We start from the raw sequence: 57,671 nt of genomic DNA on the forward strand, positions 1-57,671 counted from the left end.
TCACTGCATGAGCAGTTTGTTGATACAATTCCTCAAATTCGTTGCTGGTAAGCGTTTTAAACTATACAAATAACTTATGGGCAGTTCTCCCAGCACGGCTGTCACTCCTTATAAGACAAGTGTAGTCTCGCGTGGGGATTCTATTAAAATAATTCGTAATTAATTTACAGGTTATTTTTAGCCGATTTTGGATCAACATCCTACCCAGTAAAGACGCCCTGAGCAGTAAAAGGATCGCGGTTTTCTTTATAAGATGCTACGCTTTGGCGGAAGCTGCTCACAGAGAAGACGGTTCCCGTTTTTAGCGTAGCGGTAGAAAGTCTAGTGTCTTGGAAGCACTAGTATAAATCTTTATATAGCTTGCTTGGCAAGGATTTTAGAAGTGTTCCCTATCTTTCGCCTTCCTCAACGCCCGATTTGAACGTCTTCGAGGATGCCGAGTGCGTCGGGGATGAGGACAGCTGCACAGTAGTAGGCGGTGACGAGGTAGGAGATAATGGCCTTTTCGCTGATGCCCATGAATCGGACGGACAAACCGGGTTGGTATTCATCGGGGATACCAGTTTGATGTAAGCCAATTACACCTTGGTCTTCCTCACCAGTGCGGAGTATAAGGATGGAACTAGTTTGATTCTTGCTAATCGGAATTTTGTTACAGGGAAGAATCGGTACATTGCGCCACGTGATTATCTTGCTCCCATCCATATCGATGGTGTCTGGATAGATGCCTCGAAGGTTGCACTGGCGACCGAAGGCTGCAATAGTGCGGGGATGAGCTAGGAAGAACCTCGACTTCCGCCGCCGGGTGACTAATTCATCAAGGTCATCGGGAGTTGGGGGGCCACTGCGGCTGTAAATGCGCTGTTTGAGGTCGGCGTTGTGCAACAATCCAAATTCGCGGTTATTGATCAACTCGTATTCTTGACGTTCCCGCAATGCCTCAATCGTCAGCCGCAATTGTTCTTCCGTCTGGTTGTATGGTTGATTGTACAGATCCGCAACGCGAGTATTTATTCGTAACACAGTTTGAGCAATGCTCAACTGATATTCGCGGGGTGAAAGTTCGTAGTCAACAAATGTTCCCGGTAACGTTGTCTCTTGACTATGACTGGTTGACAACGCGATCGCAGCTTCTCCATACTTGTTTTGTGGAAGTTCGGCACGAGTCCTAAACTGCTCAAGTTGAGCCTGCAACGCCTGCGACTGGTTGAGCAGTTCCCGAAATGCCTGTTGCGGTAGCGCCAATACCGTGCATCGGGTCACAGCCTTGACCGTGAACTTCCAATTGCTTTCTGACTCCACCAAAACGCGATCGCCAAAATAATCACCGTCAGCTAGCGTATCCAACAAAGGCTGCTCGTCATACTTGCCAATACCAATCTTGTTTACCTTGCCATGTGCGATTAAGAAAAGCTGATTGGCTGGCTGACCTGACTGGACTATGATATCACCAGGTGCGAATTCCTGCTGAACAAACCGACTTGCCAACGTCCTTAGCACCTCGGTGTCGTCAAATCCTCGCAGCAAAGGCAACTCAGCAAGTTCCTGGGGAATCACCTGCACCTCGGCTCCGGTGTTAGAGAAACTTAATCGTCCATCACCCACCGTATAGGTCAACCGACGGTTCACCCGATAAGTCCCACCCTTCGTCTGCACCCACGGCAACATCTTCAACAACCAGCGCGAGGTAATTTCCTGTGTCTGCGGTGCAGATTTGGTGGTCGTGGACAAATTACGCGCAGCATCTTTACTCAAACTTAGTTGAGGTTGTCCACTCTCAACATTTAAATTTGATTCAATAAAATCCGTCATCAACCGATCCTCTAGTTACTAATAAAAGTGCCATTCAGTGCTGAGTTCCAACAGCACTCAACACTCCTGACAGAATGGCACGCTTGTTAAGATACAGCCCTTATCTTGACTGGTTAAGAGCCTGGAGGCTTGGGAACTCATTCTCGGAGGCTTCGCCTCCATAGCTTGACAAGAGGTAGAACCTCTTTTGAATACATTCCCAGCCTCCAGGCTGGGAACGAGGCTACACAAGTTTTTGGGCTTTACAAGCGTGCCATTCACTCCTGATATTTAGCGCCCGATCTCAACATCTTCGAGGATGCCAAGTGCGTCAGGAGTGAGGACGGCTGCGGAGTAGTAGGCGGTGACGAGGTAGGAGATGATTGCCTTTTCGCTAATGCCCATGAATCGAACAGACAAACTGGGTTGGTATTCATCGGGTATACCAGTTTGATGTAAGCCGATTACCCCTTGTTTTTCTACACCAGTGCGGAGCAAAAGGATAGAACTGGTGCGGTTATTGGTGATGGGGATCTTGTTGGAAGGAAAGATGGGTACGCCGCGCCAAGATGTTACCTGAACGCCGTTCACATCTACGCTTTGTGGATAGAGACCTAGACGGTTAGCCTCACGACCAAAGGCAGCGATCGTGCGGGGGTGAGCTAGGAAGAATCCTGGCTCCTTCCACACCGTCGCTAACAGCTCGTCCAAGTCGTCGGGGGTGGGTGCGCCGCTATTGCTATAGATACGCTGTTTGAGGTCGGCGTTGTGCAGCAACCCGAATTCGCGGTTGTTGAGCAACTCGTGTTCTTGACGTTCCCGCAATGCCTCAATAGTTAGCCGCAGTTGTTCTTCCGTCTGGTTGTACGGTTCGTTGTACAGATCGGCTACCCGCGTACTGACTCGCAACACCGTTTGAGCAATGCTCAACTCATATTCTCTGGGTGTGAGTTCATAATCGGCGAAGGTTCCCGGCAACTCAGCTTCTTGGGGATGATCGGCTGCCAGTTCGATGGCAGCTTCACCTTGGGGAGTCTGTGGCTGGTTCAGACGGGTGCGGAACTGTTCAACATGAGTTCGCAACGGCTCGGACTGAGCGATCGCCCTTTCAAAGGCCGCTTGGGGTAGCGACAAAACGATGGTTCTGGTAATCGCTTTGAGAGTATACTGCCAAGTATCTTCGGACTGCACCACAGTTTCATCGCCGAAATGGTCGCCGTCAGCTAGCACATCGAACACGATCTGTTCGCCATACTTGCTAACACCAATCTTGTTTACCTTGCCACGAGCAATCAGAATCACGCGATCGGCAGGCTGACCAAGTTCGACGATTACATCATCTGGAGCATACTCTTGCTGAACAAACTGGTTTGCTAACCCGATCAAAACGTCAAGATTGTTAAATCCTCGCAGTAAGGGCAACTCAGTAAGTTCCAGAGGAATCACCTGCACCGTTGCTCCGGTATTGGTGAAAGTCACCCGCCCATCACCCACGGCATAACTCAACCGACGGTTGACTCGATAAGCGCCACCTTTTGTCTGCACCCACGGCAATAACTTCAACAACCACCGCGATGTAATTTCCTGGGTTTGCGGTGCAGATTTGGCTGTTGTCGCCAAATTACGCGCCGCAGCTGTACTTAAAGTTAACTGGGGCTGCTGATCTTCTACCAAATTGGGGTCGTTAGAATACGTCACAACTTAATCCTCCACTTTTTAGTTACTAAAAAAATTGATCTCAGGCGATCGCATACTGACCTTGAATTAACTCACCGACAAGAAAACCTAACTTCATTGACCGAGTAATGACTTGAGACTCCCCTGACCGCTCGACGAGCCAATACGCCTAGCTGAAGTACCCAGACCTCTGGGCCCGCTAAGTAGCCGCCCTGCTAACGAATTACGCAATTCAAATTCCTTATAGCGGTCTACCGCTATATGCCACTTGAGTACGCCGCACATCCACTGCTCTAGTTTCTTGACGTATCCGAGCAGTTTCTCGCGGGTACTTGCATCCAAGTCGAAATCATCGAAAAGAACTGGCAGTTCGGTGGCGACAATCAGTTGAAACTGGAGCGCCCGAGCGGTCATCAGATTATTGACAACCTCAACAGCCTGTGCTTTACCGCAATTGAGGAAATTCTGAACCACCAGCACACAGTTATGGATTTCGCCCTCGAATTCGATTTCTTTCTGATAGGAAAAAATATCGTTGGTAAAACAGGCAAAGTCGGCGGCGGAATTATCGAGCGATCGCATTGTTCGGGTGCGATAAATCTCCTGGGGAATCTCGTTGCCCTGAGCTAGTCGGGACAGACTCATGGTCAGATCCGAGCCAAAGGTCTTACGGCGCATCTCAATATAATCTATCGGGTCGGGAATCCGATTTTGGATCTGGTTGGCGAGTTCCCACACCCAGCTGTCAGTCATATCCTGAATCGCCCGACGGAACTGAGTCCGCGCGTTTACGGACATAGGCCCAGCTGTGCGAGACCAAATATCTGCCAAGCCCGCTTCCACCGGATTGGTCGGAATCTCGGTTGGAGTAGAGTCATCCAAAGGCATAAACGCTGACAGTCGGGCGTTGAACACTTTCGCACCAGCCATATTACGGTTATTCCCGTAGAGTGCCGGGAAGTAATCGTCGGCATAGGTTCCCCAAACAAGCCAGCACGCGGTCAGATTCAGCTCGTGACCAGATCCATTCGGATGGATCAACGCACCGCATAAGGCTACATCGGCAACATCAAACTTGTGGTCATCCCAGATGACGGCATCAGGAATCCCAGGTAGTGATTCCAGCATCCCCATCTCACGCGCCCATTCCTTAGAATGCTTTCGCGCAGCATTCAGATGGGGATTCAAGCTTGTAGTGAAGGGCATGTAAAACTTCGGCAGTGTTACTGGCCCGACAGCCTGGTATGGAACGTGAGTAAAGCTCTTGAACCTTCCCAAACCCAAGGCGGCGTATAGCGATTCAAGCCGCGCAGCCGATGTGCCTAGCCCTGTGGGCCCCCCCAGAACCGTAGATGTTGGCGAATTGTCTCCTCCCTTGTTCATGTAGCGGCTCGATCGCATGTGCCACTCATGACCACCTGACTGCCAGTCCTGGAGTCCTTTGATGTAAAGGAGAACGTTCACACGAGCCACTGGATCTAATCCGTACTCCTCAAACAGAGGAGGTAACTCGGTGACAGCAGTGTTATCAAACTGGTATAACCGCGAGGTCAACAATTCGTTGGTAAGGTTAGCCGCCTCTTGAGTACTCACATTTAAGAAGCGCTCCAAGACCAACACGCAGTTGGCATTCTCGCCTTCATCCTCCACTTCTCTCTGATAAGAAAATAGATCATTGCGAAGATGCACTCCATCGGCAAATGTGTCTTTGAGTATACGCATTGGCCGAGTCGAGGCGATTTGGGGCGGAATCTCTATAAACACGGCGTGTTCGACGAGATCGGCTGACCACGGAGCGCCGCCAACCTTACGGCGCATTTCGATGTATTCGATGGGGTTGGCGACTCGATCCTGGTTGATATTGGCGAGTTCCCACAGAGACTCTTCTAGGAGGTTTTTAGTACTCTCGAAGAATCGAAGTCGCCACTCTACAGATTTAGTAAAGGCAGTGCGAGACCACAGGTCGGCCAAGCCGCGCTCTACTGGGTTGGTGGGAACGGGAGGGGTGTCGGTGGGGTATACCGGCATAAACGCTGGCAGTCGGTCAAGGTACTCCTTGGCCCCAGCCATGTCTTGGGTACGCTTATAGATTTCAAGGAAGTGATCGTCGAAGAAGAACACCCAAACATACCAGTCGGTTACTAAGTCAAGCTCTGCTCCCGGCGCATCTGGATGGGTATAAGAGCAAAGCAAGGCGTAGTCGTGAGAATCAAATGTGTGTTCATCCCAGATAACCGACTTTTGTGCTTCCTCTTCTGAACCAAGTATCCCCATCTCGTAGGCCCACGCCTTGGAATGCACTCTTGCCGCTTCCAGGTTTGGGTTTAGCCGTGCGGGCCAAGGCGTGTAAAATTCTGGCAGTTCAAAGGGTTGCATGATCTGCGCGAAACCTCCTCTGGGGTTTTCTTGCTATCTTTATTTCGTGGTTAATCTCAGCACCGTTGCAGTTCACGAGCATTCTGGCCACTTCAGCTAATTACCTACGTCCGGTTTGCTTGCGGTGGCTCGTGTCAAGGCAATAACACAAGATGCTCGTAATCAAAATAACGAGCTATGTAAGTTTTATTTGAAGTTGCCTATACCGAAAGATAGGGCATTTGAAAAAGCTGTTTAAGTCATTACTTCTTTTGATGCTGGTAGATAAATATTTAGCGGTTTATGATAGTGTTCTCATAACTTTTCATAGTTTAAAAAAAAAAGCAATCCGTAGACTAAAGCAGTTAAATCAAAAATTTAAGACTTAAAAGACAGTTAAGACAGTTAAGGAAATAGTTAAATCAAAAATTGTAGAATTAAAAGACACTTAAGACAGTTAAGGAAATATTTGAAAGATTTAAGACAGTTATTAAACAATAATTACTAATTATTAATTTTCTGTAACAAATCTCGATTAACGGAAATTTGTTATCAAAACAGAATATATACGTCAGTCGCCAGAATGGGCTAAACCTTAGCTAGTCGGGAATCTTTTAGATTTCATCCTAATTTGATTAGAATTGGGAAACTGTTAGGTGAGACTTATGCAACTGCTATCTTTGAGAAATGGCTTTTTGGTGTTAACCTTGACTGCGATCGCTTCAGGCGGTGGGTTAATCACAGCCTGTAGCAATACTGCTTCCCAGAACCAAAGCCAAGCCCCAAACGTAACCGCTACCGATACTAGCGATAAGCATATAAATCACAGTATGTCAATGAATTTAGGGCCAGCCGATGCTAATTTTGATTTAAGGTTTATCGATGCGATGATACCGCACCATCAAGGAGCTGTGGAAATGGCGAATGTTGCACAGGAGAAATCAAAACGTCCTGAAATCAAAAAGCTAGCAGACAATATCATCAAATCGCAAAACTCAGAAATCACTCAGATGAAGCAGTGGAGACAAGCTTGGTATCCCAATGCGGGAGCTAAACCAATGGCTTACGACAGTCAAATGGGGCATACGATGGAGATGTCATCTGACCAAATGAAAGGTATGATGATGAGTCAGGACTTAGGTGCAGCTGATGCGGAATTTGATCTGCGCTTTATCAATGCGATGATTCCTCACCATGAAGGGGCGGTAACAATGGCAAAAGATGCCTTGAGTAAGTCTAAACGTCCTGAAATCAAGCAATTAGCCCAAGCGATTATTAAAGCCCAAAATACAGAGATTAAGCAAATGCAGCAGTGGCGAAAAACCTGGTATAACAAGTAAGCCTCAGTATTCACCGAAGAAGCAGGGAGTGGGGGGAGAGAAAAATGCTTAACCCAAGGTATTGCCTCAGTATTTGTGTAGATTCGCCAGCAACCCCCTAATCCCTAATTTCCTTTTGCTGATGAAGTGCAACCCATTGTCGATTGGCAATTAACAAAATGTGGGTAATGGATAGGTAGGCGGGGAGGCAATACTTCTCGGTTATGCTAATTATTGCTGCATCGAAGGTGTGGGAAAAATCCTGCTGAATATAGGAATCCTTGGCTTAGGCTTATTTGCTGTTACATTGGCATTAACAGCAGCAGAGTTACTAGATGCTTCAGAGACGATAGATGGCTTGCTATTAGTAGAATTGGCAAAATCACCCAATTGGATAACCGAAGGTGAATTTGAAGATGCGGAAGTAATATTATCAGTATTTGGATTGTTAGGCTTTACCGGAGTTTCTGCTTGAGATGGAGTAACGATTAAAGTCGAACTAATTCCTAATACCACTATGAGCAAATGAGAAATATATTGTTGCATGGGAATTGCTAAAATGTGTTGATAAATATTCAAAGCTAGAAGTTGTGTTTGTTCTCAGTTAAAAATAAACCTGCAATTTTTCAATAGAAATTATGACGCTGTTAGGCTATAAAACCTGAATACAGCGATTTCAAAATGAATAGACTACTAATGCTTAGTACATTAATTCGCTAATAACAACCGAATCTCTCTTAATCTAGAAGAAAATAAACTTCTCTTTCGTAACAAAAGAACGTTGATTTTTAAATTCCCGAATTTATGTGATAGAGAGCAGGAAAATAGATACACCTGGAAGAATTGACGTTTTGATCAACTAAGGCAGCACAACTATTAATATTTTAATTAGATTTAACTTGTGAATAAAAGAGGAATGTTACTGAAGTTTTTCAAAAGGTTGATTTATCTAATAAGTTGCATATTTAAGTAAATAAAGCAAAAAAATATGAAGTTTTAACAAAACCTAAGCTTGATAAAGTAGCTTCATGAATAAAGACGTGTATACTTCAGCAATATATACCAATCCGATTTGATTTCTGTATCCCTCACGGGAGCGTAGCCATACTTCTTTGCGTAGGTAGGCAGCAGGGAATGACGAAACAGGCAAAAATTAATTAAATGAGAATTTTTTGATTTATGTCGATATTGTAAGGTTTAGCAGCCCATTATGAACTTTCAGAGCAGTTGTTGATTCTTGCAAGTTAAACTAGACTTCTCTGGTTACTAATGGCGACACCTGCACTCTGTATTGTTTTGGAAATATATGAAATTTAGAACCTTAAAATATCCTTTTTTAATCATGCTAGTCAGCTTCAGTTTTTTGCAGACAGCAGATGCTCAAACTCCTGTAGCTGAAATCTCCAAGCTATCTCAAGAAGCTTCTGTACTTCGGAAACAGGGCCCAAGAGGGTTACAAATATTTCTTAAATCCCATGCTGATATTCTAAATACCGATTCTTCAGGTACAGTTCTACCTTCTTCTGCACTCCGAGTAGCTTTAGACGAACTTTGCCAACAACGGGACTGTTACGCCTCTCGTCTGTACTGGTACACTGATCTAGAACAGGCCAAAGCTGCTGCTAGAATTAGTGGTAAATCGATTCTATCTCTGCGGTTATTGGGCAGATTAGATCAGGATTTGAGTTGTGCTAATAGTAGGTTCTTTAGGGTGGCGCTGTATCCGAATGTGGAAATTTCTAAACTGCTTCAAAACCGCTTTATTTTGCACTGGCAATCAGTACGCCCTGTACCTAAAGTAACTATTGATTTTGGCGACGGACGCAAGTTGGAACGAACGATTACAGGCAATAGCATTCATTATATATTAGATGCATCAGGTCGTCCAATTGATGCAATTCCAGGGTTATATAGTCCCAAAGAATTTTTGCGTCAGCTACAGCAAGCTGAAGTAGCAGTAAAAAATTACAGTCAACTTAAACCAAGCGATCGCGAGTCTTATTTGAGAAAATACCACAGCGATCGCCTAAACTCTATCCAAACACAATGGATTGCAGATTTATCCCGCCTGGGTATCCAGTCTCCCCCGAAGTTGGTGGAATCTCCGAGCAATCTCAAGCCACCGACAGCAGAAATAGCAAGCTCTCTAGCCGTTTCTAAAATGAGAGTTGAAACGCCAATGCTAACTGCTCTCCAGTCTGATGCCCAAAGGAATCAAAACGCCTTATCTGAAATAACCGACCAGAAAGTTTGGAACAAAATCGCTCAACTTTATGCCGATGATGTCAAGCTAGATCAGAACAGTATCTCTTTAATCAAAGCTAAAAAATCTCAGTCTGCCAACACTCAAGAAGATAATTTGCCGATAATAGTGAAAAAATTTGAAGCCACAATGGCTTTAGATACAGTTAGAAATGAATATATGCTCCACAGCCAAATTCATCAATGGTTTATGCAGGGTAAACAAACAAGGAGTGTGGAAGCTCTCAATGAACAAGTATACGCCCAACTATTTTTAACTCCTAGTTCTGACCCTTGGTTAGGTCTTTTCCCCAGCGACAGCTACAGTGCCATTGATAATGATGGTATCCGTTAAGTTCATAGTGGACGCAAGACTTAATTCTTGAAAGCTCCATCCTCAACCGTTAAGCAGGATGGAGTGATTGACAGCATCTTCTATAATTAATAAAACCTGCACACCTAATTCTAGGCATGAGACTGTGACCGAATCAGGAAGTTACAAAGATACTGTAAACCTACCCAAGACTAACTTTGATATGCGGGCAAACGCCATCAAGCGTGAGCCTGAAATCCAAAAATTTTGGGAAGAAAATAAAATTTACGATCGCCTTTTTGAAAATAACTCCGGCGAATTATTTATACTGCACGATGGGCCTCCCTACGCTAATGGCTCACTCCATATTGGTCATGCCTTAAATAAAATTCTCAAAGATATTATTAACCGCTACCAAATGTTACAAGGGCGTAAAGTTCGCTACGTCCCTGGTTGGGATTGTCACGGATTGCCAATTGAGTTAAAAGTTTTGCAGAACATGAAGTCAGCAGAACGGCAAAATTTAACGTCTTTACAACTGCGGCAGAAAGCGAAAGAATTTGGACTAGCTACGGTAAACGACCAGCGCCAAAATTTTAAACGCTACGGTATTTGGGGTGATTGGGAACATCCTTATCTAACTCTAAAGCCGGAATATGAAGCGGCTCAAATTGGCGTGTTTGGTCAGATGTTCTTAAAAGGCTACATCTATCGCGGTTTGAAGCCGGTTCACTGGAGTCCCAGTTCTCATACCGCTTTGGCTGAAGCTGAGTTGGAATATCCAGAAGGTCACGTTTCCCGCAGTATCTATGCAGCTTTTGCAATAACAAGTTTGGCGGAAACTGTAAAACCAGTGTTGGCGGAATATCAGTCAGATTTGGGTGTGGCTATCTGGACAACTACACCTTGGACAATTCCAGGGAATTTGGCTGTGGCGGTAAATGCAGATTTAAATTATGCAGTGGTGGAAGTGGAACCCCACCCCCCAACCCCCTCCCTACTTGCAGGGAGGGGGAGTGAGGAAGTTTCTCCGTTAACGGAGAGGGGAACTGAGGGGTTAAGGTTCCGCTATCTTATTGTTGCTGCTGATTTAGTCGAACGTTTATCTTCAACGTTGGGAGTTAAGTTAACTGTAAAAGCTACGTTTAAGGGGAATGATTTAGAACATACTACTTATCGTCATCCTCTATATGACCGCGAAAGTCCGATTGTTGTAGGCGGTGATTACATCACAACTGAATCGGGTACGGGGTTAGTACATACTGCCCCCGGTCATGGTCAAGAAGATTACATCGTAGGTCAACGCTACGGTTTACCTATCCTTGCACCAGTAGATGACAATGGCAATTTTACCGAAGAAGCGGGACAATTTGCGGGGTTGAATGTGCTGGGTGATGGGAATCAAGCGGTGATTGATGCATTAAATACGGCTGGTTCTTTGTTGAAAGAAGAACCATATCCCCACAAATATCCTTATGATTGGCGGACGAAGAAGCCGACGATTTTCCGCGCCACTGAACAGTGGTTTGCTTCTGTGGAAGGATTTAGAGAAGAAGCATTAAAGGCGATCGCCACGGTAAAATGGATTCCAGCCCAAGGTGAAAATCGCATCACGCCAATGGTGGCGGAACGTTCCGATTGGTGTATTTCGCGTCAGCGTGTTTGGGGTGTACCCATTCCCGTTTTCTACGATGAAGCCACTGGGGAAGTACTGCTGAATGAGGAAACTATCAACCACGTTCAAGGAATTATTGCCGAAAAGGGTTCCGATGCTTGGTGGGAACTTTCGGTTGAGGAATTATTGCCAGAATCTTATCGTAATAATGGCAAGTCTTACCGCAGGGGTACAGACACGATGGATGTATGGTTTGATTCTGGCTCATCTTGGGCAGCTGTCGTCCAACAGCGTCCAGAGTTACACTACCCTGCTGATATATATTTGGAAGGTTCCGACCAACATCGCGGTTGGTTTCAATCAAGTTTGCTCACTAGTGTAGCGGTAAATGACATTGCGCCTTACAAAACTGTGCTAACTCACGGCTTCGCTTTGGATGAACAAGGGCGGAAAATGAGTAAGTCAGAAGGAAATGTGGTTGACCCCAATACAATTATTGAAGGCGGGAAAAATCAAAAAGTAGAACCGCCTTATGGTGCAGATGTATTGCGATTGTGGGTATCGTCGGTTGACTACTCCGGCGATGTTCGCATTGGGAAAAACATCATTAAGCAGATGAATGATGTTAGAGGCAAAATTCGTAATACGGCGCGGTTTTTGTTGGGTAGCTTGGATGATTTTGACCCGGAAAAAGATGCAGTTTCCTTTGAAGAATTGCCAGAACTCGACCGTTATATGCTGCACCGCATCACCGAAGTATTTGAAGAAGTTACCGAAGCCTTTGAGAGTTTCCAATTCTTCCGCTTTTTCCAAACAGTGCAGAATTTCTGCGTGGTGGATTTATCCAACTTTTATTTAGATGTAGCCAAAGATAGGCTGTACATCAGTGCAAAAGATGCTTTCCGCCGTCGCAGTTGTCAAACAGTGCTGAAGATAGCTTTAGATAATTTAGCACGAGCGATCGCTCCAGTTCTATCTCACACTGCCGAAGATATCTGGCAATATCTCCCTTACAAAACACCTTACAAATCGGTATTTGAAGCCGGTTGGGTGCAGGTTGAAGAAAAATGGCGTAATCCTGAGTTAGCAGAATTTTGGGAAGTGCTGCGACAACTCCGCACCGATGTTAATAAAGTGTTGGAACAAGCCAGGATAGAAAAACTCATTGGTTCTTCCCTGGAGGCGAAAGCTTTGATTCATATACCTCACAAACAATTAGGCGATGCTATCAAAGCCTTTAACCCGGTTAAGGGTAACGGTATCGACGAACTGCGGTATTTATTGCTGACTTCCCAAGTGGAATTATTAGATTCTGCTGAAGGATTGCAAGGATTAGAATATACAGCGCAGACGGAAGACTGGGGAATTGGAGTGGTAAAAGCAGATGGGCAAAAGTGCGATCGCTGTTGGAACTACTCTACTCATGTGGGAGAATCAGCAGAACATCCCTTAATTTGCGAACGGTGTGTTGCAGCCTTAGCCGGAAAGTTCTAGTAAATATATGTGAGTTCAACGAACCTCTCCCTACCTTTAACTAAAGTTCAAATCTTTCCCTCTCCGAATCGGAGAGGGAAGTTTTTACGTAGTAAAACCTTCTTAGAGGTCTTTTGAATCATCGCCTGAAATAGAAATTTTGCGTAATACACATTATTGGTCATTTTTTACTGTACGTAAGTCTAAGGGTAATATACTTATGGGTAAAAAAATATGGTATTATTACTGAAAAATGTTCCGTATTATTACTGGAATTTATTCGAAATAACAGGGAAAAAGCAGGACTATTAAAAAACTATAAAGGTATGGATTAATACGTATATTTTAGTTTAAAACATCCATTAACTCAAAATTTAAGAGATAGAGAGATATGTCAAATACAATTGCTAAGGAATTGGCTGATTTTCTGCTGCAAATAGAACAGCGATCGCAGTTTCACGCAGGTTATCCATATAATTTAAGTTGTGATTACAGTGCGATCGCCAAATTTTTCAATTTTTTGTTGAATAATGCTGGAGATCCATATATTGAGCCAGATTTTGGTCTTCATTCTCGTAAGTTTGAGCAAGAAGTATTAGCTTTTTTTGCTCACCTCTATAAGATTCCAGAAAATCAGTTTTGGGGTTATGTTACTGCTGGCGGAACTGAAGGTAATTTATATGGAATATTCTTAGCAAGAGAAATCTACTCTAATGGGATTCTTTACTCATCACAAGACTCTCATTACTCAATACCCAAAGCAGCCAAATTATTCCGCATTCAACATAACGTCGTTAATTCGCAAATTAATGGAGAGATGAATTACGAGCATTTTGAACAACTAATTAGCGAAAATCGTAATTATCCAGCGATCGTAAATTTAAACATTGGGACTACTGTTAAAGGTGCAATTGATAATTTAGACAAAGTTCTAGAAATTTTAGAGCGCCATCAGATTAAAGATTACTACATTCATTGTGATGCCGCACTTTCAGGATTAATATTACCGTTTATAGATGGCGCTTTGCAAGTTAACTTTCAAAAACCCATAGATAGTATAGCTATTTCTGCTAAATTCATTGGTTCTCCCTTGCCTTGCGGTGTTGTTTTAACTAAGAAAAAATGGGTAGAAAAAGTTGAAACAGCAATTGAATATATTGGTTCAACAGATACAACAATTCTGGGATCGAGAAACGGTCATACCCCTCTAATTCTCTGGTATGCAATCCAAACAAGAGGTTATGACGGATTAGCTAGAGAAGCAAATACCTGTATTGATAATGCTCAATATCTTTTCCAACAACTTAAAATCAGAGAATATCCATGTATGCTCAATAAATTTTCCAATACCGTGGTGTTTCAAAAACCTTCGCAGAAGTTAATTAAAAAGTGGCAGTTAGCTATTTTTGAGAACTGGGTACATATTGTAGTCATGCAAAATATTGATCGGCAGAAAATCGATACTTTTGTTAATGAACTTTTATTAGAAGAAGGGTTAGTTAATAATGCACAGGATTTCCAGCTACAGACAGTATTTCACTGAATATAGATGTTCAAGTGAAATTAATCGTCTGATTTTACAAGGTGTTTCTCAAAATAGAATTTTATCCCCAGATTTTATCTCATTAAAAAGTTTTTCCCGCACAAATTAGCAGCAAGTAGTATTTCTACTTCTGTCCGTTCCATAGGTGGTAAGAAAAAATACCCTTGTCCATAATCACATTGTAAAGCTTTCAATTGTGCTAATTGCTCTACAGTTTCTATGCCTTCTGCTGTTACAGACATATTTAAATTATGGGCTAATGTCACGATCGCTCGAATAATTTCTAAATTTTCTCCTCGACTACCTATACTGGTGACAAAAGAGCGGTCAATCTTAAGGGTTTTAATTGGTAGGCGGTGCAGATAACTCAAGGATGAATAACCAGTACCAAAATCATCCATGTGCATCTCGACATTCAGCGCTGTTAACTGAGAAAGCACAGTGGTAGCCAATTCAAAATTATCCATCAACAAGGTTTCAGTAATTTCCAATTTCAAACAGCATGGATCGAGTCCAGTTTGCTGCAAAATATGTTTAACCTCTTTAAACACATCAGGTTGCGTGATTTGTTTACCAGAAAAATTCACACTAATTGTCAGAGGGGTTGAGGTAGGAAATTGTTTATGCCATGTGTGCATTTGGTGACAGGCTTCATAAAGCACCCATTGTCCAATACTAACAATCATCCCAGTTTCCTCAGCCAGAGGAATAAAATCTTGAGGAGAAATAAGTCCTCGTTCTGGATGATACCAACGTATCAGTGCCTCAAATCCAATAATTTTGCCAGTTGTGAGTGAAACAATTGGCTGGTAATCAAGGCGAAATTCTTCTTGCTTGAGTAGCGCATGACGTAAAGCAGTTTCTAACTCCAAGAGCAAAGCTGCACCCTCATGCATCTTCGGATCAAAAACCTCATAACGTGCCTTACCAAGTGATTTGGCACAATACATTGCCACATCAGCATCGCGTAAAATCTGCGCTGCTTGCTCATAATCTGCTCTACTTAAAGCAATGCCAATACTAACATTAGTAAACACCCGATGCTCATCTAATTGAAATGGCAGAGCTAGCACCTTTTTAATTCGCTCGGCTACCTGTATTGCGGTGTCGATATCCTCAATTTCCTCAATTAGAATTGTGAACTCGTCTCCGCCAAAACGGGCAACTATGTCTCCACCTCGCAGAACTGACTTTAGCCGATGAGAAATTGCAATCAAAAGTTGATTTCCCAATAGATGTCCAAGGCTATCATTAACAACTTTAAAGCGGTCTAGGTCTAAGAAAAGTACAGCAAATAAATAATTATTTTGCTGTTTACTATGTTCTATTGCCTGCTGCACCCGCTCCAGAAATAATCGTTGATTCGGTAATCCAGTTAGCCCATCATGAAGACTATTATGCAGTAATTGGTCTTGTGCTTCTTGACGTTTAACAATGTCTTGTTGAAGTTGTTGATTAACCCTAATAAGTTCAATAGTGCGTTCTAGCACCAACTTCTCAAGCTGATAACGGTGCTGGACTAATTCTTCCTCTGCTAGCTTCCGCTTAGTGATGTCACGGACAATAACAATATACTCCCGTAGCTGGGAATTAAATGGCTGTGAAATCGTCGATTCCACAATTCGTAGACCTTGGTTAATTTTTAAGGTTTGCTCACTTCTAATAGACCATTGCTCCGGTTTACCGCGATAGCATATTAGAAGTTGGCTCAAGTTTTGCCCAAGCAACTGCTGAAGACTTGTTTGAAATAATTCTTCGGCTGCGGCATTTGTCTGAGAAATTGTACCGTCTTCATCTAAGACTAAAACAGTGTCTGGAACGGTATCGAGAGTAGTGATAAATAGGTTTCTTGCTTGTTTGCGTGCTTCATCAATAGCAATAATTTGTGGTAAAGTTGTCCAGCAAGCGATCGCTACTCCTGTAAAAGAAAGCGTCACTAACAGAATAGCGAGTAAAGAGTTTTGAGGATTATTAGAAAGTCTATCTAAAAAATCGCGGATAACCCAACTGATTGTAGCGGTAGTACAAATTAATGATACTAAAACACTCACTTGTAATACTACAAAGTCGGGGTTATTTCTAGTAGACTTACTATCATAACGCTGTGTCCACCATCTTGGGTGTAATGGCGCAAAGCTTAAATGACGTAGCGCCACATCTGCGCTCATTAGAATTATCGGTAATAATAATCCCACTAAGAAATCTCTCCAATTCCAAGCTAAACCTCCCATTATAAGAACTACAGCTTCTACTAAGAAAAAACCAAGTGACCACCAAGGCCATAACACGTGTGGTTTACCTCGACACAGCCATAATCCTAAATGTAATCCCATAATGGACATGAGATAACAAGTGCCTGCTACTGTGACAAGTTGAGATACATTTCCTAAATTTAGACAAAGCAAACTGAGTATAAAGGTTACTAAAATAGCAGGGCCAAGAACACCTTGATGGGAAACTAATGCAAAGATGGGAGAAAGCTGTTTATCTAAGGCAAGTTGGTATAATATCCGAGGAGAGTTGGAAACTGCCGTAGCAGAACTGAGAAGGCAAGATATAGTAATCAAAAGTGTTACTAAAAAGGGGGCAGATTCACCCCAAAAAGGCTTAGAAGCCGCTACCAAATTTAAGAAAGTATCGTCACCTATTGCAGGATTTGGAGCCGAACACATTAATACCCAAGAACCACCTAAAAAGACTGGAGGAATTACCCAAGCAGCTATGGTTAAAAATTTTAAAGTTTTATATGGGTGGCGACTATCAGCAACAAAAGAAGAAGTGGTTTCACAAGCATAAATTGAATAGCTAGCTAGAAAAAACCACTTTGCCCATTCTTGAAAGCTCAGGCTATGTGTGCTAGTTGCGAGAAATGTAAAACTAGCAGATGAGAAGGCTAACCATAATACACCTTGAACGCAAAACAATAACAGTAATAAAATCGCTGGGAATACAAAGAATAAATGCAGGAGCGCTAAAGCACGAGTGCCACTGAACGCTAAAATAAAAGGAATCGCTGTAAATAAAACTTTTAAGAAAGTTTCTGGACAAGAAATACCTAATGTTTCAAAATTGACTTTAATTAGGTTAGTAAGAATAATTGCATACAGTGCTGGTGCTGCTGCCCAGCTAAAAAAGTATCCTAAAGCTACGTAACGGCCTAAGCCAGGAAAGTTCTTTAATAGCCTTGTGATATAGTTTGGTGTTCCTCCAGCGACATCTGACCAATGTCTACCTAGACTTTGTACCTGCAAGTTAAGTAAAAAGGAAATAATCGTCCCAAAAAACCAAACTAAGATAGCTTTCGACCCTAACGCTGCATGAATGATGGGGGCAGTACCAATCCATCCAACATGACCTGTTAACCCAAACCCCCAGGTTTCGAGATAACTCAGAGTCCGTGGTAGGCGCATTAGCAAGTGCTGATTATTCTCTGCTCGTGCAGAATTGTTACTAACCATTGTTTCTTAGTGAGATTTACTGGCCTTTTCACTCAATAGCTGAATCTCGCTGTTTATAGCCTCAGTATTACTGCTGAACTTTAGAAAAGAATAACTTAGTTGTTACTTAATTTGAAATTTTAGATCGACTCTATGCCTGAAGATTTTTTCTTGAATAAAGAATTTTAAATTTATGATTTGAGATTTTTTCCATGTAGCTTGCTTGTAATAAAGCTAGTATAATTTATTTTTATTCAGACCTTTATAAAAATCGAAATCTTCAGATTTCCGACTTATAAAATAGGTCGGAAATCGTGTTATTCATGAATGATTAAGTAGAGCTATAGCTTTTGCAACAACTCTTGAGTTAGCTGAAAGAATGCTTTTGAGCCTGCTGATTGGGGAGCATTTAAAACAGCCGGCATAAAACTATCAACAGCCTTGGCAACATTGACATCAACTGGTATTTGTACTTTACAAATTTTTTCCACACCAAAATCTTCAACAACGCGGTGCATTACTTGTTTATAGTATCTGCCAGTCAGCAGGTTAGCACTGGACATACTAAATACAATTCCCAGCATTTTTATATCTATCTTAGTTTCATGCCCGTGACTGTCTTTTAATTGGGCAATTCGTCTTTCTAACAGTTGAATACCCACTACAGATAATGGTTCTGGTTTAGCAGGAAGTATGTAGAAATCGCTTGCAGCTAAAGCGCTCCGAGTCAAAAGATTATAACCTGGAGCACAATCGAGAAGGATAAAATCATATTCTTGATGTACTGGTTTTAAGATGTTATTGATCAAGACTCTTTCAAAGCGATTCCAAATTGTTTCAAAATCTTGTTCTCCCAAAGCAGTTGCTTGTTTATGCAGCATTTCTGAAACAACAAATTCATCATACAAATCGATATCTCCCGGTAATAAATCTAGTCCTGGAAGATTACAAACCTGGGATTGAACAATATCTTGAATTGTCAGTTTTGCTTGTGGATCTGGATTGATAACTTCATCTATCAGATACCTAAATGTCTTGCTTTGTTTACGACGCTTGGCAAAATCTAAAGGGGACATCAAACTGAGTGTGGCGCTAATTTGGCTGTCTAAATCAAGGACAAGCACCCGCTTGCCATGATTTTTTGCTAAACAGGTAGCTAAGTTGACCGTAAGGGTGGTTTTACCAACGCCACCTTTCATATTGGCAGTAGCAATTACATATCCCATTGATTGAGTCCTCTATTGACGCATTCCCACTGGTCTGTCAAGAAATATGTTTGTAGTTAGCGCTAAAGCACAAACTACGAACCTATCAAATTAAACTTGACAGACTACTAGGTAGCGTACACCCCTGTTGATATCTTAAATCTTTCATTAAATTTAATATTTTCGGAAATTACAAAAGATTGATTTTAGTAATGTCTACTCGATTGAGGCAGCAATATGTAGTTGGAGCTTTACCTGGAATCGAACTACCAGCCTCCTTTACTTCATAATGACAATCTTGGCCTTAATGCCGTAATAGCGATCGCTCTCATCAAAGCAATTATAGAGGTATTGACAAATACAGTAGCCCTAAATTAATTGTGAGAAAATAATAGTGTTGTGAATATCACTAAGTATTGGGTGCAAAATGTGGATGCATTTGCTAACTGAATTGAACGAAGCCAATCGATAATTTCGTGAAATCAAAGGCGCATTTACACACAAACTTATAAGGTAATTAAAATGACTTACGATTCAGAAGATGTGCAACAAATCCTGCAAAAAGCACTCACTCGTAAAGACAAAGGTGAATTTTCACGAGAACAGCTTTTAGAAATGGCATCTGAGTTAGGTATTTCTTCTAATATTTTGGAAGCAACTGAAAAAAAGTGGCTGGTTCAACAAGAAGAGGAACGTTCGCGACACACATTTAATACTTTCCGACGCAGAGCCTTTTGGACACACTTTGTTTCTTTCGTAGCGGTGAATTTATTCCTGATTCTTTTAAATTTAATCACTAGTCCTAGTTATTTTTGGGCTATTTTCCCAGTATTAGGATGGGGGTTAGGATTATTTTTTCATTGGTGGAGTGTTTATCAAAGTAAATCAGAGGATGACGAGATCGCTTTTCAGAAATGGCGTACACAAATTTAACTTCTCCTTTAACGATAAATCTGAGATATTCAGCGATCGCTGTTATCCAAATTTGCACCTCCTTCTAGATAAAATCTTCCCATGAACTACTCACATTCACCGCCAGGGGTGAGTGTGAGCTTTGTAATTTATAGGGAATTGCCTGTGACATCGCAAAATAGATAAATTTGGGCAACCTTAAACTTGAGGAGTTGTATAATCACGACCTTTGATCCTTATCTTTGTGCTTGCCAATTTGCCAAAATAGAGCTGTAGGCTAGAATAACTACGCTTAATACATTATAATGCTTGCTAATTAGTTATCCAATAACTAATTATTCACTTTTGAGCATTAAATGAGCATCATGACAAACAGCAGCAAAACACCAACTGGTAAGACATCCAAAGGTAAAGTATCCGTATATATTGAGAAAGACAGGATTAAGGCTAGACTACCTAGACAGTACTTCGGAGGTGAACAGCCAAGAATAGCTTTAGGGATGGAAGCCAACGAAGCTAATATGGCAAGAGCGCAACGACTAGCTGAGAGAATGACTCTCGACTTACAGGATGGATGTTTTGATGAAACACTAGCTAAGTATGGTATTACAAGTGATTTAAAACTTAAGAGTGCCGTAACCTCAGATGATCAATCTCCACCTAAACCAGAACTCAGCTTGATGGAAGTGTGGGATATGTACTGTGAGTACAAAAAACAAGGATTAAGAGAGAGTCATTATAAACATACTTTTCAGGGACAATATAAAAATTATCTTCAGTCAGCAATAGAAGCTACCAAGTCAGAGGATTCTTTAAAAATTAGGAACTGGTTAGTAGAAAATAGAAGTTTGAATCATGTCAAAAAAATACTTTCTTGCTTATCAAAAGCTTATAAAATAGCAGCAAAAAATAAACTATTGATTCATAATCCCTTTGAAGGAATGTCCGAAGAAATAATCAGCAAAGGAGCGCAAGGGAAGGCTCAAAATGAAGTTGAAACAGAAACAGATGATGATGTTTTAGATAGAACAAAAGCTTATACATGGAATGAAGCACAAACAATACTTGAATATGTACAAAAAAAATGTCCTCATTGGTACAATTTTTTGAAATTTAAATTTCTTACTGGTTGTAGAACTGGAGAAGTGCCAGGATTGTACTGGTGTGACGTTGACTGGGGGAAAGAAAGGATTTTAATTCGCAGAACATACGACAAAATAACTAAAAAATTTTATCCATTAAAGAATGATAAAACCTACAAAGGTGAATTAATACGTAAATTTCCGATGCCTAAAGATGGTGAATTGTGGAACCTTTTAAAATCAATTCCACAAGGGGAACCTAACGAAATTGTTTTTAAAAGCAAAACTGGAAAAGTAATTAACTCAGATACTTTTGGTAATTATTGGCGTGGTGCTAACTTCCCGTCAAGAAAATGTAAGGGAATAATCCCTACATTAATTGAACAAGGTAAACTCACTAAATATATCAAGCCTTACAACACACGCCATACTTTCATTACTCATGCAGTTTTTGATTTAGGAATAGATGACAAAATAGTTAGTAACTGGTGTGGTCATCAAATAGAAGTATCAAATAAGCATTATCAGGATGTTGCAATATTCGCCGGAAGAATTAATCCTGAAGTTCATCAGCAACAATCAGAGATTGACCAACTTAAAGAGCAACTAAAACAGCAACAACTACAGATGGAAGAGATGAGAAAATTACTTGAAAGTAAAGAAAAATAGCATTCAAAGTTCTTGAATAAGTTATCTAATAACTATAGACATCTTCTGAAGATTTCAGAGGATTTTTTTATTACTAATTTTTCTTTATCAACTTTTTACCTATAACTTATATATTATATATATTTATATATTATTTTTTTTCAACTAGGTTAAGGATTGAACAGTCAGGTTGAAAAACCTCTGTCCTAACTATTTTATTTAATTAAATATGTTTCATTTATTACTCCTATTACTTAACTAAATTAATAATACTATTTTATTTAAAATTTATCAACTTTTTAAACTCCACAAATCCCTTGACATTCATCAGCAAATAAATCATTCTCACCTTTAAACTGTACTTCTCTTAAAGGAATACAAGAACGATGTAAATAACACTTTGAAGTAACAGTTTGATTTTTACTTGCATCACGACCCAACATTGTTTCTCTGATTTTTTCATCTACCAAACAAGCGCTCTCAAATTCATCAGGACTGTTTACTTTTAAATCTAACCAATTAGCATCGCTCTGATAAGGACACATAAAACAACGAGATTTAGTTGGTGTCCACTTCCATCTCAAACAATAATCAATACATCTATCCCTATCCCAACCTAACTCTACAAGTGGATATCGAGTAATAAAAGCAATACCTTCACTGGTTTTGATTCTCTCAGGTTCATCAATTGATATACCAAGCCATTGAGAAATTGTTGGTGTTTTCAATTTCACATTAGTTAATTTAAAAGCCTTTCTACAAGCTTTTTGAATCGCACGAATTTTATACTCACTTGTACATTGTCGTTTTGCCATTCCAATGCTCCCATTAATTTGCTTAATAAAAAATGGAAATAAAGGATTGTAATCACCGCTAGTATATGCTCTATCTAAAATATTCCCATTACTTACTACCTCAATTTTAAAAGTAAGGCTTTTAAAAGATTGCATATATTCAACTGCTTTATAAGTACTTTGAGTTTCCGCCCCAGTGTCAGCAAAATAAACTTTATCTGGCAATTCTCCCATTACTTCCAACAATCTCCAAGGTTCGTGCATCAACATTAGATAAATAGCTGATGACTGAACACCACCACCAAAAGATAAAGCACAATACGGTAATTTACCAAGCATATATTAAGGTTCTTAGATAACTTATTGAACAACTTTTAACTAATCGTCTCTTTTTCTAATTACAAAAGATTCATGCTTTCTTAAAAATCCTTGTACTTCTTTTACTTCTCGTTCTACTTCTTCAATCATTTTTTCCGAGCGTTCACTTCTATTATTTATTTTCTCATCTAATTGAGCAACAAGCATATTAACAGTAGCAATTCTGTTAATATAATTTTCTTGATGTACTGCAAACTGTTTGTCAATTACAGCCACTTCTTTTTGCAAAATCCTAACGTGCTGCAAGCTTCCTGTGTGACCTTCTGCATTAACATGAGTTGATAAATCTTCTCTAATATCTCTAATATCAGAAGCTATTTTATTAAAATTACTAACTACCTTCCAGAAAAAAGTAGCTAGTCCAGTTAATGCAACAAGTATCGCTAAAAAAACACTGATTGAATCCAAACTTAAAACAACAGTTGATTGATTGTTATTTGTTACTCCAACTGATTTATAAATCAAGAATAGCTCCTTTTGAATAAGTAGTGTCTATTAAAAATACTGGTCTAGGTTTCCCAGGAATTTCAACGTAAGCATACCTAAATTGAAGTGTCGCAGTAGGTCTATATCCTGGTTTTTTTCTAGTTTCCCCGTAGACGGTGTAAGTACCTTCTGATTTTGTAGAATTCTTTTCAGGAGTCAAAATCATTAACTTACTAGCATCAAATGGTTTATCAATACATTTATAAATAGCACTAAAAAGCTTTATAGCATCAGCCTCAGTACGTACTAAAAAATGTCGTTTATGGTCAAAACCATGTTTGGGGTCTTTCATATATGCTGAGAGTTTTCCCCTGTCAAATCTTAAAGGTATCTTGCTAGGAAGACAGGACTTACGCAACTGGCACAGCGTGATCGCTATTTTATAGTATTTATGTACTATAAAATAGCGATCACGCTGTGCCAGTTGCGTAAGTCCTGTTGGAGCAAGTCAAGTGAAACAATTTTTTTACATTGAACCAAAGCAAAATGATAAATATGCTCTTGTTGGTTGTACTGACTGGACAAATGCTTACAGTAACTTTGAGTTTTCAGAATTAGGTTTTTGTAAGGATGATGATTTTTATCATTTATTTGCATACGCTACAAGGTTCACTGAAATTAACAAATTTGGTGATAATAACTGGAAGTTTGAGCCACAACTTATCAAGATGAAGGTAGCAAGAAGAGACTATCAGAAAGAAAACAAGGATAAGGTTAAACTCGATGTCAAGCAATCCAGACTTGAAAAATGGTTGTGTTTCATGTTTGACAAACTAGAGGAAGAACAATTTTACTCTGGATTTTTAAGCCTTAAAGATGATTTGATGTGTGAAACTTTTGTTACTGGCTTAGGAATGAGAGGTGAGGTTATCGACCCTGGTGTATTAGCTCAAATGATGAGTATGTCAGCTTCATTATCTCCATTATTAGAAGCACCAGTGCATATCAGCGCTGAAGATGTGCAACCACCAAACTACAAAGGTAAAAGTGGTGGTTATGGTGGTAAACCAGCGCAAACAGAAAAAGAAAAGTTACAAGATAGGTTGACTTTTATTTGTGAGCAAGTCAACAAATTTAGTGATGGTATTCAAGTAGAAAATTTTGCTCAATTAATTGATGTCATTGAAGCTAGTGAAAATCCACAAGGAATTAAAGAAATAATAGGTTTTTGCACTTCTTTGATGTACTAGCTATACGTCTAAAGTTCTTAGATAACTTATCTAAGAACTATAAATACAAAGGAAATTTCAATGGATGCTGTATACCTTGACCCTAATGACTTCTACCGTCAAGAAATGGAGTCATGGGAAGAATTATGGAATGACGACGCAAGTCTTTATGAGAATGTGTATAACATTCTTCAACAGTCAGTTCTATTGCCTCAAAAAGATTTAATGCTGCCAATACTTACAAGCTATATTCTCATTCCTAGTAAGTGGGCATTAATTTTACCAATACTTTTTAGTTGGGGTGGTAAAGGTTCAGGGAAATCTACAACTGCAATTTTCGCTAATAAGTTGCACGGAAGAAATCAAACTTTTTCGTCTACTGATACTTTTTCTGCTATTCGTAATGCACTTGATGGAATGAGATGGATAGACCCAACAGAAAAAGATTTAGAAAAAGAAGGAGCATTATTGGCTTGGGATAACATTCATATTTCCACGCTTAAAAGGGATGAACGCATTTATCAAATGTTGCTATTTGGCTATTCAAGAGCAAGTGATAAAATATCTATCGCTCAACCAGATGGAAGCAATAAAGAGTTTTTTGTTTTCTGTCCGAAAATAATCAGCAGTATTGATGATATTCATCTCTATGCAGAATTTGAGGAGTTACACAGAAGATTGCTAGTTATCCCTCATAAATCTTTTGAAGAGTTTACTTTTGATGAAAGAAAACCTTATGAGGATTTTGACATTTTTACTGACAAATTAGACATTGATTCTATTCATTGGGATGGAATCGAAGATAAATTTTACTCTTTTTGGAATGATGCTGAGAATTGTAAACTTTATCCAAAATATCGTGCTGCACTTACTAGGAAAGGAAAAAAAGATTTTACTCACACAATGAGTAGTAACCAGTGGACAATATCAGTAGATTTAATGGTTACTGGTTTAGTTACTGGAGCTTGGAAAACACCAACCGAAGCAATAAATCACGTGAATGCTTATTGGGAGTTTGCAAACAAGCATATTTTTTCACAGCTAGGAGCAACTACAGAGCATTTAAAAGCATTCATTGAGGAAGAGATAGGAATGCAAAGAACTCTTAATCAACAATTAGCCGAAAAAGATAAGGCAGGGATAACGTTGATTATTAGTCCTCAAAAGTTAAAAAACAGAATTGCGTACCATCATGCAAGAGGTGAATTAGACATTAATCTAAGACAGCAGGACATTATTTTTATTATGTCAAAGCTTGGCTGGAGACTTACAAGTAAAGGATGGATAGAAAAAAAATGAAAGAGATGATAACGATTGAGTTTAGAACTCATTTTCTAATATTAGATGCGGTGATTACTGCTGCTGAAATATTAGAAAAAATGACTAATAAATCACAAGCTGAATGGTTACTTATGTTGAAAGATGGCGCAGAAATGCGATATCTCAATTTAACAGATGAAAGCAAGAAAGATTTAAGTACTTTTTTTGAAAGTGGTGAAAACAGATGAGTGATGAATTTGTTCAGGTAAGCAAAGAAGAATACGTGCTTAACGTAATTGGGCTAGGATTAACTGTTGACATGCTTTCTAAAATGTCTCTTTTTTCTCAGGTTGAATGGGCTGCATACGTAGCAGAAGAAGCTAACAACCAACTAGATAAAATGAACAGAGAAACTATTGAGAAAATAGTTGCAAGTCACAGCAAAGTTAATTTTGGTGATTGTCTTAGTGTTTCTGAAATTGAAGTAGAGGAAAGGAATGATGCGAACAATAATTAAAGTTTTATCTGAAGGGCAAATAGAAGCAATCGAAGTAAGTGATTTTGAACTAGCAGAATCATTTATCAAGAAAAATATCGGCACTTCAGACGGTAGTAGTTACTTTGAAAGAACGAGTTTTTTCAATATCAAAGGTATTGATATTATCTGTGATGAAGAAGGGAAACTTAAAAATTTACAACCTTCTTTAAAGCTTGAGAATGATGTAATAGTTGGTCATTGCATTGTTGCAAGTATTGAAGGTAATGAAGAGGGCGAGTTTGCATGGTATGGGTTGAAGGATGAACAGCTTGATGTAGTAATTGAAAAACTGGTGTTTTAAATGCAACAAGAAACAATTCAAGTTAACAAGAAAGTGTTTGTAGCTAGAACACTTGCAGTAGCTTTAGGTGCTGAGGCATTGTCTGAGATGCTGCCAAAAAGTAAAGAACAAATAGCTGAATCTCTTGTAGTTTTAGCTGCTTCAATCGTTGAAAGAATGAGTGATGAAGAGATTGAAAAGGTATTAAGTTATGAAGCAAAGGTAAAGTAATGGAAAATATAAAGATTGTCGATGATGGTGTACAGCTTTCAAATGAAGAATTTTTGACAAGATGTCTAGTTGCAGAACTTCTTCTTACTGCATTAGAAAAAGTAACACCATTTAATCCTGAAATTATAGCCAGTGCTGCTATAGGTGAGGCAGTCAAAATGGTTACTGGCTTTTCTCAAAACGATATTAAAGAATTAGTAAATCAATATGCAGGAAAAAAGAATGAAGAAGCAAACGCTTGAATCTTTATTTACCAGGCTTACTATAGGCTGGACAAAATTAGGTAGGTGTTTTTATTTCAAAGGTTCGCGACATTATTATTACAAAAAGAAAGGTGACACATGAAAAAAGCAAGACGCGCAACAATTAAAATCGCAGGGAATGAAGTAGAGGTATTTCAATTACCTGATGGTGAGTATGTGATGAGTCAGAGTCAGGTGGCATTAGCGGTTGAAAAACACCGTTCTTTGATGTTGCGTTTTTTGGACAGAATGTGGCTAGAAGGTAAGCTGTATAAGGATTATAGAAGTCACAAAATCCCTAGTTTAAATGATTCTGAAGGCAGAGGAGGCAACAACAATCCAATATCAATTATTCCCATCGATATTGCCTCTGCCTTCTGGATGGATCAAGCATTCAAGGGAAACATCAAAGCTCAGTCACTAGTCCAAGCTTGTGTTCAAGAAACTTTAAAACGTAGATGTGATAAAGCTTTTAGTCAAGTGAAGACTGAGCAGGAGTATGAGCAAGAGTCAATACATAGTCGTGAAACATGGGAACAATCCAGAGGATTTTTGAGAGATGCTCATGCTAGTTTTATCAATTGCTGTACTGCCAATACTTTTGTGAAATCTGTAGCACACGACAAAATTACCTTAGCAGTGTGTGGGAAAACTGCAAGAGAGTTGCGAGAGTTAGAAGTAATTGAAGGTTCCCCAAAAGTAGGGTTAAATCACATTGAGAATGCTGAAGTATTGCGGCAGATAGCTAAAGTGAAGTTGGAATTTGCACGTTATCGCACTGGAAACGTTGACCAAAGAATAGACCGAGCAATGCTATCTATTCACGGCATCCAATATGAGAAAAGTGAGAGAGGTAGAAAATTAACTATCAAGTGAACGTTAGCAGAAGTCTAAAGTTATCCAATAAGTTCTTGAACAACTAGAGGAAGATATGGAAATCAAAACAGTACAACTTTCATTTGCTGATAGTTCTCGCAATGAAACCATTACTATCGTTGCTGATATAGCTACTGATGAAAATGTTGATTATGTAATCAACGAATTAAGAGACGAATTAAAAAATTCTGGTGGTGCTTCTCAAAATTTTTACACCAGAAGGAATCAACTGCAATCAGAATGTGATGAATTAATTGTCAAATTAATCAAACTTCGGAGAGAATGGAATTTAACAGCAGAATTTTTGAGGGTACAAGGTATTAATCCAGAATGTCCATCTATGCCAGTTTTTGACAAATTATTATTTGCTGCTAGGAATGAGGAAGAAGTAACAGCAGAGTTTGAAGATGAAAACAATGATGATTATGAAGAGGAAGAAGAATAAGTAATTATTTTCTGCTGGTAAAGTTCCCTATTGATTCAGGGAACTTTTTTATTGCTTTTGTTTATCTAATTTTTCTTGTATCGCGTCTCTACAAAATTGCGGTGGATCGTCTTGCGCTTTGACCTCTTCTTTCATTTCCTTGGTAACTCGTAAATGTAAATACTCAGTTAATGGCTCCTCACCTTTTCTCTTTCCCGGTTCTAAATTTTCCGGCGTACCTTTAGGGTTAGGCATTTATGTAGAAACGTAAATATAACTTGAACCAGTGATATATCATCGATACAGTGTTAATTCGGTAGGTAAATTGTCTGGAAAACTGTTACCTACCGATACCACTTTTAAGGAATGGCTACTCTATGTTTACACGTTCTGAGCTTGAAATAAAGACTATTGCTGAACTTCGTGATATGTGTCGTAAGTACGGTGTCAAGCCAACGGGAAACGCTGGATACAAAACCAGCTACATTACGACCCTGATGGCATTCCCTGCGATCGCCCTAAATCAGCTACAACAGCGCAGAGGTTTAAGACGGTTAAGTTTCGAGATGTATCAGAATTTAGCAGTTGCTTTGGATCAGATGGATTCCCCAACCGATGAACAATCAGCGCTAATCAAGCTTAGTTTGGAAGGTAGATTCTATGAGTCACCGAAGGCATGGGAGCAGCAGAGGCTAGTTAACCTTTATAGGGCAAAGTTGAAACTAGAGGAAGTCATAGACTTACTTGGTGAATAGCTTCTAGGTCACATAATTATTCTAAGACTCTCCCTAGAGTCTTTTTTGTATATTTCTTCAAAGTTATTAGAGTAATTCTCGTTTTTTGGGTATTTTATTGTTACCATTGTTTTACTATTTTTAACAATAAACTCAAGGTAGCAAGACAAAAAAGAAATGTGTTGCTACCTTTTTTTGCGTATTTCTCAAAGTTATTGTATAAGTTATCTAACAACTTTAAGCCTAACGGACAAATATTTGTTTATTCTCGGTAATGAGTGAGAATAATTCTCACCGTTCCTTGGCTTATCCCTACAATGCTCTATAACTCAATGGTAGCAAGTGAATGAAGAAAGGTATTGGTAGATAAAAGCAAAGAGGGTAATGCCAAAAATGGCTAGAACGCTTATGCAGTAAGAAGTGAAATAAACTTAGATAAGTTGTTGGAGTATTTTAGAGATAATGAATGTGTGAGCATAGTTTGAACATCAATAATGAGTATTAATTTATACTTAATAACTGACTTTAAACACTCAAAATAGCTTATTTGAACATTATGTGAGCATTTTTAAGAGAATAGTGACTCAAAGTACTGAAAATACGTGTTTTGCGCTAGGCTAGAATAACTACGCTTTAAGAAGCTTGATTGCCTAAACTCAGGAGCAAGGGTCGGCTGGTTAATAAGATAAGAGGAAGGGAGTATGGACAACAACAACTGGTTGCAACAGCTAATGATGGTGGGCCTTGGCACAACGTCTATAGTCGCAGAAAAACTGCGGCAAGTCAGCGATGATTTAGTTAAAGACGGTAAGCTTAATCCTGAGCAAGCCAAGGCGGTAATAGATGATATTGCCCAGCAGTTAAAGTCGGAACAGGGAAACTTTGATGTGCAAATGCAACGGCAAATGCGAAACATGATGCAGGATTTGGGGGTGGCTCGTCAGTCAGAAGTGGACGAACTGAGGGGTAGAATTGACCGTTTAGAGCGTCAATTACGCGATTTAGAAAATAAGCTTTGGCGTTAGAATGCCCTTTCTGATTTAAACTAAATGTGTTCTGTTGGTAATCTTTTTGCCAGGATACCTAAGTAAGGAGAACTGATTTTGAAACCAATTTTCCTCAGCGTGGCCTTCATGCTGGTGTGTGTTGTGCTTTTGATTGTAGGGCAAGTAAGTAGTAAACAGAATACTGCCATTGCTGCCGAGTTAACCCAAACGCCGCCAGCCTCCACAACTGTAACTGAAAACAATATCTTAATAGCGAGTAATACTATGCCTGATGCTAATACCGTAACCACTCCCTCTGGATTAAAGTATGTGGAGTTAAAAGAGGGGACTGGGGCGACTCCTAAACCGGGACAAACGGTTGAAGTTCACTATGTCGGCACTCTAGAAGATGGTACTAAGTTTGATAGTTCACGCGATCGCGGCCAACCCTTCAGCTTTAAAATCGGTGCTGGACAGGTAATCAAAGGTTGGGATGAAGGACTTAGCACTATGAAAGTAGGGGGTCGTCGTCAGTTAATCATCCCCCCAGAGTTAGGCTACGGCGCTCGTGGTGCTGGTGGCGTGATTCCACCCAATGCAACTCTAATTTTTGATGTGGAATTGCTGGGAGTTAAATAGGGATTGGGGCATTGGGTATTGGTTTCTCCCAGTTCCCAGCCCCCAATTCAATAGCTAAATTTTTAAATTTTGAAACTTAGTAAATTGTGGATTAAACAAAAGTTTCGCAGTCCCTGTAGGACCGTTGCGATGTTTAGCTATAATAACTTCTGCAATGCCGCGATCGGGAGTATCGGGAGAGTAGTACTCGTCGCGGTATAACATTATTACTAAATCCGCGTCCTGTTCGATCGAATTGTGAACTATGATGTTATTCGCAACAAAGTTATGCAAACCAGGAACCGTAAGATCAAAGACTTCTTCCTCGCCGCTATATTCAATTGAAATTATTTCGTCCCAATAAACATCACTTTTGGCAAGAGTAACCAGTTTAGATGATTGAACAACTTTGCCGACTTTTAAAGCTCTTTCCCGACTTAAATTTACTTTGTAAAGAGTAGAGCCACAAAACGAAACTCCAATAGAGGCTTGTAATATCCGTGTGGTGAATCCAATAGCCTGCATCGCAGGTACAACGTCTATTTTCCAAACATCCTTCGGAATTATATCTCTATTAGGGTTGTGAATACTATTTTCAAGGTGTTGGAAAATATCTTGGAGTGAACGTAACTTATATTCTCCGACTGCTCCAACATGAATAATAAATAACTGGAGATCAGGCTTACCAGTGATTATTACATGATATTGATTTCTGCCTTTCCCAACTTGAGGAACTGTCCTGAGTGTTGCGTTAATGCCAAGTCTTAACAAAAGTGTTTGTATATCAAAAGCTAGTCTCTGGCTACTCGTTGCATAATATGCAACAGGTCTTAAGTTTTTTCCTGCAACCAATTTTATACAGCCATCTGTACTCCAAAGGTGTCTTAGAAAGCAACCTATTGATTCTTGAGGTTGTGAGAACAATTCTTGAGGTACAAATTTTTCATAAGACCTTAAACCAAAAACACCGAGAGAGTCTAGCCATTTGGCTATTGGATTTCTCACACGATGAGTTAGATGTTGTGCTGCGGATAAGTAAACTTGATACCACCCACGTTCAGGTGAAATTCTAGGAACAATTGAATCTCCAAAAACTTCTCTTGCCAAAAAAGCAACATTCTGAGCTAAATCTATTTCTTTAGTAGTGTACTGTATGGTATGACGTGGTAATGTACAACCGTCGCCAATTAAATGCCCTAATAATGCAACTTCGGCATAAGTCATGGTTTGTTTACTAGAACTAGGGAGATGTCTTGGTAAACATAGATGTTGTTTAGGAGTTAATTCATCAAGTCTTTTCCAGCCATTAACTGTTAAAAACTTATGATTACCTGTAGCACGGATTTTTCGGCCCAATCGAGTTGTTAAAGTAAACAGAGGCTTTACACCAGTAGAAAAAGCATTGCTAACAATTGCTTTTTCTAGCTGCATTGTAGCTTCGTTCAACGCCCAAACTACAAAACCAGATTTACCTGCTAATTCCTTAATTGGTACTTGCAGTCCATCTGGAGCTAATGTTACCAAAGTATCGCCTGCCAAACAACCGGATTCTCTCAAATCTGATAACATCGGGCGTTTGTTAGTCCGCGCTTCTACTCCTCGGCTCAACTGAGATAAGGCAATAACTGGAACAGATAATTCCCGCGCTAAACCTTTGAGTTGTCGCGTAATTTTTGATAATTCTTGTACGCGATTATCACCTGCTCCTTCCATCAATTGCAGGTAATCTATTACAATTAATCCTAATTCAGTTCCAATTTCAGCTTGCAGTCTTCTTGACTGACTACGCATTTGTGTAACTGTAATATTCGGCGTGTCATCAATATAAATTGGCATCTCAGAGAGGATACCAATAGCACGGCTTAAAGGCTCCCACTGTGTTTGACTGAGGCGGCCAGTTCGCAAATAACTACTTTCAATTTGGGCTTCACTTGCTAATAACCGTTGCGTCAATTGCTCTTTGGACATTTCCAAGCTGAAAAAAGCAACTGGTAATTTATAAGAAGCGGCAATATTATGAGCAAGGTTTAAGCAAAAGGCCGTTTTTCCCATTGATGGACGACCGGCGATAATAATTAAATCAGAACGCTGAAAGCCGCTAGTCATGGCATCTAAATCGTAAAATCCGCAGGGAATTCCAGGTAAAGCAATGCCTTGATTTCGATCCTCAATATCCTGGAAATTATTAATTAGAGTATCAGAAATATGAACTAAACCCGATTGGGGACGCTCTTGAGTAACGCCGAATACTTTCTGTTCTGCTTGATCTAGAACAACTGGTAACTCGGTTTCTGTCTCGTAACCAAGATGTACAATTTCATTGCCAGCTTTAATTAACTGTCGCCGCAGGTATTTTTCCATGACTAACCCTGCTAAGGCGTCGATATTCACAGCTGACACTGTACGGTCGACCAGAGTTGCTAATTTATTTCTACCACCTATCCGGGCTAGCATTTCATGGTCGGTCAGCCAACTTGTCACAGAGAGTAAGTCTGTGGGTTTCCCTTGGGTGTGGAGCCTCACAGCTGCTTGATAAATATCTTTGTGAGCGCTAATGTAAAAAGCTTCGGGAAGGAGGCGATCGCTAACTCGACTAATCGCTTCTGGATCTAGCAAAATACCCCCTAAAATTGCTTCTTCCGCCTCAATATTTTGTGGGGGGAGGCGTAGTTTACCGCCGTAGGCATCGCTACCATCGCCTTGAAAACTCAATTCTTCAGCCATAAACGATTTTAGTTTTGAGATTTTGCTAGAGACGCGATTAATCGCGTCTGTACAGGAGTTAGAAGTTATTCACTTTTACTTCCCTTGCTCCCTCATCCTCATCCCCCACATCTTTGCGTCCCTTTCTCCCTCTGCTGAGTTAGCTAGCGACTACTTGTATATCGACTTGCGCCGCTACTTCTGAATGCAGTTTGATTTCGGCTTGATAGGTACCAAGGTGGTTAATATCGGGGATGGTAATTCCACGCCGATCGATTTCTTGACCGGTGGCTGCCTTAATTGCATCTACAACATCTTGGGTGGTGATAGTACCGAAAATTGCTTCGTTTTCACCAACTTGTTTGGCAATTGTCAAGCTGCCAACTTTTTCTAAAGATTCTTTTTGCTCAAGAGCTTGTTGTCTTAGTTCTAATTGCCGTTGACGCTCTTGCTCGCGACGGCGTTCTACTTGCTTGAGAATACCAGGAGTGGCATTGGTTGCCAATTTCTGGGGAATCAGATAGTTACGAGCGTAGCCAGGAGCTACTTCCACTAAATCGCCAGATTTTCCCAGCTTGCTGATATCCTGATTTAAAACTAACTGCACGCGTTTCGCCATCGTTTTTCGTTTTTCCGGTAAAATATGATTAATTTGGGTTTGGGCAGCATAGCTCACAATCTCAGTGCTGTATTCCAAGCTTTTTGGCCTAATACCCTAAAGCTTACAGATCGTAGCGAAAGAAAGGGTGCGATCGCAACTATTAGCGCCAGAAAGTTGGAGAAATGGGGGATGAGGGAGCGGGGGAGGCAGGGGGAGCAGGGGAGGCAGGGGAAAAGGTTAAAGGTTAAAGGTTAAAGGGAAAAGGAATAAATTTAATCTTTCCCCTTTTCCCCTTACCCCTTCCCCTTTCCCTATGTCCAATGCCCCTTTGATCTTCATCCCCCACCTCAATTACGGGTGATAATTTCGACATTCGGGTGCATCTGGATTTTCCTTGCAGTATTCTTCAAAAGAGACTTTGGCTGATACCATACCTTCAGCTTTCTGATGAGCTGCTTCTGCCTGAAGTTCTTCTACCTCATCCCAGGCAGATGCACAGGGTTTAGAATAAGCACCTTGTTCAGTGCAAATAGCACGAGCCTGCTCAATTGCTTTTTGAATTCTCTCTTCTAGCAATAGCCCTTTTGGCGCTTCCACAAAGTCGCTTTTAGTTAAAATATCGGTAATTGAGATAATACCCAACAGCTTACCTTGAATCACTGGTGCGCGATGAATGCCAGTGTTAGCAAATAATCGCGCTACATATTCCACACCCAAATCAGGATTGACCACAATGCAGGGCTTGCTCATAATTTCGTAAACCCGTACTTGCTTTGAGTCTTTACCGTAGGCTGTTACCTTATAGACAATATCCGTTGCTGTGACAATACCATAAGCATCATTCTCATGACGACAATCCACAACCAGTGCCCGTAATCCTTTGCCCTTCATCAGCTCCACCGCTTCAGCAACAGTTGCCGAACCACGAATGGTAACTACCTCTTTGGTCATGATATCTTCAGCTTTCATCATTGTTGTAGTCTCCTGGTTAATAGTCCGGTGCAGCACAGCGCCCTCATGGACGCATCGAAGCATTGCAGCGCACAGTTTGCTAACTAGAAAGCAAAAAAAGTTGAACTTTTGCCCAGCTACAACAATAAATTAGACCAGTTGTCAACTCCTGATGTTATCCAATGTAACCAATGCCTAAAAACTAGACATAAATTGCGATCGCATTCTGCTTCTCAAAAAATTATGAATGAGAATTGGCTCAATACGGTTCGGATAAGCATTTTTCATTTTCCTTGTGGTCTGGGGAATGGGTTTGCGGGTAAAGGATGTATTCAAAACCTTTCCCCTTTAACCGAACCGTATTGGAAATTGGCTACCAAGAGGATGTGATAACAAAGAAAATTATCTTAGCAATATCTTTTGTTTGCCCTTTTACCAATCAGTTAAAATACTCAAACTATTTTGAATAATAATGAGAATAGTGCGGAGTATTAAATATATTTACTTCGTAGTATTTTAAAAAGCTTGTATCTAATTAACCTTTTCGTAGATTAATTTAGCATATTCAGTACTGAAAATTATTTATTTTTTAATTGCCGCCAATTGCCACATTTTCCAGAAATAACTAGAAATCAAATTCGTAATAATATGAGCAATAATCGGCACTAATAAGTTGCCCGTGAGCAAGGCACTATATGCGAATATCATGCCGACAATCGTTGCCCAAATTACATAAGGCCATTGTTGAGAACCGCTAAAATGCAAAATGCCAAAGCAAAGACTGGATACAATTACAGCTGTCAAATCAGAGCCTAAAGCTGGCAAAATCACACCTCTAAATAATAATTCTTCGCTCAACCCCGGTAGTAACCCCAGCCAAATTAAGTCTGGTAAAGCTAAAGGTTTCAGCACCATTTCTAGATAATAATCTGCGCTTTTACGATAGGCAGCCCACAGGCGATAAGTTAAGCTACTTAATGCAGTGATGACAAACCCCAACCCTACACCTAGCAGCAACTCTCTTTGGTTAAAGTTCCAAGAAAATAGAGAAAAGTTGCCAAAGTGTAACGAAAGTTTGGCGACTATCAACAAAATAATTGCAGTCGCTCCCATCGCCCCAAGTATTTGGATGCGCGTCAGGTATGGAATTTCTGGCTCTTGCTTTTTTTGTTCAATCACAGGTTTTAAGAGGAGAGGGGAAGGGCAGGGGAGCAGGGGGAGAATGACCAATGACCAATGACTAATAACCAATGACCAATGACTAATGACTAATTGACTGCAAAGGTAATAATTTGGGACGGAGAGCATCGGGATTGATGCCTGCTTTGTGTGCTACTAATATACCCACTGCTTCTAAATATGAGTTTACTTGTATAGATTTGATCCCCAAAGGTTCTGGAGGAACTTTTATCAGAGTTTTATTTTCTTCTACTGTAATTATTTGGCATCGTCTTTGGCTTAAACTCAGTAAAGCACTGCTGCCACAAGCAGTTGCAGGTGCGATCGCAGCATCCACTTCATCTGCCCAAATATCTTCTTTCTCTGATGCAATCAGTCTTTTCTCTATTATAAATTGTGGGGCACGACTTAATCCGACAAGTACACACGGCAAAAATGTATAGCCCAATTCTTCGGCGGCAGAACGCGGAGATAAATCAGGTTGTGGTGGTTCGCTCAAAAGGGCGGGAGAATGAGCGCAAGGGATTTGAAAGGTTCGCACTAGCAAATGGCTAATTACGGCTTCTGCACCCGCTAGAGAATCGACACCTTCACCCTGGCGGTATTTCTGTACTGCTTCTGAGTTCATATCATCGGGGAAACGGGCAACAACTGCGATCGCTTCTGCTCCCGCTTTTTTGATTAATATCTCAGCTGCCCGTAATAAACTATCTGGGTTGCCAATTGTTCCCCAACTAGCTCCCGATGCGGTAGTCCGTAATTCTACATCTAACGGCGCATCAGTAATTACATAATCTGTTAAAGTCAATCCCAGGGTTGCTCTAACTGCATCTGCTGCTTGTATATGTCGTAGCCGTAACTCTGGCTCAATGGCTTGGTCTAAAAGCAAACCTACTTTATTGGTGCGAACTGGACGCAAACCCCAGCATCCAGAAGAAAATTTGTCAAGTCCGTAACCTTCAACATAAAAAGCGTTAGGGAGATTCCAGTACAAACTTGCGCCATTCAGGACATTGGGGTGAGTAATTAGGCGATCGCAAACCTGTGCTATAACTCTAGCAACAGGTAAAGCATCTCCTGCATAACCCCCAATGGCAGCCCCAACCCCAGTTGGTACAATTAAGATAGCTGTGTAGGGACGATTCATTTTAAGTTATGAGTGATGAATTTATGAATCAGAAGCCATCAACTCCTAACTCTGTCAATTTTAGATTTTTCCTTAAATCCAAAATTCAAAATCTAAAATTGAATGACTTTTAACTTTTTACTGTCGTTACCACAGCTTCAACTGTCGCTTTTTGTTCGTCAACGTCTACAGAGGTAACAGCCCAACGGAGGGGTTCGCCTTGTTTCTTTAACTCTGTTTCAATTACTTCTAGTAATTCTGCGGGAGTTTCTTGTAAATCAATTTCTGCGGTAATAAAATGAGTAGTCATCTTAGTAAATCCTGTTAATTTGTAGTTTCTAGAATAGCTGATGTCAGTTGCGATGTACTTGTGTTATTTATCAAATTTGGTAATGTCAGTGAACAGTTATTCAGTTATAAATCATCATCCGATATACTGATAACTGTTCAGAGATTATTTGCCTTTGCCAAATTGTAACTGATAAACTATGTCTTCCTTTTCTGTCTCAAGTTTCAAATCAGAAAGGGGTTTGGCAACACAAAGCAATACGTAACCTTGCTTTTGTAAATCTGGACTAACGCCCATGCCATCAGTTTGATCCACAGTTCCCTCAGATATTTGACCGGCGCAAGTTGTGCAAACACCAGCATTGCAAGAACTCGGCAGTTCCAAACCAGCAGCATCGGCAACTGATAAGATCGTTTCATCTTCGGGAACTTGCAAAGTATGAATTTTGCCTTGGTGATTAATTTCTACAGTGTAAATTTTGGACATATACAAAGGAAGTGTGACGCAACGAGAACTTTAGAGATTCAGGCTTGGGCCGTTCAGAAGTTCGGTGGACAAGAAGGTTATTTTATCTGATAAATAAGCACATTACCAAGTGAACAAAGACGAAAAGAGAATTATTTTCAAAGAGCCTTATCAGGAAAAAATAGTTATACAGTGATAATTATAAGTCCTTGCTAGACAAAAAACTTAAAGTAAGGAGACTCACTTGCTGTTAATTCCACCTGTAAAGACTAGGGAGGTTAAATCCTCCTGAAACTAGAAAAGTGATGATACACACTTAAAACTTTGTTTGGCTAAATATTTGAAGTGGAGTTAAGAATGCTGGAATCATATCGTAAACACGTTGCCGAAAGAGGATCACTGGGAATTCCCCCCTTACCATTAGATGCAAAGCAAACATCTGAACTGTGCGAATTACTGAAAAATCCGCCAAAGGGTCAAGAGGATATATTATTACATCTATTGCGCGATCGCGTTTCTCCTGGTGTCGATCCAGCAGCTTATGTCAAAGCTGGATTTCTCACTGCGATCGCTAAAAAGGAAATCACCAGTCCCTTGGTTTCGCGCATAGAAGCGGTGCAATTGCTGGGCACGATGGTAGGTGGTTACAATGTGCAATCTTTAATCGAACTGCTGCAATGGCCCACCGTATCCCTCTCTGACTCTTCCGAAACACCTCTGGTAATGGGCGGACAAGGAAAGGAACCCATCGCCGCTTACGCCGCCAACGCTTTAAGCAAAATCCTCTTGGTGTATGATGCCTTCCACGATGTTTTAGAGTTGTCTAAAACCAATCCTTTCGCCAAACAGGTGATTGACTCTTGGGCGGAAGCTGAATGGTTTACCATGCGCCCCACAGTAAAAGAAGCGATTACTGTCACCGTTTTTAAAGTTCCTGGCGAAACCAACACCGACGATTTATCCCCCGCCCAAAGCGCCACAACTCGCCCGGATATTCCCTTACACGCCTTAGTGATGTTAGAGTCACGGCAACCGGGAAGCTTACAAACCATTGCCGAACTGAAGAAAAAAGGGCATCCTGTAGCTTACGTGGGAGATGTAGTTGGTACAGGTTCCTCGCGTAAATCTGCCATCAACTCAGTATTGTGGCACATGGGAAATGATATACCTTTTGTGCCAAACAAACGCGCTGGAGGTTATGTTTTAGGTGGTGCGATCGCGCCAATCTTCTTTAACACAGCTGAAGATGCCGGTGCTTTGCCTATTCAGTGCGATGTCACCAAACTCGAAACCGGCATGGTAATTACCATTCATCCCTACAAAGGTGAAATTACAAACGAAGCAGGCGAAGTTATTTCCACCTTTGACCTTAAACCTGATACCATCCTTGATGAAGTTCGCGCAGGTGGACGCATCCCCCTACTTATTGGACGTACCCTCACCGATAAAACTCGTCTTGCACTAGGTTTAGAACCCAGCACCGTCTTTACCCGTCCCCAGCAAGCCTTTGATACAGGCAAAGGCTACAGCCTAGCCCAGAAAATGGTCGGTAAAGCTTGCGGATTACCTGGTGTGCGTCCCGGCACATCCTGCGAACCCATCATTACTACCGTTGGTTCTCAAGATACCACAGGCCCCATGACCCGCGACGAATTAAAAGAACTCGCCTGTCTTGGTTTCAGTGCAGACTTAGTTATCCAAAGTTTCTGCCACACAGCAGCTTATCCCAAACCAGTAGACATCCAAACCCATCACGAACTCCCCGATTTCTTTGCTTCTCGTGGCGGTGTCGCCCTGCGTCCCGGTGATGGTATCATCCACTCTTGGTTAAACCGGATGCTGCTACCGGACACGGTAGGAACTGGCGGCGACTCTCACACTCGCTTCCCCTTGGGTATTTCCTTCCCCGCCGGTTCTGGATTGGTAGCCTTTGCAGCCGCCTTGGGTGTGATGCCTTTAGATATGCCAGAGTCAGTTTTGGTAAGATTCAAAGGTGAATTGCAACCCGGTGTCACCCTGCGCGATGTCGTAAATGCCATTCCTTACGTAGCAATTCAAAAAGGTTTGCTGACAGTAGAGAAACAGAATAAGAAAAACGTTTTCTCTGGGCGAATTTTGGAAATAGAAGGTTTGCCAGATTTAAAAGTCGAACAAGCCTTTGAACTCACCGATGCTAGTGCCGAACGTTCTTGTGCCGGATGCACAATTAAGCTGAGTGTAGAGACAGTTTCAGAATATCTGCGTTCTAACGTAGCGTTGCTGAAAAATATGATAGCACGGGGCTATGATGATGCGCGTACCATGCTGCGCCGTGTGGCAAAGATGGAAGAATGGTTAGCAAATCCCGTGTTATTAGAAGGTGATGCTGATGCCGAGTATGCCGAAATAATTGAAATTGATTTAAACGAAATCAAAGAACCAATTGTTGCTGCTCCCAATGACCCCGATAATGTTAAGTTATTATCGGAAGTTGCTAACGATCCAGTACAAGAAGTATTCGTCGGTTCTTGTATGACGAATATCGGTCATTATCGGGCAACAGCGAAAGTTTTGGAAGGCGCAGGTGAAGTGAAAACTCGCTTGTGGATAGCACCACCAACGCGCATGGATGAACACCAATTAAAAGAAGAAGGTGTATACAGCGTTTTTGGGGCTGCGGGTGCTAGAACAGAAATGCCAGGATGCAGTTTGTGTATGGGTAATCAGGCGCGAGTTGCTGATGGCACAACAGTATTTTCTACCTCTACCCGCAACTTTAATAATCGCATGGGTAAAGATGCGCGAGTATATCTTGGTTCAGCAGAATTAGCCGCAGTTTGTGCGTTACTAGGACGCCTGCCGACAGTGCAGGAATACTTAGATATTGTAGCGAGTAGAATTCATCCTTTTGCAGATGATTTGTATCGGTATTTGAACTTCGATCAAATCGCCGGTTTTGAGGATGAAGGGCGCGTGATTTCTAAGGAGGAGGAGGCTTTGTTGGTATAGTTTAATTAGGTGGGTGTTATACCCACCTAATATTTAGCGTTTCCAAGAGGAATATTAATGACTAGTCCATCTTTTATAAATGAACAAAATCTCTATGAACAAGACTTTTACTTGTGGACACAAACAATTGCCCAGCAGTTAAAAGAAAATAATTTTAATGGAATAGATATACCTAATCTAATTGAAGAAATTGAAAGCATGGGTAGGAGTGAAAAACGCGAGTTAAAAAATAGATTAATTGTGTTATTAATGCACTTTTTAAAATGGCAATATCAACCAGAAAAACGTAGTGAAAGTTGGCACAGTACCATTTCTGAACAGCGTATCTGTATTGAAACATTATTAGAAGATAGTCCGAGTTTGCAACCTCTACTTGCAGAAGTATTTGAAAATTGTTATCAAAAAGCTCGTGTAAAAGCATCTGACGAAACAGGAATTAAATTAAATTTATTTCCAAAAGAATCTCCATTTACATTAGAAGAAATCTTAAAAAATAGTTATTAGGTTGAAAACAAGAATGAATTTTTATACTGTCGTACTTAGAAAAAATTCTGGCTATTGGGTTGCTTTATGTTTAGAAAACGGCATTGTCGGGCAGGGAGATAGTCAAGAAGATGCAATTAAAAAACTGAAAGAAGCAATTGAATCTTTTGAAATTGTTTATGAGTCTGAAAGTAATATTTATAAATCTCCCATTTCAATAGATGAGTTACATGAATTTTTATTTTTTGAAGAGAAAGAACAAGATTCAGAAATATATGAATTAAGGAAGGTTTATGCCTAAAAATATACCTTCCCTGAAACCAAAGGAGTTAATTAAACTTTTAGAACAAGCAGGTTGCAGATTTCATAGAGAAGGAAAAGGCGACCATTGTTTATATACTCGTGAAGTTGATGGTAAAAGAAGAATAGTTCCTATAGATACGGGTGCAAGAGAAATGTCTCCTGGTTATATTTTGCGTATTTTTCGCCAGTTTGGTTTTACTGATGAGGAAGTTGAGAGTCTGTTAAAATAGATGATATTTCAGTATTTATACCATCTATAACAGTATAAAGAATCTAATAATTTGTATATAGATTATTATATTTAAAAATCTTCATGCCCTACCTAAAATCGAAACATTTAACAATCAACTCGAAGAAACGGAATGAGGAGTCAGACAAAGCGAATCGTAAATTAATCTACATCGGTGGAGAAATCCGCTTTCAGTCTGAACAATATTTAGAAGATTATATTGAAGCTTCTTTTGAGACAATATTCCCAGAATTGCTTTTAATTAAACGTCAGTATAGTATCAAAATGCAGCGATGTGATTTACTTTGCTGTAGCAAATTAGATAAACAAGCAGTCATTATTGAATTAAAAAATGAAGAAGATAGAGGATTAATATCACAGCTATTAAGATATCGGAAAATAATTTTACAAAATCAATCTTTCGCCGATCAAATTAATTACTTATTACCGATAAAGTTAATCGCTATAGCTCCTAATTTTCATGAAGATAACTATACAGATAAAGAAGCATCAAAATTTGAAGATGATATATATTTTTGGAAATTCCATATTGAATATGAGACAACAGGTGCTAAGTTCCAATTAGAAGGTAAGAACTATGATATTCTTTACCCTGTGTTTGGCTTACCTGGCAGCTTACAAAATGAAGACTTGCAAAGTAAACTCTTACCAGCTTTTACTCATAACTTTAAAAGTAACTTGCCTGTAGATACTCATCAAAATTTTAGAATTATCAGAGAGCTTTTTATGGCTCAACCAAAGATAAAGGAAATGGTTAGCTCTACTTATAGAAAAATACTGTATGGTACTGGTGAAGGAAACAATCATAAGAAACTAGCTGAAATAACTAATACAAGTAAAGGAATATGGTTGTTTCTTTGGTTGCCAACTACAGTTAAAACTAAAATCAAAATTCCAGTAGCACGATTTGGTTTTGTATTAGCTGCAAATAACAGCCATTTTGCTCAAGATTCTGTAGTTGAATGGTTGGTGTGTACTAAGACTACTGTTAATCTTGAAGATCAACCTAACAATAAGATTTGTTTATCATTTGATAGGCATGGTATGGCGAAATGGACAAGTGCAAATATGTATTTATCTCAAGCCTCGATAGGTTCAATAAATACTTTAGATTTATTTATCTATCTGCTGAAAGGTGCTACCCGTCCTTTTGATGATTCTATTTGGGAATGGTGGAGGTCACAGGAAAAAAATACTCCTACAAATTTGGGATGGTATATTGATTTAGCTATTAAGACTTGGAACTATAGGATTAAATAAACAATTTATTGATTTCATCGATGTCCTTTTAAGTCAAGCTTTAGGAGTATAGGAGTACAAAGATAACAATGTTTTCACCTAATTGACCATTCTATCAGCGCGATCGCATCCTTGCACTTTGCACACAGACCTAACCCCCCAACCCCCTTCCCTTGCAGGGAAGGGGGATAAATCCGGCTCCCCTCTCCGCTTCGGAGAGGGGCTGGGGGAGAGGTCAATACGATCGCTATAGACTGTACTGAGATTCAAAACCGCGTAGGCGTAAGCCCGTCGTAGACATTTAAATTCCAAACTCGACACTTGACTCTCAAAGGCTCAATTGCGGCAATATTAACCTTGCAACCATATCAACAAGTAGAAACCTCATAGTGTTTGCACAATAAAGATAGCCATTTATGGTATAGAAATGTATAGAATCTTGTAAAGATATAAAATATAGTTGTTAAATGCACACATTTCTCGCTTCTTCCTCAATGCAGCTGTCTGTACCACCAACTCACTTTCAGCCTATGAAGATTGTCGCACTGGGGGACAGCTTAATTTATGGATTCGGCGACCCGGAAAAAGGAGGCTGGATTGAGCAACTACGGCGATGGTGGATGTTGCCGGATAGTGCTGGTCATATTCTTTATAATTTAGGGGTGAGAGGCGATCGCACGCAACAAGTAGCCCAAAGGCTAGAAGTTGAATTTCGTCACCGGGGTGAGCTGCGAAATCGCGTTCCCGATTTGATTATTTTATCCGTAGGCGTGAATGACTCCGCACGGTTGGCGCGTCCCGATGGACGAAGTTACACAGATTTTACATTATTTGAAAAGGAAATTGCGTCTCTGCTAGATTTAGCACAGCAACTTTGTCCTGTGTTATTTGTGGGTATGGTGCCAGTGGATGAAGCCAAGATGCCATTTTTAGACTGTTTTTACTATAATCATGCCGACCAGTACCGCTACAAAGAAGCAACTCGAATTGCTTGCACCGAACGCCAGATTCCCTATTTAGATATTTTTGAGCAATGGATAGAACGTGGTGAAAGTTGGCGGCTCAAACGCTTGAGTGAAGATGGACTTCATCCCAATACACTAGGTTATCAAGCTTTGTTAGAAGATGTAATCAATTGGAATGCCATACCTTCTCTACGTTCGCGCAGCGTGTCGCAGACAGACGCTAGGCGAACAATAGACTTTGCTAATGCAGCTTATCATTCTCAATTCGATTATCACCTTAAGCCATCCTAATAATATATAGATGTGTTGGTGCTTTGGGGCTAGCTGATATTCTCGTATTTGCGAACCTCGCAAAAGCACCACTATTTTCCTGAATTTTTAATAAAACTGAGTCAAATCAATTTATAAAAGCTCTAATTTCTCTATTTTCATTATTCCTAACTCAGCAGTCTTATGACGCCAACTTTATTTGGTCGCTGGCAAACTCGATTATTATTACTGGCAACTGTCGGTGTACTTGTATCTTTACCTTTTGCAATGGGTTGGATTGGCCCTGGTGCTAACTCGGTTTATTTTTGGATACTTAGTTATGTCGCTATTTTTGGCTTAGGCTGGGATGTGCTTTATGACTATCTGCAAAAATCGCGTTGGGACAGGGATTGGCCCGCAGTTTATCAACTTTTAGCTGGTATATGGGAATTAGCATTTGTATTTTTTGGAGTTAAACTGCTTGGCTTCTTACCAATACCTTTACCCAAAGAAGAACTGTCAGCAGGAACTTTTTTATTACACTATAGTTTCGTCTGGCTAGCAGTTTTTATTACTTCCCAAAGCTTGATGCGAATTATCTTCCTTCGTTGGCGTTTCCGGGGCGGGGAGTGGTTGTAAAATCTGAAATTATCAAAATTAATTTAATCAAAAACTTCAGTGATTTTCAAGGAATTAAACAGTAATGTAGGAACGCACAGATGTGCATTCCTACAACTTATTTGAGTTCAAATAGATGACAAAGGTTATAAAGCGCAAATTAACAAATCATAAAAAATCATATATGGCGGTTTTAGTTTGAATGCAATATCTTGTATTGATGTACAGTTGTGTGTGTTCCTAAGAACAATATGGCAGTTGCTAAACTTGGGAAACCAAAGCAACGTATTGTCTGTTGTATCTGCTCAAATTAAAATAGCTATCTTAGGTTTACAAAATTGACACTTGTGCTGATGTAGTAGTCATATATGAGTTTAACAGGACAAGCTTTGAAGTTTGGGGGATTCTTCAATGCAGAGACGCAAATTAAGGTAGTGTAATGTCAAATTTTGATCTGGTTATTCAGCTATTTCTTCAACTCACAGTTATTTTAGCGACTTGTCGCATCGTTACGATTATAGGACGCCGCTATCTAGGTCAAACTGATGTTGTTTGCGAAATGATTGCAGGTGTAATGCTAGGGCCATCACTTTTAGGATTGATTGCACCAGATTTTCAGCAATGGCTATTTCCTAAGCTTCCTATCATCACTGCTGTCGGACTCAAGATACCCAATCCATCGATGTCGATTTTATATGCTATCAGCCAGATTGGGTTAGTAATTTATATGTTTTTGATTGGTTTAGAGTTCAATACCAAACTCTTAAAACATCATATCAAAAGTGCAAGTTTGCTTTCTGCTGCTGGGATTATCACTCCTTTTATTTTAGGAGCGATCGCATCTTTTTGGTTTTATCACAATGGCGATTTCTTTCAACCAAAGGTAACACCTTGGTCAGCTGCTTTGTATCTGGGTGCATCGATGACAATTACGGCTTTCCCGATGTTAGCTCGTATTCTTTACGAACGCGGTCTTACACAAACCCGCTTCGGTACTTTAGCTTTAGGTGCTGCATCGGTAGATGATGGAGTTGCTTGGTGTTTGCTGGCAATTGTGCTTGCTAGCGTGAAAAATTCTCTAAGCATTGCCATCTTAGCAATTGGTGGTGGCATTTGCTATGTGCTATTTGCGATTTTTCTCGGACAACCTCTACTCAGAACGTTTACACGTATCACAAAACGCGAAGGTGTAAACAGACAAACCCTAACTTTAATGTTGATAATTTTGATGTTTTGTGCATGGTTTACCGATGTTACAGGCATCTATGCAATATTCGGTGCTTTTGTGCTGGGAGCAGTGACACCACGCGGGGAATTTGCCCAACAAATTCGCCAATATACGGAATTTTTAACTACTTCTTTTTTGTTACCGATCTTTTTTGTCTTCTCTGGATTAAACACTCAAATTGGATTGGTAAACACACCTACTTTGTGGGGAGTGACACTATTAATTATTGCGATCGCAATTCTCGGTAAAGGTGTTGCTTGTATGTTAGCTGCAAAATTGGCGGGAGAAAATTGGCGCGAATCTGCAACTATCGGCGCTTTAATGAATGCTCGTGGTTTGATGGAGTTAATCATCCTCAATATTGGTCTTGAGCAAGGTATAATTACTCCAACTTTATTCACTATAATGGTGATTATGGCAGTCATTACTACCCTGATGGCATCACCACTGATTGCCTTTTTATTGCATGGTACAAGCTATGAAAAATCTGCCACTTAAGTAAATTCAAATATGAAATTAGTTACCTAGTAATTGGGTAAAATTCTCTGTTTTAACTTTGGCGATCGCAATCCTAAATAAGTTATGAACAAAAAGCTCCTCGACTTCTTCAAGAAGTCGGGGATCTGAACCTCTCGGTTATTCAAGATATAGCTCCTAAAATCATCAAACAGAATTCAGGAGTCAGGTGGCCGCCGAGCGACTTGCCTTGAGCGAAGTCGAAAGGAGTCGAGGTGAGTCAGAATTCAGCAATGTTTTCTGTATGACTGCGGATGAATAACCGGAGTTTTTGCACCCCCATAAAACAAGAAAATGTGGTGGTGCAACAATTCCTGCCCTGGTCTGAATCCCCGACTGATAGCGCCGGCGGCAAGCGAGTCTGCGTACTTTTTCAGAGAAGCAAGCTACGCTTTTAGAGTCTCGTAGAGAGCGTCTTGATTCTGACTTCTGAATTCTGACTTCTGAATTCTTCTTCATCAGAATTCATGTTTCAAGGCTGCAACTGCATCGTAACAATAATTTATATAACAACTAAGCACAAATTACTCTTGGTTGTATCTCACAAGCTTGACATTTTCCAGTCTTTTAAAGAATTATCTTAGGGAAACCAGATAGTTAATTTTGAGGAAACCATGCACATAGTTATTCTCGTTCTGGTTGAGGTGTTGATTGTTATTGGACTTTCACGGCTCGTAGGGCTAGCATTTCGTTCCATTAAGCAACCACTGGTAATTGGTGAGATTGTCGCCGGAATTATGCTTGGCCCATCTTTATTGGGTTTAGTTGCTCCCCATCTAGCAGTTACCTTGTTTCCACCAGAAACTTTTCCTTTTCTGAATGTTTTGTCTCAGGTGGGACTAATATTTTTCATGTTTCTGATTGGGCTAGAACTTAATCCCAAATACCTCGGCGGACAATTAGAAGTAGCAGTATTAACTTCTCACGTCAGCATTTTAGTGCCCTTTTCTCTAGGAACATTGCTCGCGCTAATCCTTTATCCCCTAGTTTCCAATGCAAGTGTATCTTTCACCGCCTTTGCTTTATTTTTAGGGGCGGCGATGTCGATTACTGCTTTTCCAGTGTTGGCGCGAATCATTACTGAAAACAATTTACAAGGAACGCGTTTAGGAACCCTGGCGTTAACCTGTGCAGCAGTGGATGATGTGACAGCTTGGTGTCTCTTGGCAGTAGCGATCGCAGTTGCTCGAACTGGTGACTTTGCTGGTGCTATACCCACAATTATCGCCAGTATAGTTTATATCGGCTTGATGTTAACAGCAGGTCGCTGGTTCCTCCAACGCCTTGCCAAACACTACCTCCGTGCGCGACGACTCAGCCAATTACTGCTAGCTGGGATTTATATGGCAGTAGTTGCATCAGCACTGATCACCGAACTAATTGGCATTCACTTAATTTTTGGGGCATTTTTGCTGGGAGCAGCCATGCCCAAAAATGAAGATTTAGTGCGGGAATTGGCAATAAAAACAGAAGATTTTGTCCTAATTTTCTTGCTGCCCATATTTTTTGCCTACAGTGGTTTAAAAACGCAGATTGGCTTGCTCAACCGTCCCGAATTGTGGCTTTTGTGTGCGTTGGTATTAGGAGTAGCGATCGCAGGCAAATATGTTGGTACTTATGTAGCAGCGCGTGTCAGTGGCATTAGTAAACGGGAAGCCTCGGCACTCGGTTGGTTAATGAATACTCGCGGCTTGACTGAGTTGATCGTGCTAAACATTGGTTTAGAGTTAGGGGTAATTTCCCCCTTAATATTTACCATGCTGGTAATTATGGCATTGGTAACTACATTCATGACCTCGCCACTGCTGGAATGGACATATCCGAAAAAGCTGATCAGGCTAGATGTGGTGGAACCAGAGTTGGAAGCAGAAACAGGTATAGACACCTCTGCTGAAAGTGAAACTTCCCCTCATCCTTTCCGAATTTTGGTGCCAGTGGCTAATCCAAATACCCAAAAAGGTTTAGTACAGTTAGCAGTAGCCTTGGCGCAGCCCGCACTTCGGCAAAGCTCAGTGACCACCGCTGGTATCGCTCTCAATTACCGCTATCCTGCCATTGTTAACCCCCTCAGCCTGATTGAATTTCAAGAAGACTATGCCTTTGAAAGTACCCCAGTTGAAGCAGACCGATTAATCGCCCAGCGTCACCACCAGCTACAAGACTTAATTAATACTCTCGAACCGCCAGAAACTCGTTCTTGTGTGCATCCGATTGTTCGCATATCTAGCAACGTTGCCCGCGAAACAGCACAGATTGCTACATCAGAACAAGCTGATTTAATTCTCGTAGGTTGGCATCGACCAGCTTTTAGTAGTAATCGTTTAGGTGGACGAGTCGGACAAATGCTTACCACTGCCCCAGTAGATGTAGCAGTGTTTGTAGATAAAGGCAAAGAGCAATTAGAAAGTTTATTAGTACCTTATTCTGCCAATATCCATGATGATTTAGCACTAATACTAGCTTTAAGACTGCTAATCAATCGTGAGATTTGTGTGTTGCAGATATTACAGATCGTAGCAAATCAGGCTAAGGAAGAATTGAATTACGAACTAAACACGATGATGGAGCAATTGCCCACCAGTGTACGCGATCGCATTGAAATCAAAATTATCGAAGCCCCAGAACCAATCCAAGCCGTAATTCAAGCCTCAGAAGGTGTTGATCTAACTATTGCTGGCACCAGCCGCGCTTGGGGTATCGAGCGCCAAACCCTAGGAAGATATACAGATCAACTAGCTATCCAATGTCGTTCCTCCCTGCTAATTACCCGCCGCTACAGCCAAGTCACCGCTCACCTTGCCTCTATGCTTCCTGAAGTTAGTAGTCAAGAGCCAACATTGAGGAGTTGAAATTTATGAATCATTTCAACTTCAAATCTTTAACTTTTTACGGAGTAGCAATAATTTCAGTGCTACTGTTGTTTAAAACTGTCAGTGCTTACGGAGAAAATAATCTCAAGGCTCCTTTGCCAGTTAACGGTCGCTATCGTCTAACCCTAGCGGAAAATTTGCCTAACTGTGAAAAATCGGATACCCTGACGTTAAACATTGAGCAGTCAGGTATTTACTTAAATGCCTCTCTATTATCGGCAAACGCTAACGCCGACACTGACGAAAAGCACTCTCTAGCAGGTATATTCAGAAATCAACAATTAAATTTATCTGGAAAAGTTGGTAAATCAATCCTTTGTAATATTCCTCGCCCCCAAAATGATCCTCTAACCTCAGTCACAATTCAAATGCAACTTGTGGATAAAGCTAATATGACAGGTCAATTAACCGTAAAGGGCATTCCACAAACTCTGAAATTTACTGCTGTGCCCCAAAAAGCTAATTGAATTGAGGAGTGGGGAAAAACGCGATTTATCACGTTTGTAGAGACGCGATTCATCGCGTCTACTGCAATGTGAGCGCATTGTATGGGTTTTATGGAGCAAATAAAAAGAATGGATCAAAGACTAAAGACTAGGCAATTTTGCCAATGGGGCAAGCAGCTATTTAGCATCAGTATATTAAGTTTTTATGCAGCGATCGCCCTCGAAACTTTCACTACTGCTGCAACACCAGGGGCAAAGCTAAATAATTGGCGTTTTTCTCCCAAGACACAGCAACTCGAAATCACTCTTTCAGCAGCCACAACCCCTCGTTATTTCTACCTGGCCCAACCCTCTCGTCTGGTTGTAGATTTACCCAATACTAAGTTGGGCAAAGTTACCACACAACAAAATTATTCTGGAGCAATCAAAAGCATTCGCATTTCTCAACTCAACGCAAACGATACACGTATTGTCCTAGATTTAGCGGCAGGGACTATTTTTAATCCCAAAAAGGTACAACTGCTGCCAGTTTCCCGAAAAAACTCCACTCGCTGGGTATTACGTCCGGTTATTTCTGGTAAAACTACTGCCGTAAAACCAGGAAAGTCCGCAATTTCAGCCAAAAAACAACCTCAAACACTCCAAAAGCCGCCTAGTAACCCACCCGTAACTACTAATTCACAATTGCCCTTACTCACAGTTCCGCCTCCATCCAATGAACTGCCCTCAACAATTACTACTAACTCAGGGCAGCCTTTTGTCACCGTACCTCCTTTAAATCAAAATACATCCTCTCAACAACCTGCTTTGAGTCTTCCCCCTCCTTCTTTCCCAAATCAACCCAGTAATTTAAATAATATTCTTCCTTTAGGGGTGTCGGAATTTCCAACTCCAACAATCCCCAATGCTCCCGAAGCCCAGGTAATCGAGTTTGGTCAACCTTTACCCAAAACTAAATAAAAATTGGGAATTGGTATGGAGAAGAGGCAGAGGGGCATAGGTGCAGAGGTGCAGAGGGGCAGCACTTCGGCTACGCTCAGTGACCAAGGGGCAGAGGAGAAAGACTTCTCCCTTGCTCCCTTGCTCCCCTGCTCCCCCTGCTCCCCTGCTATGCCCTAATAAATGAATTACTTTCCTCCAACTAACTCCTTTACCTTGTTGATGATGCCGACTGGATCGATACCTTGATATGGGTACTGTTCCCACAAACCGCCGCAACCTTCTTTATGAGTTCCAAGATGGGCATATTTGGGAGTCAACCCCCGCTCTAGTAGCCAAGAACCGAAACGACTACCTAAGCCAGTGCGACGGTTGAAGGGTTCTACTACAAGCACAAAAGGAGCGTTACCAACTTTGGTAATCATTTCTTCATCAATGGTGTTTAAAGTTGGTTTGTTAATTAAACCAACGTCCAGTCCTTCTTGTTTCAGACGCTCTACAGCATCAACGGCACGGTAGAGAGCATCGCCAAAACTGATAATGTAGCCTTGCGTCCCTTCTCGTATAACCTCATCTTTACCAGGAACAAACTTGTACCCACTTCCAAAGAAGTCATTGCCGTTGCTATCCTGAATATTGGGCACTTTGGAACGGGTGGAGAAAATAAACCGCAGTCCAGGCTCATGGAATACAGCTTCTACACAAGCTGTCATTTGATTATTATCTGCTGGGAAGTACAACTGTGTTGGGTAGCCATCATCCAAGCCATTGTCGGCAAACATATTATTTATACCAAAGTGGCAGCTGTTATCTGCCATGTCATCTATACCCGCATGGGAAAAATGACATAGAACATTGGAATAGTTTAGCCGTGCCATTGTGATTTCTGAGATACACATTTCTAAGAAGGCGCTGAAGGTCGCAAAAATACCTTGCTTGCCCTCGTCCATCCCGAATCCAGCCGCAGCAGAGAAGTTGCTCCGTTCCATGATGCCAGAGGAAATAAATATTTCTGGGTATGTTTCATGAATTTTCTTCAAACCGCAGGAGCCTTCTAAGTCGCTATCAATGACCTTGACTTTTTCTTTACGCTCCGCTTCACTCATGCGACTGAGGACACCCACCACGGCTTCACCAAATACACTGCGGTTAGCGCCCCATTTATCGCCAGAACCCAGAAATGTATATGTTTGCTTGGGTTTTTCAATACTTTTAAGGTATTCCACAGCCGCAGTTTGTCCACGAGATTCTAGATATTTAAGTGCTAAATCTACAGAGATGACATCATGACCATGAATAGAACCTTCTAAACCTTCAATACCAGGACACATCGGGCGTTTATTGATAATAGCGATCGCTCCGGGAGTATTTACAGCTTCGCAAATCCGACGGTATAAATCGTCTAAGTCTTCCCCGTCTCCCTGAAGTACTTTCAAACCATGCCCTTCTAAGGTTTTGGCGACGCTGAAACCAGGTAAATATTTAGAAGGATGTCCAGCGATCGTTACGTCGTTGTCATCAATAAGCAGTTTGACGTTGAGATGTTGAGCAACAGCCAAGCGAGCAGCTTCAGCATCGTTACCTTCTTGCTGCGAACCATCAGAACCGAGACAGAAAACAGCCTTGCCTGGATTCGCCATTGCCACACCATTGATGTAAGGCCAAATATGACCCAAGCGCCCAGAACTAAATTTCACACCAGGAGTTAGTTTTAATTCGGGGTGTCCCGGTAAATTGGAATGTGCTTGCCGATAATGTAAAAGTTGCTCGGCAGGTAAATCACCATGCAACGTTGCCATCAGATATTGGGTGGCGACTCGATGTCCTGCTTCATCAAAAAAAATTGGCACAAATTGCTCCGATGCTCCCCGGAAAAAGGCATCAAGAATCATTACCTCTGGCACTGTATCGTATGGCCCGCCGGTATGACCGCCGACTCCGCTAGCAGCGCCAGTCGCGGTAAAAAAAACGATCGCATCTCTACACAGTTGAATATTCGCTTTGAGAGTATCTCGTTGTTCGGCAGTGAGACTGGAATTTGCTGGATTGAGCGCTAAAGGTTTGTAAGCACCGAGATCGATTGGAAATTGGGTATTCATAATAGTCATGGTTTATTGATTGAATAAAAAACAATTTGAACAGATTGGAATGCAATATGGTTCGGATAAGATCCCCCCGCCTATGGCGACCCCCTTAAAAAGGGGGTAAAAGAGGGTCAGAAGCCCCCTTTTTAAGGGCAGGGCTGTTTCATTCGATAAGATCATGATTTTGTCAAGAGTATGAGCGAGAAATTTAGGGAAGTGGGAAAAAGAAAAATTACCACTTCAACGGATAAATTTAAGTGCGATCGCCATTTTCTTGTCCAATCAGATTTTTTAGTCACCTGATTTTTTTGCTTGAAACGCTTGTAAATCAGCGCCTTTTAGGGGACGAAACAGCCCTGCTTTTTAAGGGGGGTTGGGGGGATCTTCGAGGAATAAGCACATTAACCGAACCGTATTGAGATGAGATGCGCGATCGCACTACAAAAAAATTGTTAAAACCCTCATTGGGCAACAATTATCCAAGCTCAAGCCAACCACTCAGAACCATTGTGGAACCGTGCGATTTCATCAAATGCCAAAATCAATACATGCAATTGTGCATGAATGTGCTTGAATTCAATTGAAGTTACGGATTACCGTACAGAGACTTGCATATCAATAAGTATAAACTCACAAACGTGCAATTTCAAGTTAAAAAACGCAATTTCAGGAAAATTAATTATGCTAACTGCTGAACGACGACAATTTATCTTAGAAATTCTGCGTCGTGATAAAAAGGTACTTTCGACAGAACTTAGTGCTGTTTTGAAAGTTTCTGAGGATACGATTCGCCGGGATTTGCGAGAACTGGCACAAACCGGACTATTGCAACGCGTTCATGGGGGAGCGCTCCTGAAATCTCCAGCCACCGCTAGTTATGCCGATCGCCAAAAGCAAGCGCCAAAAGAAAAGGAAGCGATCGCTCGCACAGCAGCAAAATTAGTTGGTACAGGGCAGGTGGTAATTTTAGATGGAGGTACAACAACTCTCCAAGTAACCCGTCATTTGCCTTTAGATTTGCACGCAACAGTGATCACAAATAGTCCGCCAATAGCAGTTGCTTTAGCAGAACATCCCCATATAGAAGTTGTGATGTTAGGTGGACAACTCTACAAAAAAGCCTTGGTGAACGTCGGTACGGTCACAATTGAGACATTACGGATGATTCGTGCAGATTTGTGCATGTTGGGAGTTTGCAGTTTGCATCCAGAAGTTGGGATTAGTGTACCTAACCTAGACGAAGCCCACGTCAAACGAGCGATGATTGCTGGATCGGCTGAGGTAGTCGGATTAGTCACAGCAGAAAAACTAGACACGGCTGCTCCTTATCTCGTGGAGTCCATTCATGCCCTGACTTACCTAGTAACAGCACCGACAGTATCTAATAATATGTTGAGTGCTTACAAAGCTTTAGGTTTAACAATTATCCGTGACGAGTACGAGTGAGGTGATGAAGGCAGATGCGATCACAGGGGAGCAGGGATTGGGGATTGGGGAAGAAGCAAGGGAGCAGGGGAGCAAGGGAGAAGTTGTAGTAAGTCTTTCTCCTCTGCCCCTCTGCCCCTCTGCTTTTTTTGCCCAATCCCCAATCCCCAATCCCCAAATCTAAAATCTATCCGTTTCCTGAGGTGTGCCAACTGCTCCCGGTTGAGCAGTGAAGAAGTTTTGAGCAGCTTCATTTTGATATATACATCTAATATCAGGTTTATCACTGTCCAAGTTCCCTGTGAAACCAAAAGTGTTCAGACGATTTTTGCAATCTCTTACCTGATCGGATGTCACTAGCTTACGTTGCTCTAAAAGCGCCCAGTTATTTTGTCGAAGCACGCATCCAGGACGCATACTAGGCTGGGAAACATAGACATTGAAGGGGTTGAGAGTTACGAACAGTCTAGCGTCCATTACCATCGCACTAGCTCCGTACTGCACACAAATTTCTGGGTTTGGTGCTTTGGTGTCTATAAATTCACGGGAAGCTACATTTGATGGGGCCAATGTGGTTGTAGAACTAAAAGCAATGCCAATCCCAATCCCCAAAATCAACACTCCTCCCATAATTGCGATGGTGGTGAAGTTAAATAGAGGGGATTGGAAAATAGAGGGTTTAGAAGTAGTAGCCGATCTACCAGTAGATTTACGTCTCATTGTTGCTTAATCACCTTCACGCCAATTTGGAAGGGAGTAGTCTAAAGTTTTTTCTCCCTCTTTCAGTATGCCTATTCTTGACTGTAATTGCCTGTGATTTTCTCTGCAATATTTTTGTTAAATGAGAAAAATACTAGTTTATCTAGATATTGGCATAAAATTTTAAGACTTTTAATTGTTATCAGATATAGCTATAGGACTCATATTTTATTTCTGAAAAAACTCAGTAAAACTAAGAAGCCTTCTTGCCTATTGCCTATTACCTGACAGCGCAAATCAGTTCAGAAATCAAAGCGCATTCCTATATTTACTCTCACAATTGATCTAGTCATAATGCTTAAACTATCTAACTTTTGTTGTTAATTTTCAATTTTTCGGATGAGATATTTTTGTTTCCCCTAGTAGTACCCCAAGGGAACGCAAGCGGGGTAAAGGTTAAGGGGGCAGGGGGAAAGGGTTTAAATCCCTTTCTCTTTTCCCTTTCCCCTTTCCCCAATCCTCACAAGCGCATTTTTGGGTTGGCAGACTACTAGTAATTGATGTGTAAAACAATGTAAATTAAGATTTAATTAAATTTTAATAACTAATTGAAAGCAAGTGACATCTCAAAGAGCGCTACCTTCGGGCAAGAGGTTCAAGACTTCGCAACTTCAAATCTTCCTGGCTGATAGTCTGACTATTTTTTGGGGAGATTGGCTAGATTTACGCGTGAGAATTTTACCAGTTGCGGCATCAGGTTTAATATCGCCACTGATATATATTTTAGCTTTTGGCTTGGGTTTAGGTAGTTCCATCAAACCCGGTTCGGGAATTAGTGGTAACTATAACAACTATTTGGAATTTATATTACCGGGAATGGTGGCACTGTCGTCGATGACGGTTAGCTTTGCTGGAACGACATTTTCAATTTGTGGAGACAGATTATTTACCAAAACCTTTGAAGAATTGTTGTTGACTCCCATAAATCCCTTAGCGTTGTACATCGGTAAAATGCTGGCGGGAGTCGTGCGGGGTTTAATGACTTCCGGTTCCGTGATTTTGGTAGCGTTGCTGTTGAGTGGAAACTGGAATTTTGTCAACCCACTGTTTTTACTGTTAGTGGTGCTCAATTGTGCGGTATTTGCTGGATTGGGGGTGATTGTAGGGTTGAGTGTGCGATCGCTCGAATCAGTTGGACTCTACAACAACTTTATTATTATCCCCATGTCATTCTTAGGGGCAACCTTCTTTGACCCTGGTACATTACCAGCAGCCCTTAAAGTCGTAGTTTACCTGTTACCGTTAACCTACGCCAGCATTGGACTGCGTGCAGCTGCCCATTTACCCCTGTCTCAGTTTCCTTGGTACAGCATACCGATTTTGCTGGCGGTTGCGATCGCTCTTTCTCTCTGGGGTGGTTATAAATTTGCTCATCAACAGGATTAAAGCCTTTATTACAACCTGTGCTTTAACTGTTGAATTTTCTGTAAAACCTTTTCCGATGCTGCGTCAACTTGATCCATCGCGGTAGGCGACTGCAAGACTGCCATTGTGCCAGCCTAATGAGTCATCTGGCAAGCGTTCTCGCAATTGGTTTTTGTTTTGTATAGCTACAGTGGTGACAGGTAATTCTTTTGATGGAACTGAAACTTGATTGCTCAGAGTTTACAGTCAATATCTTGACAATGCGTAGGCGCAGCCCACCGTAGGCATCGCATTGGGGACAACGAACTAAAATTTATTGCTCAAAATCAGCAAGCCGTTTGTCATAGTCTCTAAATCTTACAACCATTTCATCTCCAGCCTTCTATAGGACTCATATTTGATTTCTGAAAAAACTCAGTAGAACTAAGAAACCTTCTTGACTATTGCCTATTGCCTGACAGCGTAAATCAGTTCAGAAATCAAAGCGGATTCCTATATGTGGCATTCCGTTAAGACAGTAATAAACCACAGTTCATTAGGGGTCAGGATAATTGCTTACAACGCATACATTATCGAATTTGTCAATGCACAAGTTCTAATTTGGATTTTTTATAAAGATTGCGTGAAATTACTAATTATCGTGATAAAGCATTACAAGAATTGCTTTATAAATCAACCTATGAGTAGATATCAACTCAGTGACCAGGCACACATTAACCACTATTTATCTAGCAGGTAGATAGCAGTTAACAAGTGAGTTTTTGCTGTTTGATTTAACCCACGCGGTATAGCATTCTGTTAATCAATATCGAAAGGACACAAATATGACTAGAATTGCAAGCAAAATAGCCTTATCTGTTCTCGGAGCAGCAGGAATTAGTTTTTTATCTTGGACACCAGCCAGAGCCGTCATCTTTGTAGAACCAATCGTGACGACTGTGAATCAAGACATACTTAACACGAAAAACCCAAGAATCCTTAAAGATTATCAACCAGGGCAAGT

Annotated in this window: 52 protein-coding genes (1 of these 52 running past the window's edge); 34 read left to right on the forward strand and 18 right to left on the reverse strand. The window is 40.8% G+C overall.

Going from position 1 to position 57,671, the window contains the following annotated elements:
• Positions 1-405: 405 nt before the first annotated feature.
• The 3 genes from RMX98_RS16410 to RMX98_RS16420 all read right to left on the reverse strand — a co-directional run bounded on the left by RMX98_RS16410 (position 406) and on the right by RMX98_RS16420 (position 5,844).
• Complete coding sequence (locus tag RMX98_RS16410; protein WP_322679386.1) at positions 406-1,812, reverse strand: family 2B encapsulin nanocompartment shell protein; 1,407 nt, start codon at positions 1,810-1,812, stop codon at positions 406-408.
• A gap of 270 nt (positions 1,813-2,082) precedes the next feature.
• Positions 2,083-3,489, reverse strand: coding sequence for a family 2B encapsulin nanocompartment shell protein (locus RMX98_RS16415; protein ID WP_322679385.1), 1,407 nt, complete (start codon positions 3,487-3,489; stop codon positions 2,083-2,085).
• Between the two features lie 93 nt (positions 3,490-3,582).
• Positions 3,583-5,844 carry a family 2 encapsulin nanocompartment cargo protein terpene cyclase gene (locus tag RMX98_RS16420; protein ID WP_322679384.1) on the reverse strand — a complete coding sequence of 754 codons (2,262 nt, stop codon included), beginning with the start codon at positions 5,842-5,844 and terminating at the stop codon, positions 3,583-3,585.
• A gap of 644 nt (positions 5,845-6,488) precedes the next feature.
• Here RMX98_RS16420 and RMX98_RS16425 point away from each other — a divergent pair.
• The 5 genes from RMX98_RS16425 (at position 6,489) to RMX98_RS16445 (ending at position 14,327) form a co-directional block, all read left to right on the forward strand.
• Positions 6,489-7,163, forward strand: a complete 675-nt coding sequence (locus tag RMX98_RS16425) for a DUF305 domain-containing protein (RefSeq protein ID WP_322679383.1) — start codon at positions 6,489-6,491, stop codon at positions 7,161-7,163.
• A gap of 229 nt (positions 7,164-7,392) precedes the next feature.
• Complete coding sequence (locus RMX98_RS16430) at positions 7,393-7,617, forward strand: hypothetical protein (RefSeq protein ID WP_322679382.1); 225 nt, start codon at positions 7,393-7,395, stop codon at positions 7,615-7,617.
• 831 nt (positions 7,618-8,448) lie between these two features.
• Positions 8,449-9,738, forward strand: coding sequence for a hypothetical protein (locus RMX98_RS16435; protein WP_322679381.1), 1,290 nt, complete (start codon positions 8,449-8,451; stop codon positions 9,736-9,738).
• A gap of 124 nt (positions 9,739-9,862) precedes the next feature.
• Entirely contained in the window at positions 9,863-12,805 is a 2,943-nt protein-coding gene (ileS, locus tag RMX98_RS16440; protein ID WP_322679380.1) for an isoleucine--tRNA ligase, read from the forward strand.
• Positions 12,806-13,175: 370 nt separating this feature from the next.
• Positions 13,176-14,327, forward strand: coding sequence for a histidine decarboxylase (locus tag RMX98_RS16445; protein WP_322679379.1), 1,152 nt, complete (start codon positions 13,176-13,178; stop codon positions 14,325-14,327).
• 74 nt (positions 14,328-14,401) lie between these two features.
• Here RMX98_RS16445 and RMX98_RS16450 read toward each other — a convergent pair whose 3' ends face one another.
• Positions 14,402-17,785: an EAL domain-containing protein gene (locus RMX98_RS16450; protein ID WP_322679378.1), complete on the reverse strand. Its 3,384-nt coding sequence runs from the start codon at positions 17,783-17,785 to the stop codon at positions 14,402-14,404.
• 320 nt (positions 17,786-18,105) lie between these two features.
• Positions 18,106-18,990, reverse strand: coding sequence for a ParA family protein (locus RMX98_RS16455; protein WP_322679377.1), 885 nt, complete (start codon positions 18,988-18,990; stop codon positions 18,106-18,108).
• A gap of 501 nt (positions 18,991-19,491) precedes the next feature.
• Between RMX98_RS16455 and RMX98_RS16460 the strand changes: the two genes are divergently transcribed.
• Together RMX98_RS16460 and RMX98_RS16465 are read left to right on the forward strand one after the other, a co-directional pair.
• The gene (locus RMX98_RS16460) at positions 19,492-19,902 is read left to right on the forward strand and encodes a 2TM domain-containing protein (RefSeq protein ID WP_322679376.1); all 411 of its coding nucleotides are present in this window, start codon (positions 19,492-19,494) and stop codon (positions 19,900-19,902) included.
• Positions 19,903-20,246: 344 nt separating this feature from the next.
• Positions 20,247-21,632 carry a site-specific integrase gene (locus RMX98_RS16465; RefSeq protein ID WP_322679375.1) on the forward strand — a complete coding sequence of 462 codons (1,386 nt, stop codon included), beginning with the start codon at positions 20,247-20,249 and terminating at the stop codon, positions 21,630-21,632.
• A gap of 278 nt (positions 21,633-21,910) precedes the next feature.
• Here RMX98_RS16465 and RMX98_RS16470 read toward each other — a convergent pair whose 3' ends face one another.
• The 3 genes from RMX98_RS16470 to RMX98_RS16480 are packed head-to-tail and all read right to left on the reverse strand — an operon-like array spanning position 21,911 to position 23,561.
• Entirely contained in the window at positions 21,911-22,744 is an 834-nt protein-coding gene (locus tag RMX98_RS16470) for a hypothetical protein (RefSeq protein WP_322679374.1), read from the reverse strand.
• Positions 22,745-22,783: 39 nt separating this feature from the next.
• Positions 22,784-23,248 carry a hypothetical protein gene (locus tag RMX98_RS16475; RefSeq protein WP_322679373.1) on the reverse strand — a complete coding sequence of 155 codons (465 nt, stop codon included), beginning with the start codon at positions 23,246-23,248 and terminating at the stop codon, positions 22,784-22,786.
• Positions 23,238-23,561: a hypothetical protein gene (locus tag RMX98_RS16480; RefSeq protein ID WP_322679372.1), complete on the reverse strand. Its 324-nt coding sequence runs from the start codon at positions 23,559-23,561 to the stop codon at positions 23,238-23,240. Before RMX98_RS16480 ends, RMX98_RS16475 begins: the two co-directional genes overlap by 11 nt.
• Before the next feature lie 160 nt (positions 23,562-23,721).
• Between RMX98_RS16480 and RMX98_RS16485 the strand changes: the two genes are divergently transcribed.
• From RMX98_RS16485 to RMX98_RS16525, 9 genes are all read left to right on the forward strand, one after another.
• Positions 23,722-24,459 carry a hypothetical protein gene (locus RMX98_RS16485; protein WP_322679371.1) on the forward strand — a complete coding sequence of 246 codons (738 nt, stop codon included), beginning with the start codon at positions 23,722-23,724 and terminating at the stop codon, positions 24,457-24,459.
• Between the two features lie 60 nt (positions 24,460-24,519).
• The gene (locus RMX98_RS16490) at positions 24,520-25,737 is read left to right on the forward strand and encodes a hypothetical protein (protein WP_322679370.1); all 1,218 of its coding nucleotides are present in this window, start codon (positions 24,520-24,522) and stop codon (positions 25,735-25,737) included.
• Positions 25,719-25,946 (forward strand): hypothetical protein, encoded by a 228-nt coding sequence (locus RMX98_RS16495; RefSeq protein WP_322679369.1) that lies wholly within the window; start codon positions 25,719-25,721, stop codon positions 25,944-25,946. Before RMX98_RS16490 ends, RMX98_RS16495 begins: the two co-directional genes overlap by 19 nt.
• On the forward strand, positions 25,943-26,215 hold the full coding sequence (locus RMX98_RS16500) for a hypothetical protein (RefSeq protein ID WP_322679368.1): 273 nt from the start codon (positions 25,943-25,945) through the stop codon (positions 26,213-26,215). The genes RMX98_RS16495 and RMX98_RS16500 overlap by 4 nt, the downstream gene beginning before the upstream one ends.
• The gene (locus RMX98_RS16505) at positions 26,196-26,537 is read left to right on the forward strand and encodes a hypothetical protein (protein WP_322679367.1); all 342 of its coding nucleotides are present in this window, start codon (positions 26,196-26,198) and stop codon (positions 26,535-26,537) included. Before RMX98_RS16500 ends, RMX98_RS16505 begins: the two co-directional genes overlap by 20 nt.
• On the forward strand, positions 26,538-26,747 hold the full coding sequence (locus tag RMX98_RS16510; RefSeq protein ID WP_322679366.1) for a hypothetical protein: 210 nt from the start codon (positions 26,538-26,540) through the stop codon (positions 26,745-26,747).
• Entirely contained in the window at positions 26,747-26,989 is a 243-nt protein-coding gene (locus RMX98_RS16515; RefSeq protein ID WP_322679365.1) for a hypothetical protein, read from the forward strand. The genes RMX98_RS16510 and RMX98_RS16515 overlap by 1 nt, the downstream gene beginning before the upstream one ends.
• Before the next feature lie 99 nt (positions 26,990-27,088).
• A complete protein-coding gene (locus RMX98_RS16520) occupies positions 27,089-27,865 on the forward strand; it encodes a hypothetical protein (protein ID WP_322679364.1) in 777 nt (258 codons plus the stop codon).
• 55 nt (positions 27,866-27,920) lie between these two features.
• Positions 27,921-28,310, forward strand: coding sequence for a hypothetical protein (locus RMX98_RS16525; RefSeq protein ID WP_322679363.1), 390 nt, complete (start codon positions 27,921-27,923; stop codon positions 28,308-28,310).
• Between the two features lie 48 nt (positions 28,311-28,358).
• On the opposite strand, the gene RMX98_RS16530 is transcribed toward RMX98_RS16525, so the two are convergent.
• Positions 28,359-28,544: a hypothetical protein gene (locus tag RMX98_RS16530; protein ID WP_322679362.1), complete on the reverse strand. Its 186-nt coding sequence runs from the start codon at positions 28,542-28,544 to the stop codon at positions 28,359-28,361.
• 122 nt (positions 28,545-28,666) lie between these two features.
• Here RMX98_RS16530 and RMX98_RS16535 point away from each other — a divergent pair, with 122 nt between their 5' ends.
• The 3 genes from RMX98_RS16535 to RMX98_RS16545 all read left to right on the forward strand — a co-directional run bounded on the left by RMX98_RS16535 (position 28,667) and on the right by RMX98_RS16545 (position 30,648).
• Positions 28,667-29,044 (forward strand): hypothetical protein, encoded by a 378-nt coding sequence (locus RMX98_RS16535; protein WP_322679361.1) that lies wholly within the window; start codon positions 28,667-28,669, stop codon positions 29,042-29,044.
• 680 nt (positions 29,045-29,724) lie between these two features.
• Positions 29,725-30,048, forward strand: coding sequence for a phasin family protein (locus RMX98_RS16540; protein ID WP_094352173.1), 324 nt, complete (start codon positions 29,725-29,727; stop codon positions 30,046-30,048).
• 78 nt (positions 30,049-30,126) lie between these two features.
• The gene (locus RMX98_RS16545; protein WP_322679360.1) at positions 30,127-30,648 is read left to right on the forward strand and encodes an FKBP-type peptidyl-prolyl cis-trans isomerase; all 522 of its coding nucleotides are present in this window, start codon (positions 30,127-30,129) and stop codon (positions 30,646-30,648) included.
• Between the two features lie 54 nt (positions 30,649-30,702).
• On the opposite strand, the gene RMX98_RS16550 is transcribed toward RMX98_RS16545, so the two are convergent.
• The 7 genes from RMX98_RS16550 to RMX98_RS16580 all read right to left on the reverse strand — a co-directional run bounded on the left by RMX98_RS16550 (position 30,703) and on the right by RMX98_RS16580 (position 37,962).
• Entirely contained in the window at positions 30,703-33,351 is a 2,649-nt protein-coding gene (locus tag RMX98_RS16550) for a replicative DNA helicase (RefSeq protein WP_322679359.1), read from the reverse strand.
• Positions 33,352-33,490: 139 nt separating this feature from the next.
• Positions 33,491-33,949, reverse strand: coding sequence for a 50S ribosomal protein L9 (gene rplI, locus RMX98_RS16555; RefSeq protein WP_322674026.1), 459 nt, complete (start codon positions 33,947-33,949; stop codon positions 33,491-33,493).
• Positions 33,950-34,282: 333 nt separating this feature from the next.
• A complete protein-coding gene (locus tag RMX98_RS16560; RefSeq protein WP_322678514.1) occupies positions 34,283-34,903 on the reverse strand; it encodes a CP12 domain-containing protein in 621 nt (206 codons plus the stop codon).
• Between the two features lie 561 nt (positions 34,904-35,464).
• Positions 35,465-36,061 carry a CPBP family intramembrane glutamic endopeptidase gene (locus tag RMX98_RS16565; protein ID WP_322678488.1) on the reverse strand — a complete coding sequence of 199 codons (597 nt, stop codon included), beginning with the start codon at positions 36,059-36,061 and terminating at the stop codon, positions 35,465-35,467.
• Between the two features lie 82 nt (positions 36,062-36,143).
• Positions 36,144-37,208 carry a DUF3326 domain-containing protein gene (locus tag RMX98_RS16570; RefSeq protein ID WP_322678487.1) on the reverse strand — a complete coding sequence of 355 codons (1,065 nt, stop codon included), beginning with the start codon at positions 37,206-37,208 and terminating at the stop codon, positions 36,144-36,146.
• A gap of 109 nt (positions 37,209-37,317) precedes the next feature.
• Positions 37,318-37,497 carry a hypothetical protein gene (locus RMX98_RS16575; protein WP_229548581.1) on the reverse strand — a complete coding sequence of 60 codons (180 nt, stop codon included), beginning with the start codon at positions 37,495-37,497 and terminating at the stop codon, positions 37,318-37,320.
• Positions 37,498-37,641: 144 nt separating this feature from the next.
• Positions 37,642-37,962 (reverse strand): 2Fe-2S iron-sulfur cluster-binding protein, encoded by a 321-nt coding sequence (locus RMX98_RS16580; protein WP_322678486.1) that lies wholly within the window; start codon positions 37,960-37,962, stop codon positions 37,642-37,644.
• A gap of 336 nt (positions 37,963-38,298) precedes the next feature.
• Between RMX98_RS16580 and acnB the strand changes: the two genes are divergently transcribed.
• The 11 genes from acnB (at position 38,299) to RMX98_RS16635 (ending at position 51,056) form a co-directional block, all read left to right on the forward strand.
• Positions 38,299-40,929, forward strand: a complete 2,631-nt coding sequence (gene acnB, locus RMX98_RS16585) for a bifunctional aconitate hydratase 2/2-methylisocitrate dehydratase (protein WP_322678485.1) — start codon at positions 38,299-38,301, stop codon at positions 40,927-40,929.
• Positions 40,930-40,986: 57 nt separating this feature from the next.
• Positions 40,987-41,433 (forward strand): DUF29 domain-containing protein, encoded by a 447-nt coding sequence (locus tag RMX98_RS16590; protein WP_322678484.1) that lies wholly within the window; start codon positions 40,987-40,989, stop codon positions 41,431-41,433.
• A 13-nt stretch (positions 41,434-41,446) separates the two neighbouring features.
• Positions 41,447-41,713, forward strand: a complete 267-nt coding sequence (locus RMX98_RS16595; RefSeq protein WP_322678483.1) for a type II toxin-antitoxin system HicB family antitoxin — start codon at positions 41,447-41,449, stop codon at positions 41,711-41,713.
• The gene (locus RMX98_RS16600) at positions 41,706-41,945 is read left to right on the forward strand and encodes a type II toxin-antitoxin system HicA family toxin (protein WP_322678482.1); all 240 of its coding nucleotides are present in this window, start codon (positions 41,706-41,708) and stop codon (positions 41,943-41,945) included. Before RMX98_RS16595 ends, RMX98_RS16600 begins: the two co-directional genes overlap by 8 nt.
• Positions 41,946-42,028: 83 nt before the next feature.
• Positions 42,029-43,225 (forward strand): hypothetical protein, encoded by a 1,197-nt coding sequence (locus RMX98_RS16605; protein ID WP_322678481.1) that lies wholly within the window; start codon positions 42,029-42,031, stop codon positions 43,223-43,225.
• 446 nt (positions 43,226-43,671) lie between these two features.
• Positions 43,672-44,460 (forward strand): GDSL-type esterase/lipase family protein, encoded by a 789-nt coding sequence (locus RMX98_RS16610; RefSeq protein ID WP_322678480.1) that lies wholly within the window; start codon positions 43,672-43,674, stop codon positions 44,458-44,460.
• A gap of 162 nt (positions 44,461-44,622) precedes the next feature.
• Entirely contained in the window at positions 44,623-45,057 is a 435-nt protein-coding gene (locus tag RMX98_RS16615; protein WP_322678479.1) for a hypothetical protein, read from the forward strand.
• 418 nt (positions 45,058-45,475) lie between these two features.
• The gene (locus RMX98_RS16620; RefSeq protein ID WP_322678478.1) at positions 45,476-46,762 is read left to right on the forward strand and encodes a cation:proton antiporter; all 1,287 of its coding nucleotides are present in this window, start codon (positions 45,476-45,478) and stop codon (positions 46,760-46,762) included.
• A 632-nt stretch (positions 46,763-47,394) separates the two neighbouring features.
• On the forward strand, positions 47,395-49,629 hold the full coding sequence (locus RMX98_RS16625) for a cation:proton antiporter (protein WP_322678477.1): 2,235 nt from the start codon (positions 47,395-47,397) through the stop codon (positions 49,627-49,629).
• Between the two features lie 5 nt (positions 49,630-49,634).
• Positions 49,635-50,117, forward strand: coding sequence for a hypothetical protein (locus RMX98_RS16630; RefSeq protein ID WP_322678476.1), 483 nt, complete (start codon positions 49,635-49,637; stop codon positions 50,115-50,117).
• 108 nt (positions 50,118-50,225) lie between these two features.
• Positions 50,226-51,056: an AMIN domain-containing protein gene (locus RMX98_RS16635; RefSeq protein ID WP_322678475.1), complete on the forward strand. Its 831-nt coding sequence runs from the start codon at positions 50,226-50,228 to the stop codon at positions 51,054-51,056.
• A 167-nt stretch (positions 51,057-51,223) separates the two neighbouring features.
• Here RMX98_RS16635 and RMX98_RS16640 read toward each other — a convergent pair whose 3' ends face one another.
• Positions 51,224-53,143, reverse strand: a complete 1,920-nt coding sequence (locus RMX98_RS16640) for a transketolase C-terminal domain-containing protein (RefSeq protein WP_322678474.1) — start codon at positions 53,141-53,143, stop codon at positions 51,224-51,226.
• A gap of 657 nt (positions 53,144-53,800) precedes the next feature.
• Here RMX98_RS16640 and RMX98_RS16645 point away from each other — a divergent pair.
• Both RMX98_RS16645 and RMX98_RS16650 read left to right on the forward strand, forming a co-directional pair.
• Positions 53,801-54,565, forward strand: a complete 765-nt coding sequence (locus RMX98_RS16645; RefSeq protein ID WP_322678473.1) for a DeoR/GlpR family DNA-binding transcription regulator — start codon at positions 53,801-53,803, stop codon at positions 54,563-54,565.
• Positions 54,549-54,728, forward strand: a complete 180-nt coding sequence (locus tag RMX98_RS16650) for a hypothetical protein (RefSeq protein WP_322678472.1) — start codon at positions 54,549-54,551, stop codon at positions 54,726-54,728. Before RMX98_RS16645 ends, RMX98_RS16650 begins: the two co-directional genes overlap by 17 nt.
• Here the strand turns inward: RMX98_RS16650 and RMX98_RS16655 are convergent.
• Entirely contained in the window at positions 54,725-55,264 is a 540-nt protein-coding gene (locus RMX98_RS16655; protein WP_322678471.1) for a DUF3172 domain-containing protein, read from the reverse strand. The genes RMX98_RS16650 and RMX98_RS16655 overlap by 4 nt on opposite strands.
• Positions 55,265-55,861: 597 nt before the next feature.
• Between RMX98_RS16655 and RMX98_RS16660 the strand changes: the two genes are divergently transcribed.
• Positions 55,862-56,689, forward strand: a complete 828-nt coding sequence (locus tag RMX98_RS16660; protein WP_322678470.1) for an ABC transporter permease — start codon at positions 55,862-55,864, stop codon at positions 56,687-56,689.
• Between the two features lie 803 nt (positions 56,690-57,492).
• Positions 57,493-57,671, forward strand: the beginning of a protein-coding gene (locus tag RMX98_RS16665) for a hypothetical protein (protein WP_322678469.1). Its footprint extends 478 nt past the window's final position; only the first 179 of its 657 coding nucleotides appear in the window; the start codon lies at positions 57,493-57,495; the stop codon falls past the right edge of the window.

The sequence above is a fragment of the Nostoc sp. DedQUE02 genome, from assembly GCF_034531035.1.
Taxonomy (GTDB): Bacteria; Cyanobacteriota; Cyanobacteriia; order Cyanobacteriales; family Nostocaceae; genus Nostoc.

Bases quoted from the DNA above. Each gene is read 5' to 3' on its own strand.
- acnB (WP_322678485.1), top strand. From the start codon at position 38,299: ATGCTGGAATCATATCGTAAACACGTTGCCGAAAGAGGATCACTGGGA.
- RMX98_RS16575 (WP_229548581.1), bottom strand. From the start codon at position 37,497: ATGACTACTCATTTTATTACCGCAGAAATTGATTTACAAGAAACTCCC.
- RMX98_RS16490 (WP_322679370.1), top strand. From the start codon at position 24,520: ATGGATGCTGTATACCTTGACCCTAATGACTTCTACCGTCAAGAAATG.
- RMX98_RS16480 (WP_322679372.1), bottom strand. From the start codon at position 23,561: ATGAAAGACCCCAAACATGGTTTTGACCATAAACGACATTTTTTAGTA.
- RMX98_RS16425 (WP_322679383.1), top strand. From the start codon at position 6,489: ATGCAACTGCTATCTTTGAGAAATGGCTTTTTGGTGTTAACCTTGACT.
- RMX98_RS16460 (WP_322679376.1), top strand. From the start codon at position 19,492: ATGACTTACGATTCAGAAGATGTGCAACAAATCCTGCAAAAAGCACTC.
- RMX98_RS16570 (WP_322678487.1), bottom strand. From the start codon at position 37,208: ATGAATCGTCCCTACACAGCTATCTTAATTGTACCAACTGGGGTTGGG.
- RMX98_RS16550 (WP_322679359.1), bottom strand. From the start codon at position 33,351: ATGGCTGAAGAATTGAGTTTTCAAGGCGATGGTAGCGATGCCTACGGC.
- RMX98_RS16510 (WP_322679366.1), top strand. From the start codon at position 26,538: ATGCAACAAGAAACAATTCAAGTTAACAAGAAAGTGTTTGTAGCTAGA.
- RMX98_RS16465 (WP_322679375.1), top strand. From the start codon at position 20,247: ATGACAAACAGCAGCAAAACACCAACTGGTAAGACATCCAAAGGTAAA.
- RMX98_RS16495 (WP_322679369.1), top strand. From the start codon at position 25,719: ATGGATAGAAAAAAAATGAAAGAGATGATAACGATTGAGTTTAGAACT.
- RMX98_RS16560 (WP_322678514.1), bottom strand. From the start codon at position 34,903: ATGATGAAAGCTGAAGATATCATGACCAAAGAGGTAGTTACCATTCGT.
- rplI (WP_322674026.1), bottom strand. From the start codon at position 33,949: ATGGCGAAACGCGTGCAGTTAGTTTTAAATCAGGATATCAGCAAGCTG.
- RMX98_RS16520 (WP_322679364.1), top strand. From the start codon at position 27,089: ATGAAAAAAGCAAGACGCGCAACAATTAAAATCGCAGGGAATGAAGTA.
- RMX98_RS16540 (WP_094352173.1), top strand. From the start codon at position 29,725: ATGGACAACAACAACTGGTTGCAACAGCTAATGATGGTGGGCCTTGGC.
- RMX98_RS16610 (WP_322678480.1), top strand. From the start codon at position 43,672: ATGCACACATTTCTCGCTTCTTCCTCAATGCAGCTGTCTGTACCACCA.
- RMX98_RS16615 (WP_322678479.1), top strand. From the start codon at position 44,623: ATGACGCCAACTTTATTTGGTCGCTGGCAAACTCGATTATTATTACTG.
- RMX98_RS16505 (WP_322679367.1), top strand. From the start codon at position 26,196: ATGATGCGAACAATAATTAAAGTTTTATCTGAAGGGCAAATAGAAGCA.
- RMX98_RS16410 (WP_322679386.1), bottom strand. From the start codon at position 1,812: ATGACGGATTTTATTGAATCAAATTTAAATGTTGAGAGTGGACAACCT.
- RMX98_RS16530 (WP_322679362.1), bottom strand. From the start codon at position 28,544: ATGCCTAACCCTAAAGGTACGCCGGAAAATTTAGAACCGGGAAAGAGA.
- RMX98_RS16635 (WP_322678475.1), top strand. From the start codon at position 50,226: ATGGATCAAAGACTAAAGACTAGGCAATTTTGCCAATGGGGCAAGCAG.
- RMX98_RS16580 (WP_322678486.1), bottom strand. From the start codon at position 37,962: ATGTCCAAAATTTACACTGTAGAAATTAATCACCAAGGCAAAATTCAT.
- RMX98_RS16500 (WP_322679368.1), top strand. From the start codon at position 25,943: ATGAGTGATGAATTTGTTCAGGTAAGCAAAGAAGAATACGTGCTTAAC.
- RMX98_RS16620 (WP_322678478.1), top strand. From the start codon at position 45,476: ATGTCAAATTTTGATCTGGTTATTCAGCTATTTCTTCAACTCACAGTT.
- RMX98_RS16455 (WP_322679377.1), bottom strand. From the start codon at position 18,990: ATGGGATATGTAATTGCTACTGCCAATATGAAAGGTGGCGTTGGTAAA.
- RMX98_RS16435 (WP_322679381.1), top strand. From the start codon at position 8,449: ATGAAATTTAGAACCTTAAAATATCCTTTTTTAATCATGCTAGTCAGC.
- RMX98_RS16640 (WP_322678474.1), bottom strand. From the start codon at position 53,143: ATGACTATTATGAATACCCAATTTCCAATCGATCTCGGTGCTTACAAA.
- RMX98_RS16645 (WP_322678473.1), top strand. From the start codon at position 53,801: ATGCTAACTGCTGAACGACGACAATTTATCTTAGAAATTCTGCGTCGT.
- RMX98_RS16525 (WP_322679363.1), top strand. From the start codon at position 27,921: ATGGAAATCAAAACAGTACAACTTTCATTTGCTGATAGTTCTCGCAAT.
- RMX98_RS16515 (WP_322679365.1), top strand. From the start codon at position 26,747: ATGGAAAATATAAAGATTGTCGATGATGGTGTACAGCTTTCAAATGAA.
- RMX98_RS16605 (WP_322678481.1), top strand. From the start codon at position 42,029: ATGCCCTACCTAAAATCGAAACATTTAACAATCAACTCGAAGAAACGG.
- RMX98_RS16600 (WP_322678482.1), top strand. From the start codon at position 41,706: ATGCCTAAAAATATACCTTCCCTGAAACCAAAGGAGTTAATTAAACTT.
- RMX98_RS16655 (WP_322678471.1), bottom strand. From the start codon at position 55,264: ATGAGACGTAAATCTACTGGTAGATCGGCTACTACTTCTAAACCCTCT.
- RMX98_RS16535 (WP_322679361.1), top strand. From the start codon at position 28,667: ATGTTTACACGTTCTGAGCTTGAAATAAAGACTATTGCTGAACTTCGT.
- RMX98_RS16420 (WP_322679384.1), bottom strand. From the start codon at position 5,844: ATGCAACCCTTTGAACTGCCAGAATTTTACACGCCTTGGCCCGCACGG.
- RMX98_RS16630 (WP_322678476.1), top strand. From the start codon at position 49,635: ATGAATCATTTCAACTTCAAATCTTTAACTTTTTACGGAGTAGCAATA.
- RMX98_RS16590 (WP_322678484.1), top strand. From the start codon at position 40,987: ATGACTAGTCCATCTTTTATAAATGAACAAAATCTCTATGAACAAGAC.
- RMX98_RS16625 (WP_322678477.1), top strand. From the start codon at position 47,395: ATGCACATAGTTATTCTCGTTCTGGTTGAGGTGTTGATTGTTATTGGA.
- RMX98_RS16595 (WP_322678483.1), top strand. From the start codon at position 41,447: ATGAATTTTTATACTGTCGTACTTAGAAAAAATTCTGGCTATTGGGTT.
- RMX98_RS16450 (WP_322679378.1), bottom strand. From the start codon at position 17,785: ATGGTTAGTAACAATTCTGCACGAGCAGAGAATAATCAGCACTTGCTA.
- RMX98_RS16445 (WP_322679379.1), top strand. From the start codon at position 13,176: ATGTCAAATACAATTGCTAAGGAATTGGCTGATTTTCTGCTGCAAATA.
- RMX98_RS16470 (WP_322679374.1), bottom strand. From the start codon at position 22,744: ATGCTTGGTAAATTACCGTATTGTGCTTTATCTTTTGGTGGTGGTGTT.